Origin of the sequence: Actinokineospora diospyrosa (assembly GCF_024171925.1) — a bacterium.
GTDB classification, from domain to species: Bacteria; Actinomycetota; Actinomycetes; order Mycobacteriales; family Pseudonocardiaceae; genus Actinokineospora; species Actinokineospora diospyrosa.
The window spans coordinates 461,371-519,041 of sequence record NZ_JAMTCO010000006.1 but is presented as its reverse complement, the minus strand read 5'-3'; the positions used below and the strand labels follow the sequence as shown (position 1 = coordinate 519,041).

The following is a 57,671-nucleotide window of genomic DNA, read 5'->3' as shown; positions in this document are numbered from 1 at the left end:
ACCAGCGGGATGTCGACCGCGAGGTCCATCTCCGCGCGCAGTTCCTCGGGCACTGCGAGCACCTGGTGCACGACGCGGTCGTCGATCCCGGCACGGCGTCGCGGATCCTCCTGTCCAGGTAGGCACTTGCCGTGCATCCACTTTGCAGTGCTGGATCCTAACGATCTCCCACATCCGCGGCCGCTCCCGCCAGCGGGGGTGAGAGCGGCGGGTACTGGATGTGGAGCCGTGTCGAGAGTCAGGTGGTCCTGGGCTTGTTCGCGAATATCCACCGGTTGCCTGCTAGGGCGTCGTCTGGTTCGGGGTGGGGGCCGCGGCCGTGGTGGCGGGTGAAGTCGAAGGGGGTGTGGGTGGTGGTGGACCAGCCGCGGGCGCGCAGATCGGCGGCTGAGTCGGGGCGGGGGTCGGGGTTGAAGAGAGCGAACAGGTCGATGCCGGTCTGCTCGCGGGTGGCGGTGTAGAGCGGGTTGGCCCGGGCCTGTGGTGCGTCGAGGCCCAGCTTGATCTCGTAGGCGAGGTCGCTGCCGGGCGCGCTGAGTGAGTCCACTGTGGATATCAGGTGTCGTTCGGCGGCGGCTGGGAGGTAGAGCAAGATGCCCTCGGCCAGCCACGTGCTCGGGACTGTGGGCGAATAGCCGCCAGCTAGCAGGGCGGAGGCCCAATCTCCGCGTAGGTCGGCGGGGATGGATCGGCGGGTGGCGGGGGCCTCGCCGAGTACGGTGTCCTTGAAGGCGAGCACTTCCGCGCGGTCGATCTCGTAGACGACGCAGCCCTGGGGCCAGTCCAGGCGCAGGGCGCGGGAATCCAGGCCCGCACCCAGCAGGACAACCTGGCGGCTGCCCGCGCGGGTGGACTCGAGCAGGAAGTCGTCGAGAACCCTGGTGCGCAAACCGAAGTAGCGGCACAGGCGGCCCCACAGCAGGTTCGCGTCGCCGCCGGGGACGTCGTCGATGGTGGTCGGCCACGACGCTGAAGCGCCCGCCGCGCGGACGAAGCGCTCTGCGTACTCGTCGCGGGCGAGGGAGTCGGGGCGGTGGGTCTCGATGGCTCGGCCCGCCGCGACCATCAAAGCGGTCAAGCCGACACCGTGTTCGACGCCCGCCACAGCTTCTCCTCCTCGGCCAGGGTGGTCACGCGCGCGCCGTACAGGGCGGCCATGAATCCCAGGATCGTGTCGTTCGGTAGGCGCAGGGCGGTGGTGCAGTCCGCCAGGACCGTGATGTGGAAGCCCTTCTGGAAGGCCGTTCGCGCGGTGGAGTCGACGCAGACATCGGTGTAGAGGCCCGCGAAGACGAGGTGGTCGAACGTGTCGACGTAGGCGGCGAACTCCGGGTTGAGGAACGCGTCGAAGCAGGCCCGCTTGGTGAAGACGCGTTCGTCGGGGGCGGGGCTGAGGCCGTGGAACTCCGCGCCCCACGAGCCGGTGAGGCACTTGGGCTGTTTCCCCCGAGCGGCGTCGCGCTGCCGCCAACTGGCGACCTGGTACGCGACGTCGCCCTCGAACCGGACGAGAACAACCTCGACGTCGTGGACTCGTGCCACGTCAACAGCCCGCGCCGCGCCCGCCGCGGCGGACTCCACCGCCGCGGTCTCACCGTTGAACTTCGCCGCGACCGCCGGACCGGTGCAGAAGTCGTTCTGCACGTCGATCACCACCAGCGCCGTGCGGGGGCTCACCGGGCGGACTCGACGCGCTTGAGCAGGGCGTCCAGCATCGACGTGGTTGAGTGCGCGCCGCCGAGGTCTGGTGTGGTCACTCCTTGCTCCAAGGTGGCGGTGATCGCGTCTTCCATGGCGGCGATCGCGCCCGCGCAGCCGCCGTGCCGTTGCGCGATCGCCGCTGTCGCGCGCACTGTCGCCACCGGGTTGACGATGTCGCGGCCCTCGATGTCGTCGGCTGAGCCGTGGACGGTCTGGTACTCGAGCAGTCCGCGCACGCCGGGGTCGAGGTGTGCGTTCTCGGTGAAGCGGTTCTCCTGCCGTTCGCTGCCGAAGCGGTCGAGCAGGAACGGGTGCATCACGTCGGCCCACTCGTTGCCGCCGATGATCATCATGCGCGGGGAGAGGCCGTGTTCGATCAGGTTGCGGTTGACCGTGTCCGGCTGCGCGAGGCTGATCTCCACGCCGAGGCGGGCCGCGCTCTCGACCACCCACTCGCCGAGGGCGCCGTCGAGCAGGTGGAACTTGTAGGCCATCACGATCTGGTCGGCCCCGGTGTCCGGCCACTGCCGCCGCGCCCGGTCGACGGCGAAGGCGATGACCTGGTCGGTGATGTCCCGGCTGAACTCCGTCGTGCGCGACACCGCGCCGGGCGAGTGCGTGTTCTCGCCGGTGTAGAACCCCTGCGCCTCGTCCCGCACCAGCAGCAGGGTCGCGCCGGTCGACTCGATGACGTCGACCTTCACCGCCCGCAGCCGCTGTCGGACCAGGTAAAGCGACTGGGCGTTGATAGCGGTCCGGAAAACGGCCTGGATCCCCGCCTGCGCCTGGGTTCGACAGAACTCCTCGTAATGTTCGGCGTCGCCCTGGGTGAATTCCCTGATCTGCTCAGGACTGAATCCCTTGAGCGAGAAATAGGAATGGTAGAGCCGGGGCGAGCGGACCACGGATAACCGGGTCCCCCACACCTCGCCTAAGGTGTCGAGCGTTCGCTCGAACACGTGCGCCAGTTCCGGCCCGGTGCCCCGGCCCACGGCGAGCCCGACAACCGATTCCACCCGCGCACCTCCCCTATCGAACGTGCCCAAGGACGGTCAGGCGGACGTCGAGACCAGCTGGTCGCCAGCGATACCCGCCTTCTCCGGCTGGTAGTAGTCCTTGATGCCCTCCACCCAGGTGGCCACCCGGATCTGGTCGGCTTCCGACGGTCCGAACGCGTCGAACAGCGCGTGGATGTTCTCGCTGCGGAACCCGATCGCCGACATGAGTTCGGCGAACACGGGCCGCTCGATCAGGCCGTCCCCGTCCGGGTCACCCAAGGCGCCCAACGCCTCGGCGAACTCCCCCACTGTCGCGTCGAACCGCTCCGGCGACAACGTGCACGCGGAGAACTCCTCGAGGGAGACCAGCCCGTTGCGGTCGGCATCCAGCTCCGCCTTCAGCGTTTCCCAGTACTTCTGGAAAGCGCGGACGATCCGCTGCTTGTCGGCCTCGGCCGAACCGGTGGCCGCCGCCACGACCCGCTGCGCCATGAGGTCGAAGTCCCCGGAGTCGAGCTGCCCGCTGCCGTTCGCATCAAAGAGCCGGAAGATGAGTTCGACCCGCTCGACTGCCTCGTTGCGCATGGAACCTCCGATTGTCCGTTCGATACGCAATCCACTATGTCAGAGCGACGACTTATCTCCCGATCGCGAGTCGATGTTCATCAGAAAGGATGAAATGGCCCCACTTTGATCGCGGACAGTGGTGCCTGTTGGGCTGGTCGAGGGTCTTTTCGTCGACCCGTCGCAGACCGAATGCTGGACCCCGCCCAGGAGTCGACGTCGTTGCGTCTGACGCCTTGGGCGTGGACTAAGGGGCACCCGGGCCGGGGAGCACATCGATGTCGGTGGCGTGCATCGGGCTCCCGCAGTGGTCGCACCGGAGGTCGACGCGGCTGATCTCCCCGCAGGCGCGGTGGCGGTAGAGGACCGGAGGCCCCGCTTCGCCCGCGCGCCACCGGTCCCCCCACCCCGCCATGACCATGAGCAGGTCGACCAGTTCGGTGCCCTTGCTGGTCAGGACGTACTCGTAGCGGGGCCTGCGGTCGTAGGGCCTGCGCTCGAGGACGCCGTGCTCGACCAGGTGGTTGAGGCGTTCGGTGAGGACCTTGCGGGAGATGCCCAGGTCGGCCTGGATCTGCTCGAACCGGGTGAGCCCAACCCACACGTCCCGCAGGACCAACGGCGACCAGGGCTCCCCGATCACGTCGAGGGTGCGCGCGATCGAACAGGCCATCGCGCTGAAGTCGGTGCGCTGCACAGCACCAGCCTACCCCTTGGGGTTCCCTCAGGAAACCCAGCCTGCTACGGTCTCGGAGTCTCCTCAAGGAACCCCGAAAGGATCCGGGCCATGGGCAAGGTCATCAGCTGCCACTCCGTCTCCGTCGACGGCTACATCACCGGACGTGCTCCCGGCGCCGGGCGCGGCCTCGGCGACGGGACCACGCTGTTCGACTGGTACTTCGACGGCGACACCCCCAGCGGGGTGTTCGACGGTTTCCGGCTGACCGCGGCCAGCGCGCCGCTGTTCGACGCCTTGGCCGACCGGGTGGGGGCGGTCGTGGTGGGTCGGCACACCTACGACGACTCCGACGGCTTCGGCGGCGGCAGCCCGCACCCGACGGCGCCGCTGTTCGTCCTGAGCCATCGGCCCGTGCCGGGGATCAGCGACCGGCAGACCCACGTGAGCACCGGCGTCGAGGACGCGATCGCCACAGCCCAGGCGGCAGCGGGCACCAAGGACGTCAGCCTCATGGGCGGCGGCGTGCTCGCCGCTGCGTTACGGGCCGGGCTCGTTGACGAGATCGTGCTGCACCAGGTCCCCGTGCTCCTCGGCGGCGGCAGGCCGTTCTTCCAGGAACTGCACGAGCACATGCGACTCCGCCTCGTCGAAACCGTCCCCGCCCCCGGCGTCACCCACCTGCACTACACCGTCGAGCGCTGAGGAGACCACCACCATGCTCACCCCCGAAGTACGCACCGTCCTCGACAGCACCCCGACCGCCCACCTGGCCACCGTCCTGCCCGACGGCGCCCCGCACTCCGCCCCGGTCTGGATCGGTACCCACGGCGACCTGATCGCGATCTTCACCGGCCCGGGCACCCGCAAGGCCCGCAACCTGCGCCGCGACCCCCGCCTAGCCCTGTCCCTAACCCCGGTCGACAACCCGTACCAACCGATCACCATCCGCGGCCGAGTCGTCAAATGGCTCGACGGCGACGCGGGTTGGGCAGTCATCGACCAAATCTCCCACAAGTACACCGGCACCCCATACGGCCGCGACGAGTCCCGAACAGTCGCGCTCATCGAACCCCTTCGACAGACCATGGGCTGATCCACCTCGATTACGGCCCCGCTCCGAGCGGCGGTTGGTAGCCCCCACGGCGAAGCACTGGCGGGCCGACATTGCCCGCCTGAACGTGAGAATGCCGGTCACGGCGCGCTGAAGCGCTCCGTTGGCTGGTTGGCCCGGGAGTCGTAGTTCATCCAGCGCCTGCCTTCCGCCGCCATGCCTTCGAGGATGTGCAGGGTGTGGGCGAAGCCAGCGGCGTCGAGGTTGATCTTTGAGAAGGTTTCGGCGTTCTCGCCTTGGTCCAGGGTGCCCATGTCCTTGTGGGTGACGGTGATGTCCTTGGGGTCTCCGTTCATCAGGGAAAGCTGCAGCGAGTAGCCGTAGGGACCGTCCTTGACGATGTCCACCGAGGACACTGCGTCGAAGCGGAAGTTGGTGCGGCGCATGTCGGTGATCTGGATGTCCTGGAACGCCAGTTCCGCGGTGACCGCGCGGACGCCCGCGTCCGTCACCAGGAACACCCGGACCTCGTAGCGCGAGTACCACCAGGGACCGTACCTGCGCCGGGCTCGGCGGTTGTCCTCCGCTGGCGTGCGCAGGAAGGCGTAGGCGATGACGTCGCGCCAGGCCAGGCCGTAGTGGCGCAGGGCGTTGTTCAACACCAGTGTCCGGTCGCAGTTCAGCCAGGTCTCCATCTCCTCCTCCCCCGGCCGGGTCTCGTCCAATCGCCGCTTCCAGGTCTGGTACGCGTCTCGGCGCCAGTTGAGTTGATCGAGGTACTCCGCTGTCTCGTCGAGGTGCCTGCGCCGCTCGCTGGTGATCCGGTACAACCTCTTGGTGGCGTACCACCCGGCCACCACCAGCACCAGCACCGCGAGTACGGTGCGAACCGGCATCGTCCGGAAGCCCACGACGACCACCACGACCGTCGACAGGGCGAGGGTCACAACCGCGGACGAGCACAAGACCTTGAGCACCCACCCGGTGCGCAGCGCTTTGCGGTAGCTCCACAGAACACCGTCGTTCCAGCGCTTGCGCATGTCGGCGACCAGTACCCTGATCAACCACCGCACCCGGTCTGGGGAGATCTTGCTGTCCTTGTAAACTCCACGATCTCGTCGTGCAGGGTGGCCCGCAGGCCCGCGGTTTCCTGGAACCACTTCTTCCGCAGTTTCTTCTTCTCGGCCGGTGGTGCGTACTTGTTCATGTTGTGGGAGAACGAGCCGTTGACTTCCCTTGCGAAGTTCGAGTGAAACACCCGGCGCTTGATGGGCACCGCGAAGTGCGCCCACTCTTTGGCCGCCAACCGCTCGCTCTTGTACCGCCAGATCCACCCGGTACGCGCGGCCACCGCACCCGGCACCAGCACGCCGAGGTACGCCACCACCGACCAGAAGTCCCCATCGTCGAGTGCCGCCCAACCGAGTTGGGTGAGGCTCGCGGTGACCAGGATCGTCCACGCCCCGGCCTTGACACCGTCGATCGTGGTCGTGGACTCGATCCTGGGTGGTCGGGCCTTGGGCTCGGCGGGGATCGGGTGGAAATAGGCCCACACCCTGCCCTGCCGGTCGTTGGCGTAGCGGTCTCGTTCGGCCGCTCGGCGGGTGTCGGCCCAGAGCTGGTCCTTGTGCGTGCCCGCGATCACCAACTCCAGGTGGTGCACGATCTTGGCGTTGAGATCGGGCGGCAAGGCGCCGAGGGCGTCCATCGTGCGGGCGCCGTGATGGCTGTCGGGTTCGGCGCTGTGGTCGAGGAATCCGAAGATCACTTCAAGGCCGCGCACCCAGTCGTCGACACCGAAGCCGGTGGTGGCCAGGCGGACGCTGTCGAGCTCGTGCTGCTCGGCGACGGTCAGGTCGCGCAGCGCCCGCTTGCTGAGCATCGCCAGCGTCCAGTGGAACCGGACTTCAGCGCTGTCGAACCCGCTCGCGATGGCCTCGCCGATCAGGTTCCGCGCCTGCAACGGCACACCCGACTCGAGGTACTGCACGCCGACCTCGTACTTGCGCTTGGGGTCCGCGTCCGGCGCCACGACGTAGACGGTCGAGTTGTGCAGGACGGTCGAGTTGTTGACCTCGCCCGCCTGGATGCCGACTGACGCGTTGGGCCCGGCGGCGTTCGACGTGGTGGGGCCAGCCGGGGGCGCCGTCCCCACGCCGGTCACATCAGCTCCTTCGCCGCGGCGATCAGGGCCACGACCTTGGCCGCGAGCTCCGCGACGTCGGCGACGAGGCCGCGGAGGCGCTTGAGGGCGAGGACGAACGTGCTGGTCCCCTCCGTGGCCAACGCGGCGCTCGCGGTGTCCAGCTCGAGAGAGGCCGCTCGGTGGGTCTCGACATCCATGCGGTCTTCGGCGCGCGCCCGAGCCACGAGGTCGCGCAGCACGTCGAGTTCGGCTGCTAGGTCGACCGCGGTCAGCGCCTTGGGCGCGGCGGTCAACCAGACCGTGCTCCCGGTGACGGTGCCTGCCTGGATCCCGACGATCCCGGAGACGTTGCTGTTGTTGATGGTCCCCATCACCGTGTCCTCCTCAATGCGCGCACTGTGTTCCCGACCCTTGACCAACTCGACTGCCAGGCTGACCGCGAAAGCGGCCGCGTTCCCCGCCGCGTTCGGTTGCGACACAACGTCTTCCGAGCTGCGCTTGGTGCCGTCCGCGAGATCGCTGATGCCCCGCACGATGACCACCGGCGCACCGCTCAGATGCCCGGCCTGCGCTACGCCCGCCGCTTCCATCTCCACGGCGATCGCGTCGTTGTAGTGCTGCCGGAGCCATCGCGCCTCCGCCGAGATCCGCGAGTTCTGCACAACCTCCCCCGCGGCGACCGCACCGAAGTGCACCTTCGGCGCGGGGGCCCGATCACACCATTCCCCGCTGCGCCCCACGTGAGCGGCGATCTGGAGGACTCCGTGCGCCGCCTCCCACACGCGCGGTCGCGCCTTCAGGCCGTCGTCCTCACTCGTGCCGCCGTGGTAGGCGTACACGTGGGTCGCGACGACCACGTCGCCCAGCGCGGTGTTGTCCCACAAAGCGCCCGCCACCCCGACGAACATCACCGCCACCGGGGAGAACATGCTGACCGCGCGCTCGGCGAGTATCCCGGCGGCGTGGTTCCCCTTCCCGGTGAGCCCGAGCGCGACCCGGCACCCCGTGTCCCGGACGGTGCCGACCTCGAACCGCGTGCCCGACGGGTGGGTCCGCACGGTCGGCGCGACGAGTCGCTGCCGCACCTGTTCGTACTCGACGTTGATGGCGGTCAGCACCACCACGAGGTCCTCAGCCATGTTCTCCCCCGTTCTCGCAGGTGTCGGGCCGAACCATCGGGGGGTGCAGCACCGTGCGCGGGCCCGCCCGGAACAAGCGGGCCGGTCGCCCCTTGGTCACCCGGCGATCGGTCCCGGCGGGCACGATGAACCCCTCGACCCCTTGCAGTTTTCGGTAGAAGTTCCGCGGATCCAGCGCGACGCCCCACACGGCCTCGTACACCTGTTGCAGTTCGGAGATCGTGAAGGTCGAACCGCAGAAGGCGGTCGCCAGCGCGGTGTGCTCCAACTTCGCCCTAGCCCGCTCGACCCCGTCGGCGAGGATCCGGCGGTGGTCGAAGGCGAGTTCGATCACGCCGGACAGCGCGTCGTCCGCGCTGCGCCAGGAAGCCTCCGCCGCGTCTGACCCCGCCACCGGTTCCGGCAGGCCGGGCGCGATGGCGAGGTAGGCGACCGACACGATCCGCCCCCTCGGGTCTCGTTCCGGGGCGCCGTAGGTCCGCAACTGCTCCAGGTGCAATTGGGTCCCGTCTAGGTCTGCTTCCTCGCGCAACTCCCGGTTCGCCGCCGCCTCGATGTCTTCCGCCGCGTTGTTGAGAAACCCGCCGGGCAGCGCCAGCGCTCCCCGGTACGGGTCGACACCGCGTTCGACGAGCAACACCTGCAGGCGTGACGAGCGAAGCGTGAGGATGACGAGATCAACGGCCAACAGGACGGCGGGTGGAGACCAGTTGTCTTCGGACACGGGCCAACCGTAGCTTACTGTCGATCCGACAGTAAGTCCCCCGTTCGGGTGGCAGACACCCGGCACTTGCGCACCTTCACGGTCGAGCTCGCGGGCTCACCTGCCTGCGGTTTTCTGCACGGCCGTCGCCTCATCGACAAAATGGCAGTCAATCCCGGCGCCCACGGTGATCCCGCGCTCGGTGGCCAAACAACACCTCAGCGACCCGCGCCGACATGCGGATGTCGAGAGGATCGCGGTGCCAACGTCTCCACACGTCATCGTCGCCACTACTTACACTTGCGTCGTGCAGTACTCGGCTCTGCCTCAGCATGGGCTGAGTACGATCAACCGTGCTTCAGAAGTGAACGAGAACCGGCGACTGGGCTGACAAAGTCCCTGGTCAACAAGTGTGGTCCCCGCGCGAGCGGGGCTGTTCCCCCCGCCAAGTCCATTCCCCTGCCGGAGATCCCGTGGTCCCCGCGCGAGCGGGGCTGTTCCCATGCAGGTGCGGACCGCCAGTTCCTGCGACTGGTGGTCCCCGCGCGAGCGGGGCTGTTCCCGCCTTCTTAGGCGAAGCCTGCAGAAACACCGCGTGGTCCCCGCGCGAGCGGGGCTGTTCCCGGGTGGCGGGTCGCGTTGACGTCCACCGCCGTGTGGTCCCAGCGCAAACGGGGCTGTTCCGGTCAACCGCCTCGCTGACGCCCTCGACGGGCTGGGTAACCACGCCGCCGACCGCTGAGGGCGCGTCGGCGGCGAGGTCCCGCACCTTCCGTTTGGCCAGCTGCCGCGGACGGCGCCGTGGCTGGCGAACGAACGGCGCCCACGCCGTCGTCGTCTTGCTCGCCGCTGCCGATCTTCGTTCGGCGGCGTGTCGCCGAACGAGATGTGGGTCAGGGGTGGAGTTCTCGCATGGTCGACAGCTCTGCTGGGGGTGGGCCGGGGTGCACGATTCCCAGGCTGCGGGTGGCTCTGGTCATGGCGACGTACAGGTCGTTGTGGCCTAGTGGTGTGGCGCTGAGGATCGTGGCTGGGTCGGCGATCAGGACTGAGTCGAATTCCAGCCCCTTAACTTGGTCGGTGGTGAGTAGTACCACCTTGTCGGTCAGGTCCGGTCGCGAAGTCAGAGACAGCGCGGCGGCCAAGGGTCTGATGTGGACGCTTGGGGTGATGATTGCGAGTTGGCCGTCGGTGTGGGTTGCAGCGAGGTCGGCGATGACCACAACAAGATCGGCGTGGGTGGTGCGGATGCGCCACGGTGTTTCGCCGGTTGAGCGGACCGAGCGAGGTGGGGGTGTCGTGGGGTGGTGGGCGGCGAGCAGGTCGGCGGTGGCGGCCATGATCTCCGCTGGTGTGCGGTAGTTGACGGTGAGTTGGATGAGCTGCCAGCGGTCCTGTACGTGCGGGCGCAGCACACGGTCCCAAGAGGACGTTCCCGCCGGGTTACCGGTCTGGGCGAGGTCGCCTACGATGGTCATCGATCTGGTGGGGCAGCGGCGCATCAGCATCCGCCAGTCCATCTCGGACAGTTCCTGCGCCTCGTCGACGACCACGTGCCCGAATACCGCGCGGTCGTTGCCTTGGCCGATCAGGGATGCGGCCTCGTCCAGCAATGGAATATCCGCAGCGCTCCAGTCATCGGCGGGCTCGCCGAGGAGGTCCGACACCACCTGCTCCGGCGTCAGCGGCGGCCACACCTCGTCGAGCACGGCCTGGACGCCAGCATCGGCGAGCAGCGAGTCCCGCAGGCCAGCCCGGTCGGTCTCGTCCAGCAACACTCGTGGCCCGCCGTGATCGTCATGACCGAGCACCACACCCGCAGCGGCCAGCGCACGCAGATCGGACTCGCCGAGGCTGCCGTCCGCGCTGCCGCCGTCGATCGCCTCGCCGGTATCGGTGAGCACGACCGCCTCCATGTCCTCGACCAAGCGGCCCGCGAGCACATCCACGATCTCCTGCTGAAAAGCCAACCTGGCCTGGTTGTGCGGAAGCCCGGTCCGCCTGGCCTTCTGCACAGCAAGGCCGCAAACCCGCTGGTCCAGCCGCAGCGCCTGCTGCTCGAACTCGACCTCGACCGGCTCGTCCGGTATCCGAACCCGCGACCGCACCGCGGCTGCCAGCCGTTCGGCCATGACCGCCCGCCCCTTGAGCTCCGCAGCCTCGGACGGCTCCGCCCGGCGGGCCTCGACACCCGGCACCAGGTCGGCGATGGTGGCCGTCACCACGCTGTTCTCGCCGAGGCCCGGCAGGACCTGGCCGATGTAGTCGAGGAAGATCTGGCTGGGGCCGACGACCAGGACACCGCGGGTGCGCAGGTGCGGACGGGTGTATAGCAGGTACGCGACCCGGTGCAGCGCGACGGCCGTCTTGCCCGTGCCAGGGCCGCCCTGCACCACCAGCACACCGCTGGTCTCGTACCGGATGATCTGGTCCTGTTCGGCTTGCAGGGTGGCCACGACGTCGTGCATCCGCCCGGTGCGGTCCGCGGTCACCGACGCCAGCAACGCCGCCTCCCCAACCAGACCGCCGTCACCGGCAGTGTTCAGGTCCAGCAGCTCGTCGTTCACCGCGACGACCGTCCGACCACGCAGGGTGATGCGCCGCCGTCGCCGCACACCGTGCGGAGCGGTCGCCGTCGCGGTGTAGAACACCTGGGCAACCGGGACGCGCCAGTCGACCAGCAGCGGCTCGTCGCCCTCGTCCCGGAACAGGCCCAGCCTGCCGATGTAGACGCGCCTGCCGTCGTGCATGTCCAGCCGCCCGAAGCACAGGCCCTCCTCGACCGCGTCCAGCCGCGCCACCTCCGCCTGCCAGACAGCCACCGCCTCCCGATCCCCCTCGGCACGCCGAGCAGCCAACCGCGCGGCCGCCACCCCGCGCATCGCATCCACTCGGGCGTACAGATCCGCCACGTACTCCTGCTCGATACCGATCTCACTACCGGTCATACCCCGCGGTCCCCCTGGGTTGATTGGTGCCACCGAGAGTGCACAGCCACGTCCAGAAAAGACAGTCTTGTTCTTTTCCGCCACCTCAGCCGACACCCGCACTCATCGGCAAGGAGCGGCGGAGGACCCAGGACGAGGCTGTAACTTGTGCTACGAAGAGCCCTGTATCAACGTCACTGCTGCTCGGTGACACCGCAGAAGATCCGCCCACCACCACGAGAGAGCCGATGGTCCCCGAAGATCTCGCCGTGTGACGCGGCCGCCAGGATGCGGGCGAACCGAACCCCTGGTCAGCTGGCCTGCGCCTGCTCGCCGACAACGCTCAGCCCGCGGCGCTGGACGCCAGCTACCTGACCGCCGACGACCTCGCGGATCCTGACATCGTCGCCAACGTCCAGGCGATCGGGGAAACTGCAGCGCTGATCACGTGGGTCGCCGAGGATGACGATGAAGGCCAGGCGTTCGGCTACTGGCGTGGTCCGAACGACCTTCCGCTCGCTGCGGCGCCCATCGTGAGCCTCGACAACGAGGGCCAGTTCCAGCTCCTGCGGGGTAGCACCCTCAGTGAAGCCCTGTGCGACGAGTACGGCCATTGGACCGAGGACGGCTATCCCGGCCTGGTCGCGCGGTGCCGATCACATGGCGTGACGATCAGTGCTGATGACCCCGACGAGCTCCCGGAGCCGACGACGTCACCGACCCCGGCGGAGCACCACGTCGCGCGCTACCGCGAGTTACTCGCAAGCCGCGGGGCTGAACTGGATGTCTGACGAGGTCGTCGACGCCAGTCCTGAGCAGGTGCTGGCCGTGGTCGAGCGGATGGCCGACCTGCCATGGCCGGACGGCGACGAGTGGCTCGAATGGGAGATCGACGGGCTTGCCGGGCAAACGAGCTTCCTCATGCACGTGCTCCCCCTCGGCGCCACCTCGAACGCGGCAGACCTGGCGGCTTTGACCGCGCCGCTCATCACCCTGGCCGACCAGCGGTGGGGCATCCGCTACCGCTTCGACGCGACGCGCTTCACCGACGGCGCCGGCTCATCGTCGTACGACCGGCGCAGCGCACCCGCGAGCCTGGTTCGGGCGCTCGACTCGGACAGCGCGGTCTGGTGGCGATCCGGCAGGGACGCCGTGGTCCTCATCGACAACTCGGGTGCCGCGCCGAAGACCAGCAAAGCCGCCGTACTCGTGCTGCCCGCCCAGTGGCTGGCCGCACCGGGCGACGAAGAGCGCGCGCTCCAGTCCCCACTCGTCGCGGACTTCCTCTCGGGCGACAAGGACCGCATCCTTCACGGGCTGTGGGCGGTCGTCGAGACCCGTGATCCCCAGATCCTGGCACCGCTGGCACGCGCGCTGCCCGCCGTTCGGAAGGCGACCGCGGACGCGGACCTCGGCGGCGCGCTCGCGTCCAACAGGTCCAACTTGGATCACGCCCTCGACCGGATCGAACTCTTCGGCAACGGCACCTGCCTCTGCGCCGCCTACCTCTCGCACCAGTTCTACAACCCGACGAAAGAGGAGCACCGGCAACACGTGACAGTCGTTGAGACGGTCCCCAACGACGGCCAATGGGTGCCTGACCGCATCTGCGAATGCCGCGACTGCGGCAAACACTTCCAGGTCGAACAGGGCGAGTACCACTACACCTGGTGGAAGTGGACAGAGGCCTGAGAACTGCCGTCTCAGCCGTCGCGTCGGTCACCGCCACGCGGCCCGGGCGGAACCCGGTCGCGGTGTCGAAGATTGAGACTCGCATACGGACACAACCCGACATCTGTCGCAGACCTGCGACTCCCCGAACGTTGGCTCGCCGTGGCCGGGCCGGGGCGGGCCCGGCCACGGGTGTGACTATCCGAGGCCGAGTTGCGCCCTGACCTGGCGAGCCATTTCCTGGTAGCCCGCCGGGTTCGGGTGGAACGTGTCGGAGGTGGTGGTGTACGAGATGTTGGCTGCCCACAGCTGGTCGTCCGGGGCGCACACCCGGTGTCCGCGGAAGGCGTCGAGGGTGTCGATGAACCGCACCCTGGGATCGCCGGTCGCGGCGACCGCGGCGGCGATGACCTCCTTGATCTGGGTCGCGGCCTCGTAGATCCTCCTCAGCTCACGGTCGCTGAGGAAGTTGTTGACAGCGGTGCAGCGGACAAAGTCGCGTTGGTAGTCCTGCGGGTCGTTCGGGTTCGGCAGAACAGCGGGGTAGCTCAGGACAGCCAATAGACCGTCGGCTCTCATGTGGCTTCTGATGTTGCGGTAAAGCGCGGTCAGTCGGCCTTGCAACGCGGTCAGATCAGCCTGGGCCAGCAGTGGCTCGTCGGCACAGTATCCCTTGAAGCAGCTCTCCAGGCGGTCGGTGAACCCGAGGTCGTTGCCGCCGAAGGTAAGGGTCACCAGGCGGTCGTTGCCCCTGCTCACAAACTTTCGCTGCGCTGTTCTCGCTTCGGGCTGCGCCGTGTCGAAGTGCTCGATGCGGGCACCACTGCATGCTCCCAGGAAGGGCACGTCGATAGGCAGGCTCTCACCACGGCCACCGAGCGGAAGCCGGGTTGAGGTTAGCCTGTAGGAGTAGGTTTGCGTACTGCGCCTGCAGTCGGGCGCCAAAGTGAGGTCCAGATCGGTGGGCGCGCCATTGCCCGCCGAGTACGAATCGCCCAACGCGGCATAACGGATGACCGGAGGCGCCAGTCCGGTGCTGAACGCCGCGGTGCCGACCACGACGTGCATCGTTTTCGTGCCAAGCCCTTCGCAGAGCAGGTACCGCAGCCCCGGAAGCGGGTCACAAGCCACCCAGATCGCCGACGCCACGAGCACGAGCTCCAGGACGATCTCGACCTGCCGACCGCCGTCGAACCGGTCGCCTTGCACGCGGAAACCGCCGAAACTGGACCCAGAGTCGCCGCTGTGGGCGAACTCCCTGCCGATATAGCCGATCTCGCCCTGATAGTACGGAGACCGGTCGATGGCGCCAGACACTCCGTACATGTGGTCCAGGACGAAGTTGCACTGCACCCCGGCCATGTAGCTCGTATCGGAGTAGGGACCAGTCCTAACCGGTACAACGCTCGTTTCGTGGCTGATGTATGGCGTGCAGTACAGGTTGTTGGCGGCCGACGCCCGTGTGGCGTCACCGGAGAAGCTGATCCCGGCCCCGGTGGTCGCGCTCGTCCCCGCGAGGGACTTGGGTTCGGTCGGCTTCATCTCCGAGGTGAGCGGTGCGATCTTCCTGTCGCTGCCGGGAAGAGTTCTCGGCGCGGGAAGCTTCTTCCCCACGGCGAAGTCCTCAACAGACTGCTTGACGGGCCGCGCCGATTCTGAAGGCGCTGCCGCGGCGGCAGGCATCGGCTGCATGTTCAGCAACACAGCACACACTACCAACGCTAGAGCGACGACCAGCCTCGATCGTCGCCTGAATGATCGTCGTGCGGATGTCCCCATCTGCTTCCCTCTGTCGATTGATACTCTTCAAGGAAGGGGTATTCGGTCCGGAGTGGACCTAGGAGAACTCACGGGGGTCGCGCGGCCCTGTCGGTCGTCGGACGATGCGACGGCCGATCCCGTTCGACCCCGACTCAGGTGGGGGCCTGTCCGCGGAGAACCCGCCCGAGATCGACCGAGAGCCGATGTCGACCTCGCAGATGATCGCGACGACAGGCACGGTCGTTCGGGCTGTCGACCGCGCGGCACCGGTGCAGCTGAAGGTGGCGTGTGCGGTCGCGGGTGCGGCTGACGCGGTACCCGCGCTCACCGCCGGGTCGGCCACGACGCGGGCGAGTCGTCTGAGTCCACCGAGCACGCGTTTCTCCTCGTGTTTCGTCCTGGCCGGGGTGCGGGCCAGGATCGACCCCCGGTGCCTTCTGGCAACACAACGTTCTGCGAATCAGCTGTTCGGTGGTGCCGTGCGGGGGTGGGGCGGGCATAGGCAGGGGGTCGGGCGGAAAAGGGGGCTGTGCGGGTGGAGTTGCGGGTGCTGGGCCAGGTCGAGGTCGTCGTCGACGGGAAGCCGGTTGACCTCGGGCACGCCCGGCAGCGGTGCGTGCTGGCGGTACTCGTCGTCGAGGCCAACCAGGTCGTGCCCACCGACCACCTGGTGGACCGGATCTGGGGAGAGCACCCGCCACGGCGTGCGCGGCAGCTGGTGAGCAACTACCTGTCCCGGCTGCGCCACCTGCTGTCCGCCAGTGGAATCGCGGGCGAGGTGGTGATCGAACGGCGCGGGGGCGGCTACGTCCTGCGCGTCGCGTCCGACCGCGTGGACCTGCACCGGTTCCGGCGCCTGATCGTCCAGGCGCGCGCCGACGCGGACCAGGCCAGTGCCTTGGAACTGCTGGAACGGGCAGACCGGATGTGGCGGGGCGATCCGCTGTCCGGTTTGGACACACCGTGGATCGCCGTGGTGCGGCAGGGGCTGGAGCGCGAGCGGTTCGCCGCCGACAGCGAACGCGTCGACCTGGCGTTGCGCCGCGGTCGACACGCTGCGCTCCTGCCCGAGTTGATCGCGCGTGCCCAGACCCACCCGCTGGACGAACGCGTGGCTGCGCAGCTCATGCTCGCGCTGTACCGCAACGGTCGCCAAGCCGACGCCCTGGACCACTACCGGGGGCTGCACACCCAGCTAGCCGAGGAGTTGGGCTCCGATCCCGGTGCGGACCTGCGAGAACTCCACCGGCGGATACTGGCCGCCGATCCCGGTCTCGCCGCCGACAGGTCGGTGGCGCCCCGCCACCTGCCCGCCGCGCCCGCGCAGTTCACCGGCCGCGTCCGTGAACTCGCGGAGCTGGACCGCACCATGACCAGGACGGTCGCGATCACCACCATCGGCGGCGCGGGCGGAATCGGCAAGACCTGGCTGGCCCTGGCGTGGTCGCACCGCAACCTGCACCGCTTCCCCGACGGGCAACTGTTCGTCGACCTGCGCGGGTTCAGCCCGACCGGACGCCCGACCGAGCCTGCCGACGCGCTGCGCGGGTTCCTCACCGCCCTCGGCGTCGACCCCGACGGTCTCCCGCCGGGCCTCGACGCGCTCTCCGGTCGGTACCGGGACCTGGTCGCGGGCAGGCGGATGCTGGTCGTGCTGGACAACGCCGCCACCGCCGACCAGGTCGTCCCGTTGCTGCCCGGCGGCACCTCGTGCGCGGTGCTGGTCACCAGTCGCACCGGACTCGCCTCGTTGATCGACCGCTACGGCGCCCGCCACCTGCCCGTGGACGTCCTCACCCGCGACGAGGCCCGCGCGGTGCTGGTCGCGCGCCTGCCCGAGCCGCACACCGCGACCGAGGTGACCGACGAGCTGACCGAGCTGTGCGGCCGCCACCCGCTGGCCCTGGCGATCACCGCCCGCCACGCCGCCACCCGCCCGCGGGTCCCCCTGGTCGAGTTCGCCGCCGAGCTGCGCGACCTGGGTCTGGAGGCGTTCGACCACGACGTCGATCCAGCGGCCAGCCTGCCCGCGGTGCTGTCCTGGTCCTTGCGCTGGCTCACCGACCAGCAGCGGACGGTGTTCGCGCTGCTCGGGATCGCCCCCGGCCCGGACATCGACCTCCCCGCCGCGGTGTGCCTCACCGGGTTGTCGCCGACGGAGACCCGCAAGGCCCTGGGCGTCCTGGAGGACCACTCCCTGCTCACGCGGCACACGGGCGGTCGGTACGCCATGCACGACCTGGTCCGCGCCTACGCCACCACGCTCGCCCGCGACCTGGGCGAGCAAGACCGTCGAGCCGCCCTGGACCGGGTGGTCGACTTCCTCCTGCGCACCGCCTACACCGCCGACCGGCTCATCGACCCCCACCGCCCGCCCATCCGGCCCGGTCCCAGCGCCATCCCCCAGCCGCCGCTCGACCAACCGGCCGCGTGGGCCTGGCTCGACACCCACCACCCGCACCTGCTCGCCGCCCAACACGCCGCCACGGGTCGCCACGACACCGTCTGGCAGATCGCCTGGACCCTGACCACCTTCCACCGCAGGCGGGGCCGCCACCACGACTACCTGGCCGTGTGGAAGATCGCCACCGCCGCCGCCGACCACCTACCCGACCCCACCGCCCGCATCCTCGCCCACCGACTCCTCGGGCACGCGCACGCCGAGCTCAGGCAACACGACCAGGCGCTGGTCCACCTGCACCAAGCCCTCGACCTGGCCCAGCACCACCACGAACACACCCACCTGGCACACACCCACCACGCCCTCGCCTGGACCTGGGAACAACAAGGAGACGACCAACGATCCCTAGAACACGCTCACCACGCCCTGGACCTCTTCCGCGACCTCGACTCCCCCGTGTGGCACGCCATCGCGCTCAACTCGGTGGGCTGGGCCGCCGCCCGGCTGGGCGACTACGACACCGCCCGCTCCTACTGCCAGGCCGCCCTCGCCCTGCACCGACACCACAGGGACCCCGACAGCGAGGCCGACGCCTTGGACAGCCTCGGCTTCATCGACCACCACACCGGACACCACCTGCGGGCCATCGAGCACTACCGCCAAGCCCTCACCCGCTACCGCGACGTCGGGAACGCCACCGAAACCGCCGACACCCTCGACAACCTCGGCCACCCCTACGCCGCCCTCGGCCACCACGCCCAAGCCCGCACCACCTGGCGACGGGCACTGGCCCTCTACCGCGAACAAGGCCGCAGCGCTGATGCCGAAAGGGTGCGCCTGCAACTCGACACGCTCACCCGGTCACTGGAACCGGGCGAGGCCACGCCGCGCACGTGAAGAGGGCGGTCGAGCACTGGCTGGGGCGGCGCTCGCAGTCGACAGACACCATCACATTCGTCACACAGCGACCTCCTCCGGGTTGTCCCGATGACGAGCGGGGATGCGCGCGAAGAAGGACCTCATGTGGTCCGCCACAAGCCGGTTCTGCGTCTTCTTCCGCGTGCCGAACATGTCAGCGGGCGTTGAGGGCGAAGTCGTCGAGGACGATCGAGGAGATGTTCTTGTAGTCGCCCCAGCCGGTGAACCAGAGGATGACGGTCTGGCCCGCGTAGCGCGATAGGTCGACGGTGTACTGGCGGTAGCCGGTGCCCATGGTGTTGCCCTTCAAGAAGAACACCGGCTCGTCGTTCAGCAGCAGGCGCATTGCATCGTTGTCGTCGGTGACGCCTTGCAGGGGAACGAACTTGGCCCAGAAGGTCAAAGTGGACCACGCGCACTCACGGGGAACCTGGGCCCTCTGGCTGATGATTGCCCCGCCCGCCGAGTCGGCGCGGAGGGCGGCGGCCCAGGTGCCGGTGCGGCGGGCCAGTGCGCCGGTGTGCCGGTTGATGTTGTCGGTGTTCTCCCACCAGCCGGTGCCGCCGGACTCGAAGCCGGGGTTGACGAGTTTCTGGCCGCCGGACGGGCAGGTCCAGTCGGGCGGGACGACGGTGATCTCGAATCGGGACTGGGTGCTGCGGCCGGTCGTGTCCTTCGCCGACACGGTCACTGTCGCGTTGATCAGGGTTTGCGTCGGTGTGCCGGAGATGAGGCCGGTGGTGGCGTTGATGGTGACGTCCGTGGGCAAGCCGGTGGCGGACCACGTGTACGGGGCGGTGCCACCCTTCGCGGTCATCTGGATGATCATGGATGGGCCCGTGCGTTGTGCCTTGAGGCCGGGGTTGGACACGACCGGGTACCGGGGCGGCTGCCGGTGCCCACCATCAAGAGCCGGTTCGGCGATCCGGTGCCAGCATTGGGGATCAGGTGGGCGTCGCGTCCAGTGCGAGGTGCGCGGAGATCTGCGCGGGCGTCGTGGCCGGGTCCACCGCGAGCAACAATGCCGCGGCGCCTGCAACGTGCGGGGACGCCATGGAGGTCCCGCTGAGGTGGTTCGAGGAGCCGCTCCAGGTGTTCCAGGCCGACGTGATCTGGGAGCCGGGGGCGAACAGGTCGACGCACGTGCCGTGGTTGGAGAAGCTGGAGCGCGTGTCGTCGGACTCCGTCGCGCCGACGGTGATCGCCTCGGCAACGCGGGCGGGGGACTTGTCGCAGGCACTCGCGTTCTCGTTGCCCGCCGACACCACAGTGGTGACGCCGTCGGCGATGAGCCTGCTGATGGCGGCATCGAGCACGGCGTCCGGTGAGCCGCCGAGGCTGAGGTTGGCCACGGCGGGACCGGTGGTGTGGTGCGCGATCACCCAGTTGACAGGCCCTTGTCGCTGGCCCAGTCCGCGCTGCAGAACGAGCAGACGGGCCAGCAACCTACTACCGGGGCGCCCAGCGATAAAGGAAGCCGGTGTCGTCGGAGGACTCGGTGTAACCCATTGCGGTCAGGGTGCGGTCTTCGGGTTGGCGGGACAGCCAGTTGACCAGGGCGAGGGCGGCTGGTGGGCCGACCTGTTCGGCAACCCGGCCGAACACGTCCTCAACGAAGACATCGAGCTTGTTCGCCGCGTCCTCGACCAGTGCCAGCACCATGATGCTCTCCCGCTCGGCCAGGCCCGCGAACGCCAGTGCCCTGACCGCGAGGTCCAGCAGTGCGACGTCGGTGGAGCGGACCGCGCGGGTGGCCGCGCGCTCCGCGAATGCGGTCAACACCTGCCCGCCCTCATCGCTCACTGACCTGGTCGAGACCGGTGAGCGCCGGGCCAGTTCCTCTGCCAGGTAGGCCTCGACATCGGCGTCGCGAGGGTCGGGGATGCTTGCGATCCCGTAGCGGAGGAAGACGCGCTGGTTCGGGGACGCGGCTTCGAAGGTGGGCACGTCGTCCTACTTTCACGATGGGCTGAGCAATGGTTCGGTTTCGTCGAAGGTGTACCCGGCGCCGAGGAGCATGTCCACCTTCCGGGCCAGCGCGGTTGGCTACTGTAGGCACCGTTCACCCAGGCTTCGTTCTTCGCCAGCGTTCAGTCTGGAATGCCGAGGGCCTCGTGCTCGCCGGGCCGGTAGCAGCCACGACCGCGGACCGGCGGTTGACCGATGACGGGGCAGATCTCTCGGTCCGGCGCGGTCATGAGGTCGGTCTCACGACTTGGGTTCCAGCACAGTTCGCGGCGCCTGGGTGGTCTCGGCGCGACGATCCGGCCTCCTCTTCCCGGCGACGGGCAAGGTGATCAACAGCACCACAGCGCCGAGGAGAGCGATGAGCGCGATCCAGCCCGCGCCGACGTGCATGGCGTGGATGAACGCGTCGTCGGCGGCGCGGGCGAGGGCGGGCTGGTCGATAGCTGCGGCGGCGTGGCGGGCGTGTTCGGCGGAGATTTGGGCTTGGTCCCGAACGGGGGCGGGGACATCGGCTAGTGCGGGGTCGATCGCGCGGCGGTATGCGATTGACATGATTGTGCCGCCTACCGCGATGCCGATCACGCTGCCGGTTTGCCGAATGGTGTTGGTGACGGCGGATCCCGCGCCGGCTTGGTCCAGCGGCAGGTCACTGATCAGCGCGGCCGTGACGGGGCCGATCACCATGCCGATCGCGAGGCCCTGCACCAATAGCAGCACCTCGATCCATACGAGCGGGGTTCGGAGCCCGAGCAGCCCGTACGCGCCCATGGTCAGCGCAGCCACGGCCAGCGCGGGCACGGCGACGGGGCGCAGCGAGAGGCGGCGGACCAGGCGCGTGGCGAGGGGCGCCCCCGCGATCGCACCGAGCGCGGTGGCGATGTTGGCCAGGCCCGCCTTCGTCGGCGAGAACCCGAGCGCGCCTTGCAGGTAGAACGCGTTGTAGAAGGTGATGGCTGCTACCGCGAAGAGCAGCAACCCGAGCGCCACGTTGCCGCCGCCGAACGCGCGTTGCGCGAGCAGTCGCGGGTCGAAGCTCGGCATCTTGAGGCGCAGTTGGACGAGAACGAACCCAACCAGCAGAACCAGGCCGACGACGATCGGCACCCAGACGTCGGCGCGGTTCCACGCGGTCACCTGCCCAGCCCGGATCAGCCCGTAGGCCAACGCCACGAGTCCACCGATGGACAGGAGCATCCCGGCGGGGTCCAGCGGCCGTCGAGTGGCGCTGCGGAAGTTCGGGACCAGCACGGCGAGCCCGATCAACGCCACCGCCGCGACCGGGAGGTTGATCAGGAATACCGAGCCCCACCAGAAGTGGTCGAGCAGGAATCCCGCCAACACCGGGCCGACCGCCATCCCGACGCCTGCCGAGGTTGAGAAGATGCCGATCGCGGCGGCGCGCGCGGGGCCGGTGAAGGTCCACATGAGGATGGCCAGCATGGCGGGTGTGATCAGCGCGCTGCCCATGCCCATCGCGGCTCGAGCCACGATCAACTCGCCCGCGTCGCTCGCGTACGCCGCCCACAGCGAGGACCCGGCGAAGACCACCAACCCGCCGGAGAAGACGGTCCGGTGGCCGAAGCGATCGCCCAACGCCCCAGCGGTGAACATCAACGTGGCGAAGGCCAAGGTGTACGAACCCGTCGCCCACTGCAGCTCACCGGGATTGGCGCCTAAGCCGCGGACCGGGTCGGCGAGGGTCTCCAGCGCGGTGCTCAGAACTGTGTTGTCCAACCAGACCAGCAGCGAGCACAACATGAGAACGGCAAGAATCAACCGCTGCCTGAACTTCGGCAACGTTGGGGGCGCGGTCATGAACACCTTCAAATATCGATCGGCGGGAACCCGATCGACCGTAAGCAAACTCCACAAGGCCGTCAAGTTCAGATTGTGGCGCCCGAAACCATTGCGACAGACGGGAATCTATGCCCTTCAAGCGAGATTGCGAACGGGCCAATAACGTGCCCTGGGCGAATTATGTCGAGGCGGGGTTGCGACCGAGCAGATTTCATGCCCCCGGGCTGGTCGATCAGCCACCCGGGCACCTGTTGTCGCCGCCGCTGTGTTCCTGGCAGGCCCGCTGCTCGGGAGTGGGCACGGGTGTCGGGTTGTGACGGGCGTCGTACGCCCGGTGGTAGCCGATCACGGCCAGGCTCAGGAGCAGGAGCGTCACGAAGACGGCCGCAGCTGCTGTCCGGCGGGTGATCGCGGCCAACAGGACGCCGAGGAACGGGACGCCGACGGCGACGATCTTCGCCCACATGGCCAACATGTCGCGTTCGGCGTAGTCAGCGGCGGTGGGAACACCCATGAACGGCATGGAGAACGCCGACTCCAGCACCAGCATCGGGACACCGAACAACCACGTGCAGAACAGCAGCACCCACACCAGGGGAAGCCAGCCGAGACGCTGGTCCGGCCGTAGTTCAGCGGTCACCCTGCCAGGATGTCCCATGTTGTGCCCTGAAGTTGAGGACCTGGTGGCGAGGGAACACCGATTGTTACGTGGTTGTTCCTGGATCAAGCCGTGAACGAGCCACTGTCGGTACTTCACTCAATACGCAGAGTCCACCTTGGCCTCGGACAACCATGTGCTCGGGCCGCACATCGAGCACCGTTGTCGCACAACCACTGTCAATTGCTTCCCGCCAACAGTCGTGGAACTCCTGTGAGCAAACGCAGTGATCAAGCGATGGTGACCACTCGGGCCCAGTCGGGTGGGGTGTCTGGTTGGTAGTCCGGGTCGTTCTCGTTGAATGTGCGTTCGCGGGGGAATAGGCCGATTACTGTGCGGCAGGGGGGTTTGGTGTCGGGCCAGGGGGTTTGGCCGTCGGTCAGGGAGACGATGACGTCTGGGCGGGGTTTGGTGCGCAGGGCAGCTGCGAATCCGGATCTCAGGTCGGTGCCACCTCCGCCCAGCAAGGGGATGTCTTGGGCCTGGCACAGCTGGCTCGCGATGCTGGCGGCGGTGTCGCAGGAGACGGCGGAGAGGAGGTCTCGGCGGCCGCCGACCGCGCGGGTGATGGCGGCGATCTCCACTATGGCGCTGCCCAATTCGGCGTCGCTCACTGATGCGGAGGTGTCGATGATCACGCAGACGCGGGGCGGCTTCCTGCGGAGGCTGGGCAGGATCACGCCGGGAAGGCTGGTGGATCTTCGGGATGGGCGGCCGTAGGTGTAGTCCTCGCCCGCGCCGGAGGCGGAGACCGCCGCGCGGATGGTCGCGCCTAGCAGTTGTCGCCAGGGTTGTGGTGGCTGGAACGCCTCTTCCGCCCATCGCCGCCAGCCTCCTGGGACGTCGCCTGGTGCGCCGGTGATGCCTTGTGCCACGCGGAAACGAACCGCGTCCCGTTCTTGCTCGGTGAGTCCGTGCGCGCCGTCGGGGCCCATGTCCCACTCGCGGTCCTGACCGTCGGCACCGCTTCCACAGTCGAGCCAGGTGAACTCGTCGGTGTGCGGGCCGAGTCGGAACTGGCGCAGGTATTCCTCCATCAGCTGCCCGTCAGGCAATCTCAACAGTGCCGGGTCCACGGCGCCCTCGGGCCGCGCCAGACCATCGCCGAACACGTCGTCGTTGATCTCGCAGTCGGCGGCGATGTTCATCCGCAGTCGTTCGCCCGGTCCGGTCAGCTCGTGTGTCGCCGCGAACCTGTCGCTGCGGCCGTGATGGTCGCGTAAGAGGTGGGACACCTCGTGCACCCACACCCCGGCCAGTTCTTCAATCGGGGTGCGGTCCACGAACGCCGGTGAGACGTAGCAACGCCAATGCCGGTCGACGGCCATGGTCGGGACCCGCCGTGATTCCACGCAATGCAGGGCGAACAACGCCGTTGCCAGGTACGGTCTGCTGCGAACCGCATGCAACCGGGCGGCGAACAGTTTTTCCTCGTCCAGGCTCATCGGCTCACACCCACGGCTGCCAGGTCGGCTCGACGCGACAGGGACACCACTCCTGCTAGCCGCTCGATCGCTGGTGGAACCGGCCAGTCCTCGTGGCGCAACGCGGCCAGCGTGGCGGCTGGGACCACCACCAGGTCTGGCGCTCCGGTTTCCCAGGCCCGCAGCAGCAACGACCACGCAGCGTCCCAACGGGACTGTTCTGGACGCTTGCGCACCGCTTCCACGATCCCGTCGAGCACTGCTTGGCGCAGGTCGCCACGCTCCGGCAGGACTGCCGTGGCTGGGTCTGCGAGCAACGCTTCGGGATCCGGCAGGTCCATGCGATCGAGACTGGCCAACAACTCCAGCCCCGGCCCATCCCCCACAGTGCCCCGCACCAACATGGACAGCACTTCCCGGGAAGTTCCCGAGGCGACGGCGAAGGCGACCAGTCGTAGCGTCATGTCCCAGCTGCGCGGCGAGGGCCACGCGCCACCGCGGCGGGCTTCGTTCTTGGGCAGTTGGTGCACGAGCGCGGGGCGGACGGCGAGGAGTCCGCACACGGCCCGACGGGCGAAGGCCACGGCCTCCGGCAGTTTGTCCGGCGCCAGTTGCGGCAGGACTGCCTTCGGCCATGTCCCGCCCAGCCCGCGTACCACGACTTCGTGGTCATAGGACCATTGCAGGTGAACGAACCGGTTGGCCAGCGGTGGGCTCAGCTCCCACCCGTCAGCCGCAGAGGCGCGGGGATTGGCTGCGGCAACAATTCGGACTCCTGGTGGGAGGGTCAACGTACCGATTCTGCGCTCAAGCACGACCCGCAGGAGGGCGGCTTGCACGGCAGGTGGAGCAGTGGACAACTCGTCGAGGAACAACAGCCCCTCGCCTGCCCGGACCAGTCGCACCGCCCAGTCTGGTGGCGCCATCGGAACGCCCTGCACCGCTGGGTCATCGCCGACCACCGGGAGGCCAGCGAAGTCAGACGGCTCGTGCACGCTGGCGATAACCGTCGTCAAGGGCAACTCGAGGGCTTCGGCGAGCTGGGTGAGGGCGGCTGTCTTGCCGATGCCCGGTTCACCCCACAGCAGAACCGGGAGATCAGCGGACACGGCCAGCATCAAGGCTTCCAACTGGGCGTCGGGACGCAGCTCGGTGGTCGTTTCTTTCAGCAGGGCAAGGAGTCCGGCAGCAACGTCGAGTGGTCGGGGGTCACTGGGATTGGGCATGCTTGATCACCTGGGGGTCGAGTCAGGGCCGTGTCGGCCAGAAGAGAAGCGGGTGTGTTAGCGCGAAGCCATGCGACGGGAACGGTCGCGACGGCTTATGTGCTCTGTGGACTCCGTGAGTCCCTGGACGACGAGTTCGGCGCGGTACCACCCGTGAAGGACCTGGCGGCGAGCCGCCCTTTCCAGGTGATCACGCAGTGCGCCACTGGGAAGCAGGGCGCTCGGTCCGAGCAGGTGTTCGACGGCAGCAAGAGCGCCCGCGGTGTCGCCGTGGTCGAGCCGGGCGCGAATGTCGTCGAGAGTGTCCGGACGCCGGTGCGTTTCGGCGATCGCTTGCAGGCAAGGCAAAGCGGTACCGCCCAGTGCCGCCAGCAGTTCCTCGCGGCGTATCTCGTCGGGGTCGTGGTCTAGCGGTGCGAGCACGCCATTCACTACGTCGATCCGATGCATGGCGCCACGACACTCGACCAGGCGGGAACGCACAGAGCGGTCCGGGTTCCGGGACACGCCACTAGGTCTGCGTCCCGGCAGGAGGGCCGCCGCGACGAGCGGGTGCAACCGGTCCGCGGTGATCAGTCCCGCGTTGAGCAGCTCGAGATCCGGGAGAACCCACGTCGCAGCGTCCGGCAGAATCGGGTACGCACGAGTCCGGGTGTTCGGCCGAGTCACCGTGATCCCGTTTCCCGGCAGCAGGTTCACCAACAATCGACGCCGGAAGCCGAGCAGCACGGTGACGGTCTGATCGGCACTTTCGTCGCTGCGCAGCAACAACGCGGCTTCAGCCGCCCACCGGTGCACAGCACATGCCGACAGCCCGGAAATCCGTTGCCCCTCAGGAGGGTCACCACCTGCGGGCCACTGCTCGACTCCCGACCGCTCCCCCAGTTCGCCGGATCTGCGCACGTCCCACAGGTGACGGTGCAGATCCAGGCGAAACCGCCGGTCAGGGCGTGGATGGGGATGGTCGCCAGCGCCCGTTCCCGGTTTGGACGGCTCCCACAGGGCGAGGCTGATCCGCTGACCGGCAGCCGCCCACGCAGGCGGCGTTCGCGCCACCAAGTGCACCGCGTCGCCCTCTGCCGTTGGCTCATACCGAGCCAGCGAGACCGTGAGCCCCGGTCTCAGCAGACCGTTCGGGTCGATCCGCGGATAGTGCCAACGAAGCAGGTCAGGCGCCAGGTGGCGGAGATCCGCACGGACCCGCGCCGCGAACTCCCCACCATGATCACGTCGTACGGCTCTGAGGTCTAGGTCGACATCAACCCGCGCGGCGGCGCAGGCCCCCGCCCAATCACCCGCCACCCGCCGGGCGGTCGCGACCTCGATCATCGATGGCGGCACGGCGAACTCGCGCACGTGCGACCAAGAAAGTAGCCGGAGGTTCTCGCTCGCTGTCAAAGGGTGCATCAGCACTCACCTTTGGCGAACGAGACCCCCGTTCTGTTCACGTAGAGGTTCATCGCGGCGAGCGTATCAGATCTACCGCCGCAGGATCCGGTCCCAGCGACGCGGATGCAGGCGCCGACACGGCCGCGTCGGCGCCTGCACTATCGCGTGGCAGCTCCTGGTGTCAACCAGGCTAGATCGAGGTGAGTTCCTCGACCGGGGTCCAGGGGTCCTTGAGGCCGAAGGCTTGGGGGCCGAACACCTCGAGGGCCTCCGGGGAGCGCATGATCGCGGGGGTGGACATGGCGAAGATCTTGACGCGTTGGCCGTAGCGGAGGGATTCGGTGGTGATGGGGTTGGCGGTTTGGGCGTCCAGGACTGAGATCAGGTCGGGGACGATGGCCAGGACGCGGCCGTTGTGGTGGGCCACGAGGTGTTCGTTCTGGAAGGTGAGGGTGACCGCGGTGTCGCCGTCGAAGGAGCTCACGGTGGCGGTGCCTCGGACGAAGCCGTCGGAGCTCCGGCGTTCGACGTCGATGACCTTGCCCTCCAGGAGGACGCGACCGCTCCCGTAGATGGACCGCTCCAGGGCTCGGCTGAGCGCTTCGAAGGGGTCTTGGTGTTGCTCTCGAGCCTCGCGGATGCATCGACCGAGCCTGAGCGCCAGGCTCATCGTGCCGGGAATGGCTGTGCGTCGCACTTCGGCGCCGGTCATGGGGTATTCCGCGATGTAGGACACGCCTCCCATGCGGATCGTCACGCCGCGGGCGAGCCATTCCATCTGCTTGTTGTCGGTCCCGGTGTCGATGACGGTTGTGTGGCCGTTGGAGTCGCAGATGGCGATTGGAGATCCCGCCACCCCGTACACGCCAAAAGTCTCCATCTGGAGTTCGGGGAACGCCCGGCCCATGCCGTCGCCGTCCACGATCGGGATGCCAGCACGGGCGGCGACCAGGAGCGGGATCATCGAGTTGAGGCCGCCGCATTCCATGGGGATGATCGCGTCGACCGTGCGTCCGAGGCGTTTCTCCAGCGTGCGCAGGGCTGTGACGGGTTCGTCCCCAGAAGGGATCTTCTCCACGACGACGGTGGGTGCTCCCATAAAGGCGCTCGCCACGACGAGGTCGTTGTCGTGAACTTCGTCGGTGGTAAGGAGTGTGATGGTCCTGCCGCGGCGCAGCTCCTCGCTGACCAGGAGCAGGCCGATGTAGGGGTCTCCGCCCCCACCGGTGCCGAGCAATGCTGCTCCTCGGGCGAGATCGGGCAGGTCGGTGAGGGTGATGTCAGTGGGCACGTCGGGCTCCGGTGTCGGTGAGCGCGGGTTCGAAGACGAGGTCTCCCACGGCCTTGACGCGAATGCGCGTGACGTTCCCGGGGAGGTAGGCCAGGGGGACCTCCTCGACCTCGACGATCTGGACGGTCTGGGGGCGCGCGCCCGCGGCGACGGCCCGATCGACGGCTTCCTGCTTCGCGGCGTCGAGGACCGTTTCCCGGGTTCCGGAAGCGACCGCGAAAATCCGGTCGACCTCGCCGCCCACCTGGGCGATCGCGGCACCGATGGCGTTCGCGACGCCGGAGTGCTCGGGCCGGTGGACCTTCCCGGATCCTTCGAGCACGTCGGGTACCAGGATGTTGCCGCCGCCGACGGCGACCACGGGGAGCGGGGTCGCGCTGGTCCGCATGCGGTCGACGGCCGAGGCGATCTCCCGCGACATGTGCGCGAGCACGGCGTCGACGAGGGACCGATCCAGGTGGGCGACCAGGTCGGGGTCGCCGATCTCCGCGATCCCGGCGGCGACGGCGATGTCCGTGGCGGTGAGGGTGTCACCACCGAACACGAGCCCTTCCTGGCGGATGCGGTACCCGACGCTGTCCGGGCCGACGGTGGGCTCACCAAGGCGGACGCGGCTGCCTCCGCCGATGCCGATGGACAGGACGTCGGGCATCCGGAAGTTGGTGCGGATCCCGCTCACGCTGACCTCGGTCGTCGCCTCGCGGGGGAAGCCGTTCTGGAGGATGCCGATGTCGCTGGTTGTCCCGCCGACGTCGATGACCGCACAGTCACCGAGTCCTGACAGGAAGGCGGCCCCGCGCATCGAGTTCGTCGGTCCCGACGCGAAGGTCGCCACCGGGTAGCGGCGGGCGAAGTCCACGTCCATCAGCGTTCCGTCGTTCTGGCTGAGGAACAGCGGAGCGCGGATCCCCGCGTCGGTCAGCGCGCCGGAGAGCCCGTCGCAGATGTGGCCCGCGAGCTCGCGCAGACAAGCGTTGATGACGGTCGCGTTCTCCCGTTCGAGCAATCCCATCCGGCCGAGCTCGTGGGAGAGACTCACCGCCACGCCGGGGATGTGTTCGGACAGGATGTCGCCGACCTCGACCTCCAGTTCGGGGTTCGCCGGTGAGTACACAGAGGACACAGCGATGCTGCGGATCCCTTTCAGCGCGATGTCGTCGGCGACCCGCTTGATCTCGTCGCGGTCGAGGTGGCTGATCAGTCGACCGTCGTACTCGTTCCCGCCGTGGCAGAGGTAGCCCTCCCCCTTGATCGCCGCCACCAGGTGGTCGGGCCACCCGACCAGCGGCGGGAGGGCCCGGGTCGCGGGCAGACCCAGGCGGACCGCGGCCGTGGGGGCCAGCCTGTTCGCCTCGACGATCGCGTTGATGAAGTGCGTCGTGCCGATCATCACCGCTTGCACGTCCAGGGGGTCGAACGGCGACGCCTTCCTGAGTTCGGCGATCGCGGTGACGATGCCCGAGGTCACGTCGGGTGTCGTCGAGGTCTTCACCTCGGCCAGCACGCGGCGGGCGTCCATGAGGACGGCGTCCGTGTTGGTGCCGCCGACGTCGATTCCGATTCGCATTGCGGTCCCCCGGGGTCAGGCGTGCTGGTCGTCGGCCAGGCGGGTTGGTTCGGTTCGCGATATGCCCAGCGGCCGCACCAAGCCCAGCTTGCCTGCGATCAGGTAGAGGACGAAGGACGTGACGAGCGCGTTGATCGAGGCGATGCCGAAGTCCAGGTAGTACCCGACGCCCCAGGACAGGGCCCAGACGACCAGGGTGGTGGGAACCCAGGTGGGGCAACTGGCGGGCAGGTCGTCACCGGACTCGTCCAGGTCTGAGCGCCATAGTTTGACGAAGAAGTACTCGGCGATGATGATCCCGGCGAGCGGCGGGAAAGCCACACCGAGCACGATCAGGAAGTCGGTGAAACTCTCGAGGATGCCCGCGGCGGCCAGGACGCTGCCGATGCCGCCTACGGTCAGCGTGACGAGTCCTCGGTGGAGCTTGACCCCGAAGACGGTCTTGCCGAAGTTGACCACGCCGAGCGAGGCGGAGTAGAGGTTCCAGTCGTTGATCTTGACTGTGCTGGCCACGATGATGAGGGTCCCGAGCAGACCCGCGCTCGAGGTCACGATGCCGATGATGTCGCTGGTGCCCACGGCGTGCGCGAGCAGGACGCCGACCAGGGCGATCACGTACTCGCCGATCGTCACGCCCACGAAGGTCTGCTTGACGACATCGCCCGTCGAGCGGTTGAACCGCGTCATGTCGGGGGTCATGACCATGCCGACGATGAAGCCGCCCGCGACGAGCGTCGTGCCCGCGGCGAGGCTGATCTGCGGTCCCGGCGCGGGTGAGTTGACCAGGTCCGACAGGGAGTGCTTGGACAGCTCGCTGATCACCGCGTAGCCCGCGAGCAGCAGGAACGCCGGAACGGTGATGTAGGCCGTCCACGCCATCGAGCCGAACCCGTACATCACGATCCCCGTGACGGCCATCCCGAACACGAGCGCCCAGCCCCAGGTCGGGAGGATGCCGATCAGCTCGGTGAGGCCGCGCGCGGAGATGGCGCTCTGCACACCGAACCAACCGATCAGGCTTAACGCGATGGCCAACCCGACCAGGCTCGACCCGTAGCGGCCGAAGCCCGTCCACCGGGTCAACACCGAGGTGGAGAGGCCCTCGCGCTGACCCGCGATGCCGGTGAAGATCGCGACGACCTCCAGGATCACCGACCCGAGCGTGATGGCCAGGACGGCCGACCAGAACGACATCCCGAAGCCCAGCGTCGCCCCGATCAGGAACTGCGAGAGGCAGGAGAGCTGACCGAAGCGCTGGACGCAGACCGACCACCACGAGTAGCGGGCCTTGGCGGGCACGCGTTCCAGTGCGTAGTCGTCGACTCCCTGGGTGGATGACATGGCTGACCCTCCTGAGTTCCGGGTCAGCCTGTGATGCGGCTCACCGAGAGCCAGAGATTAGGCCGCAGATCGTCCACCGCGCAGTGTGCAATGTGTCCGTTCGGTTGGGATCGAGGAGTGCAACATGCCCTCTTCGCTGCTAGCCTCAGGCGGTGGCAACCGGAGTAATCTCCGTGGGCCAACTCGCTTACCGCGCTGACTTACGGACACACGCCCATGTGGACGATCGACCGTGAAACGCTGCCCGCACTAGAGCTGGGCGCGGCGTTGTTGGGGTCAGGCGGCGGGGGCCAGACCACCCTGTTCCGCATGCTCGCCGAACGAGCACTGCAGCAGCACGGGCCCGTCACCGTGCTCTCACCAGGTGAGGCCCCGGACGACGTCACCGTGATCCACATCGGCCTCGTCGGGGCGATCACGGCGTTCGCCGAGAAACCCATGGGCGGCGGGGAGTTCACCCACGCGTTCGCCAGTCTCGTCTCGGACCAGGGCGGACCACATCTGGTCGCCGGGTATGAGGGCGCCGGGGCCAACGCGTTCGCTGGCATCCTGGTCGCGGCCGAGACCGGCACGCCCTTGTTGGACGTCAGCGGGATGGGTCGGGCACTGCCGCGGCTCGACCAAACGACGTACACCGCCGCCGGGTTGAGCATGTCCCCGTTCTCGCTCATCGACACCAGCGGAACCCTTGTCCGCATCGACACCGGGCCGCCATCGGAGGCAGAGCGGTTACTCCGGGCGAACACCGCGCTACTCGGCGGATGGGCGAGCTTCGCGGGCTATCGGCTTCCCATCGCCCAGGTACGGCAACACGGAGTGGCGGGCACACTGCGCGCGGCGACCGATCTCGGCACGGCGCTGCTGGAGGTCAACTCTTCTGCGAAGCCGCCGGTCGACGGGGCGCGGCACCTCGCGTCGGGGCGGGTGATCGAGGTCGAGTGGCGGCACGGCTCGTCGTTCGGCGCGGGCAGTCTGACGCTGCGCACCGCCGACGACCAGCGTGCGCTCAGGGTCGAGATGCAGAGCGAGTTCCTGGTGGTCATCGACGACGGGATACCGGTCGCGACCACGCCGGACATCATCTGCCTGCTCGACCAGAGATCATTGCGGCCGATCCAGGCGGAGCGCGCGTCGGTCGGGAGCGAGGTCCACGTTCTCGCCCTCGCCGCGCCTGCCAGGTGGCTCGAAGAGGACGCGCTCCCCCTGGTGAACCCGCGCGCTTTCGGCTACTCACTCGACTATGTGAGGCTGTAGATGGCCAGACCGTCGGTGCGAAACCTGCTCGCCGAGGAACCGCTCAACGCCGCCACGGTGGTCGGCGGGTCGTCCAATCTGGACACAGTCCCGTCGGAGGTGCTTGCCCTCGCGCCCGGGCGAACACCGGAGGTGCCACGCGGAGCGATCGTGGTCACCGGAGCACTTGAGGGCTATGAGCTCGAACTGCTCTTGCGCCGAGTGCACGACCGCGATGCGAGCCTTGTCGTCACGGCGGTCGACACCCCGCGACGACTCCTCTCCTCGACGACGGTTCTCGCCGAGCGCCTCGCCCTGCCCCTCGCGGTGATCGAAGGCGATCCACTTGAGACAGCGCGAAGACTGTGGGTGCGGATCCATGAGCCAGCGTCTGAGCACGGACTTGTGTTGGCGCGACTGGCAAAGCGTCTCCACGGCGTTGGCGACGCGAAGAGTGTCGTCAAGCTGTTGAACAGCGAGCTTGGGGTTCGTACCGCGCTGGTGGGGGCCGAGCACGTTGTCCTCGCGGGAACCGAACCTCGGCGCCCCCTGCACATCGACACCCGCGGGGGGACGAAGACCTGGCGGGACGGCGACGGGTTCACGTGTCTGGTCCCCATCAAGGTCGGCGACCGTGAACCACCGCGACTGTGGCTCGTCGCGGAAACGGGCGAGATAGGCGACGACACCGCCGTCAAGATCGAGAGCGCGCTGAACCTCGCTGCCTGCTCGATCACCGCGTGGGCCGCCACCGAGCGACTCCGGGCCGAGCGCGACGCGACATTCCACTCGACTGTGCTTGCTGAACTGCTCAGCTCGGGTCCGCAGGTCCCCCGACGCGTCCTCAGCCAGGCGGTCGCGGCGGGGTGGCAACTGGAGGGGTGGCACATCGGGGTGCACCTCCTCCTGGTCGGCGGGTCCGCTCCCGAAGACGTGCGGTCGAGGACTCGCGACGTTCGCGACGCCCTGCACTTCACCGGTCCGCTGGTGGAACGGGGAGACGGCTGGTCGACGTGGATCACCGACGGCACCGAGGCGACCCCAGAACGACGCCGCGACATCGTCGGCACGCTCAACGCGGTCCTGCCGCTCGTCCCTGACTCGAACCTGGTGGCCGGGGTCGGGCGGCCGCTGCTCGGAGCTCCCGGCCTGGTCGAGACCCTGGTCGAGGCGCAGGAGCTCAGCCGGTTCGCAGGCTCCGCCCGCGGTCGTCAACGAGTGGAGTTCGCCGACGAGGCCGGTGTCCGGCGCCTTCTCGCTGCGGCTACCTCGGAGGACGTGCGCGCGCGATCGCAGCGCATGCTCGGCGCACTGCTCTCCCCCGCCAACGCTGACCTTGCTCGGACCCTGGAGACCTACCTGGACCTCGAATCCTCCGCCACCTCGACGGCCGCTCGCCTCGGCATCCACCGCAACACGGTGGTGAAGCGGCTCAGCAAGATCGAGGAACTGCTGGGGGCGAACTTGTCGGACCCCGAGGTCCGCCTGGCCCTGCACCTGGCTTGTCGCGCCAAGTAGGCCACACCTGGGGATGACACAGACGCACTCACCCACCGCATTCACCCACCTACACTGCGGCTGGCCTAACCTCTAGACCACCGCGCTCATCGGTTAACGCAACTCAAGGAGCTCACGACCTCACACAAGCACTGGCCGGGGCACCGCCGCCAGCCACGACTCCTGCACCCGACGCACGCCATCCAAGCCAAAGTGAATGGGAAATCGCCCTCGCGTGGGTAAACCAGCAGGTCAGCAAGTGTCCTCCCCGCGCAAGCGGGGCTGTTCCCTGCCACCGCTACTCGGGCAGCACCGGACTCGGGTCCTCCCCGCGCAGGCGGGGCTGTCCCCGCGGTGTCGAGCAGGAACGCCCAGTCGGTGTCGTCCTCCCTGCGCAGGTGGGGCTGTTCCCGACCTCGGCGAGATCGAGAGCGGTCTTGAGTCGTGCTCCCCGCGCAAGCGGGGCTGTTCCTGTCCCGACTACCGGGATCGGCATGTGGGATGCGTTCCCCGCACGGGCGGGGCTGTTCCCACGAGGCTGCCTGCACCGGTAGGCAGTAGCGGGTCCTCCCTGCGTGAGCAGGGCTGTTCCTCGGCAGTCCTCGATCTCAGCCGATGTGCTGGCGTCCTCCCCGCGCAAGCGGGGCTGCTCCGAGCGTGTGAGGCGGGCGATGCCCTGAGTGCGGCCTAGCCTGCTCAGCCGTTCCTGGGGATGTCTTGCTGGGTCTTGCACGGGTGGCAGCGCCAGAAGTAGGGCGTTCCCTTGCGCTTGTTGGCCGAGCGCCAGAGTTCGAAGGCGCGGTGGCAGGTGGGGCATGGGGGTGGGTTGCCGTGTAGTTGGGCGTTCATGTCGGTGAGGATGCGTTGAGCGAAGGCAGCACCCTGGCAGGTGATCATCATTTCCCGGCTTTTGTGCTGGGACAACGGGTTGTGGCTGCCGAGTAGGACGACGCGGTCGTCGATGACCACGATCTTGCGGTGTTCCAGTTCGGCTCGGATGACCTTGGCGCCGGTCAGGTACAGCTTCTCGACCCAGTTCTTGTTCGCCGCGTCCCGCATCAGGTTGCGGTCGCGCTCGGTGCGGATGAACACCCGGACGTCCACGCCGCGCTGGACGGCGTCGGTGATCCTGGGCAGGAAATGCGCGCTCTTCTTGCCCACCCAGGGCGACCACATCCACACGGAGTGCCGCGCGGCCGCGAGGTGTCCAGGCAGCGCCTCGTCGAAGGAGAACTCGTCGTGGATGTCGGTGACGTCGACGAGGCCGCGCAAGACTTTGTCGAGTTCAGCCTCCACACTGGACGCGTGGTTGACCTGGTTCTGTTCCGCCATGCCCAGCAGCACACTGGCCCGGCAGTACTGGACCTTCCCCGCCTTGCCCAGCGCCCGGAGCGCGGCCAGCGGCGTCCCTTGACGCGCCTTGGCGAGTGCGGCGTTCAGGTCGACGATGATGTAGAGCCGTTTGCGGGCTCGGGTGATCCCCACACCGAACAGCCGCACGCCGTTTCGGGCGAACCCCTCCCGATCCCAGTTCGCCGCGCTGATCCACCCCTCGCCGTCCTCGACCAAGTCGAACACCACTGTCTCGAACTCGCGGCCTTGGACGGTGTGCGCGGTGCCCACGGCGACGTCGAGGTCGCGCCCGCCGTCGCGCAGGACGGCTTGGGTGGCTTCGACCTGTTGTTTGAAGGTGGTGACCACCCCCACCTCGCCTTCCGCGGCGTGGTGCTGGACCAGCGCGCGGGAGAGCAGGGCACCGACGGGCCACCACCCGGCGACGGGGCCGGACCGGCGGATCGTGGTGAGCTCCGGGAGGCCACGCACGTCCACCAGCACGATCTCGGTGTCGTCGGGCGGCGTGCCGGTGACCTCGGTGACGCCGTCCGCGAGGACGCGGTACACGACGTCGTTGGCCAGCTCCCGCAGGTTGGGCCCGAATCGGAACTGGTGGTGGAGCGCCGCACATCCCGGCGTGGTGCGCAGGTCCTCCGGTGAGCGGATGCCGCAGTGGGTGAACCCGTCGGGGATCATCCACCTCTGCACGCTGGGTTTGTCCACGTTCTCGGCTTCGGCCGTGACCGGCCCCAGCTGGAGGAAGTCGCCGAGGAGGGTGGCCGTGGTCGTGGCCATCGACACCGCGAGGAGCACCTCACCGACGACGGCGGCCCCGGCCTCGTCGACCAGGACGACGTCGAACCGCTGGCGGGCCACCGCCGGGTGCGCCCTCGACCGGGCCAGCGTGGTGGCGACGACGCTGGCCTCGGCGAGCACCTCCCCCTCGGCGTCCCGGCGCAGCTTCGCGGCCCGCTTGTCAAGATCGCGGAGAGTGACCTCTAGATCGGATCGCGTCCGGCGCTCGGTGTCGCGGCTGGCGCGCAGCTCTTCGCGTTCGAGGTGACGGCTGGGAAGGTCGGTGCGCTTGGCCAGGTCGACCAGATCGTGATCGCCCTTGGTGGCAATTCCTTGCTGCTCGATCCGCGCGCACTGTCCCTCGATCTCCCGCACCAGCCGATGCGCCCCATCCAGCACACGGTTGGCGGCGGCCAGTTTCTGTTTCACGACAGCACAGTCGTGGTCGAGCCTGCCGAGGAGATCTTCGGTAACCGGACGCGCTTCGGCTTGGGACAAACGAATCCGTGGTTCTAGCCGACCGCGCTCCTCAACGACGTGGCGCAGCGCATAGTCCAGTCTTGCTTCCGCTTCCGCCAAACGCTTCTGGATCCCTCTGCGCTTCCACCAGCCAAGTGAGCCGAACTCCACCTGGAACCGTAGTTGTGCGACTTCGTCCCGTATGGACTCCAGCGCTAGGTTGTACCTCGCCAACTGGGACGCCATCTCCAGGGCTTGCCGAAGGCTGACCGCTTTTGTTTCGACATCAGCCCTGCGCTGCGCCGCGGTCGCGAATTCGCTCTGCGCCTTGCCCTGCGCCTCACTCGCCAGTCGCACCTCGTTTCGCGCCGCTTCGAGATCGACTCGTCGAGCTCGCAGGGCGGTGGTGTTCGCGATCCGTTGTTCCGCTGACAGGTACTGGGCGTGGTCGTAGTCGGTCAGCGCGCTATCCAAGTCGTGCAGGCGCGTGTCGTGCGTATCCAGTTCGGCCAAGCGGCCGTGGATCGCCGTCCGTTGCGCGTCGAGCTCGGCGGTGGCCCGCGCCGCGAGCCGGTCGAGCAGGACGTCGTCGTTGGCGGCGAGGTCGCTCAGGTGGGGCGTGCCGACCCGGACGACCTGTCCTGGCGCGGGCTCCAGGTGCTTGATCACCTCGTTGAGCGCGTTGTCGACGGCGATGTTGGCGGTCGAGACGAGCAGCACCCGCTTGCCCGCGCGCACGAGGTCTTCGATCGAGCGGGCCAGGACCCGCGTTTTGCCGGTGCCGGGCGGACCCCACACGGCGTGCAGCCCTGGCGTGGTGCAGGCCCGGTAGGCGTGACGCTGCGTGGGCAGGAACCCGGGCGGGTAGTTGTCAGACCGCGAGGGGATGGGGTCGAGGGTGCGCGCGGCGAGCTTGTCGGCGAGGGGAGCGTCATCCAACGCCTTGATGCCGTCGCTCAGCTTGCGGAGCAGGTGCTGCGGGGTGAGGCGGGTGGTCCAGAGGTGTCGGCAGCTCTTCGGTGGCTCGCCGGTCACCTTCAGTCGCAGATGACCGTCGGTGATCTGGGCCCGTTCGACCGAGATGGGCACGCCGTGTTCGGGGCCTTTCTCGTCCGATAAGCAGAGCCGGTCGAAGCTGTCGGCGGTCAGGGGGCGTCCTTGGTGGGCGCGCAGGTCGTAGGCGAACCACCCGGGCTCGGGCAGTGGGGTCACCTTCCCCAGCCTGCGCCACGTGCTCTGGTTGCCGTTCCTGGTGAGCTTGAGCAGCTCATCCACCGCGTCCACGAGGTCACTTCGCCACTCGGACATCGTTCCCCCGCCCAGTCGCCCCCGGTGGTCATCCCATCGGGCGACCACCACCCAGGGAGAGATGTTACGCACAGCACGCAACTGGTTACCGGCTCTGGTGGTCCGCGCCCCTTCCTGGTCCGGTAGAAAGGCGGCATGACCGTCATCTACGCCGTGCGGGTCGAGTTCAGCGATCCCGATGTCCGCGACTCCTACCTGAAGTGGATCACCGGTGGCCACGCGGCGGCCGTGGTCGCGGCGGGTGCGGAGTCGGCTGAGGTGTTGTCGCTGGCGGACGGCGCGTTGGAGATGCGGTACGCCTTCGCTGACCGCGCCGCGCTGGCCGCCTATGAGTCGGGTCCGGCGATCGCGCTGCGGGCCGAGGCCGAAGAGCACTTCCCGGCCGGGTCGTTCACCGCGACTCGCAGCACCGGAGAGATCGTCGCCAAGATCGGCTGACTAAGCGGGCGCAGGCGGTGTTTAGGCGGGGCCACCCGATGAGCGGGTGAATCCCCTTGGTCTCCCTGGTGGTTCCCCGCGACTGTGGGGTCACCAACCGTACCGGGGAGCGCCACCATGAGACGTCTGCTGTCTTGTACCGTCGCCGTCCTACTCGCCGCGACGCTCGGGCCGATCGCCGCGGCCGAGGACCGGATCGTGGGCGGGGAGCGCATCGACATCAACGAGGCGCCGTGGACGTTGAGCCTTCGCGAGAACGGCAACCACATCTGCGGCGCCGCGCTGATCGCCCACGACATCGCCCTCACCGCCGCGCACTGCGTCGTCGGCAATAACGACCTGAGCGTGCGGGCGGGCAGCACCAACCGCACCGAGGGCGGGGTCAAGCGGGACGTGCGCAAGGTCGTCCGCGCCCCCAAGTACGACGAGGACGAACACGACCACGACATCGCCGTGCTCTACCTCGACCGCGACATCTCCTACAGCTCGAACATCCGCCCGATCACCGTCGCCGAGCGGGAGGTCCCCGCGGGTACCCGCGCCCTGGTGACGGGCTGGGGCGTGCTCACCGAGGGCGGCTCGTCACCGGAGAACCTGCGCGGGGTCGTCATCCCCACCGTCTCCCTCCGAACCTGCCGCGACTCCTACGGCCAGGACGCCGTGACGATCCGCATGCTGTGCGCCGGACTCCCCCAAGGCGGCAAGGACTCCTGCCAGGGCGACTCCGGCGGCCCACTGACCGACAAGCCCTTCGGCAGGGACCCAGAACTGGTGGGCTTGGTCTCCTGGGGCCGAGGCTGCGCCCGCCCGGGCTACTACGGCGTCTACACCAACGTCGCCCAACCCGCGCTGCGCCGGTGGATCCAGGAAGAGACCGGGAAGTAAACCTCCCCGGGCGAGCGGGAGACAACCATCCCCAGAGCTCTGCCGAACACTGGTATACACCCGCAGCCACCTGTAGAAGGCACTATTAGCGAGGGCGGCGCACCGTGCGGGCACCATCGCAGGCGCATAGCGCCGCCCCGGGGCAGAACCACGGTCGCAGAACGGTTTGCGCAAGCGCCACCTGATCCACCACGCGGTCGGCGAGTAGCTCCGCGCCACCGCTGACCAGCACCACGTTCCCAGTCATCCAGCGAACCGGCGCATCCCAACCGGCCTTCGCCCAACTCCGCCTGCTCCGCCACCAAGATCTGATCGCTGGAGTTGTATCACTCGTCTGGCGGTCGGCGATGACCAAGTGTCGCGACGTGGTCATGGTGGGTGAGGAGGCATTTCGGTGACTGTGGGTGGTTCAGGCGGAACGCAGGATGCGCTGGTGGGGAGAGCGGCTCGGCTCTTCGAGTTCCTCGCCCGCAGCCAGCAGTTGAAGACGTGGTCGCCGCGGACCGTCGACAGCTACGACACCGCGCTGTGGCTGGGTGAGCTGCCCGACCATCCCGCGGTCGCGGTTGCCCAGCAACCCAGGTCCGAGCTGTTCTCGGTGAGCCGAGTGCCCCACCTGCCCACGCCGCAACCTCCCGACGCCTTGACGCGCTGGCTGGATGGGCCGCTCGACGAAGCGAGTTCAGCGCCTCGGCTGCGGGAGACAGTCGAAGAGGACGATGTCACGAAGTCGCGCTCTGACTTTCCTGAGGTTGACGCGCTGTACACGTCTTGGATGGCACGGTGGTCGCCCTGGGCCGAGACGGAACTGTCGCAACTGCCCGCGCGCACCGTGTACAACCAGGTCTTCTCCACCTATGTGGCGGCCACTGACCACGCGGACCTGCTCGAACTGGTCGTCGGGATCGGGTGTCTGTCGTGGACGACGTCGGCGGGGGCCGTCAAGCGCCACCTGATCACGGTGCCCGCGACCGTCTACTTCAACGACGACACCGGTCGGCTCAGCGTCCACCAGGCTGACGGGTTCGACGGAGCGACCGTCGAGCTCGACATGCTTGAGCCGCACCTGATCGCCGACGCGCAGCGGGTCAACCAGGTCAAAGCCGAGCTCCGGCAGGCCGACGGAGTCCTGACCGATCGCGAGGTCACCGGGAGCCTGGTCCGCAGGCTGACACACGCGATCGACGGGGACGGGGAGTACCTGGACGACGGGCTCCCGCGACACCCCGCCCAGCACGCCGCGGTGACCTTCGCCCCCGCGGTGCTCCTGCGCAAGCGGTCGAGGCAGGGCTTGGTGGACATCCTCGACACGATCTCCCAGCAGATCACCGAGTCGGGCACGGTGCCCGACGGGCTCCTCCCGCTGGTCGATCCCGCCCACCGGCCGCACACCACCTCGTCCTCGGGGCCCGGTGCGCTCGTGGAGGTGGACGGCGACTCGTTCTTGCCGCTGCCCGTCAACGACGTGCAGCGGCGCATCATCCAGCAAGTCGACACCAAGGCGCAGACCCTGGTGCAGGGGCCTCCGGGAACCGGCAAGACGCACACCGCCGCCGCCCTGCTGTCCCACCTGCTCGCGCAAGGCAAGCGGGTGCTGGTGACCGCGCAGACGGATCGGGCGCTCAAGGAGGTACGGGCCAAGCTCCCCAAGTCGATCGCCGCTCTCGCGGTGTCGGTGGTCGGGTCGTCGCGCTCCGACCTGTCCGACCTCAAGGTGGCGGTTGAACGGATCAGCCACACGGCCGCGGAGCACGACGCCGACGCCGCACGACGGAGTATCGACGCCCACCTGGCCGCGATCGACGAGCTGCGGCGCCACCGCGCTTCGCTGCACCGTCGGTTGATCGATGCGCGAACGGCGGAGGTGGTGACGCACGAGATCCGCGGCTACCAGGGGACACTGGCGGGGATCGCCCAGCAGACCGCGGTCGAGCACGAGCGGTTCACCTGGCTCACCGACCTGGTGGAGATCACCGGAGGGGACCAGCCGCCGGTCAGCCAGGTCGAGGTCGCCCAGTGGCACCGCCTCGTCCTCGACGACCAGCTCACCTCGGACGAGGCCGAGTCCCGCCTGCGGCTACTGGCGCCGCAGCGGATCCCGGACCCTGGCGACTTCGCGGGCCTGGTCACCACCGAACAGGCAGCCGCCGAGGTCGAGGCGCGGTTCGCCGACCTGGCCGGGCACCCGGCGTTCGGGGTCATCCGCAGCTTGGACCAGCGGACCCGAGCGCTGGTGCGGCAGCGGCTCAACGACCTCGCAGACACGGCGGACGAGCTGTCCCGCAGGCGCGAGGACTGGATCGAGGACGCGCTGTCAGACGTGCGGACCGGGCGCGCGGCCATCTGGCACTCCCGCGCGACCCAGATCCAGCGGATCATCACCGAGGCCACCCCGCTGGTCGACCGGCTCGGTCCGACCACCACCGTCACGCTAGAGGGCGCGGCGGGTGGTCAGGTCGCGTTGGCCAGGGCGCTGCGCGAGCACGTCGCGAGCGGGGGCAAGCTCAAGACCAACCCGGACGGGTCCCCGAAAGCGGGCGCGTTCGCGGCGAAGGTGGTGAAGCAGGCGCAGCCGCTGTTCGACTCCGCGCGGGTCAACGGCACGCCGCCCACGTCCGTGGAGCAACTGGACGCGTTCCTGACCTGGGCCGAGGCCACGAGGTCGCTGGACGCCCTCGACAAGGCGTGGCCGGAGTCGGTGCACGTCCCAGCGGAGGACACCCTCCGCGAACGACTGGACTGGCACCGCATCGAACTCACCCAGTTGCACCGCGTCCTGCGGCTCGGCAGCGCCTTGGAGGTCGAGGAACGCGAACTCGGCAAACTGGGGTTGCCCCGCCCCGAGTGGCGAGACCTCGACGCCGTGCGGGAGTACGCCCGGCTGGTCGACGCGGCGCGGGCGTTCGACGACCGCGCCGCGGCCGCGGAGCCGCTCGCCCGCGCGGCGGCGATCGTGAACGAGGTCAGCCAGTGGGCCGACGCCGCGCCCTGCCTCGGTCAGCTGCACCGAGCTGTCCTGGAGCGCGATCGGGAGGCCTACTCGGCGGGCCACCAACGACTTCACCGCCTGGTCGAGGTCGAGGCCATGGCGACCCGTCGCGATGGCCTCGCCTCCACGCTGCGCGCTCGCGTTCCCGCCTTGATCAGCGAGGTCCTGCGCGATCCGGGGAACCCCGGGTGGGCGGCGCGCCTCGCGGACTGGCACCCGGCCTGGGCATGGGCACTCACCCGCGCCTGGGTGGTCGAGCAATCCCGCGAGGACATCAACGCCCTGCAGGACGAGGTCACGGCAGCCGAGGCGAAGATCCGCGACCGTGTCGAGCGCTTGGCCGCCGAACGGGCGTGGGACCACGCGGTCGCCCCGGCCCGGCTCTCCGGTCAGGCGAGGGCGAACCTGCAGCAGTACGCCCAGTTGGTGAAGAGCCTCGGCAAGGGGACCGGTCGCTACGCCTCCCAGCGCAGGACCGAGATCCGCGCGGCGATGGACCGGTGCAGGCCCGCGGTACCGGTGTGGATCATGCCGGTGTACCGGATCGCGGAGCAGCTGCGGGTGGAGCCCGACATGTTCGACGTGGTCATCGTCGACGAGGCGTCCCAGGCGGGTGTCGAGGCCACGTTCCTGCAGTACCTCGCCCCGAAGATCGTGGTGATCGGGGACGACCGGCAGGTCTCGCCTACCGCGGTGGGCACCGACCAGCAGCGGGTGCGCAAGCTGGCCGACCAGTACCTGTGGGACGACCCGTACAAGGCTTCCTGGCAGGACCCGAAGCGCAGCCTGTTCGACGAGGCGAAGATGCGCTTCGAGGGTCTGCTCACTCTCACCGAACACCGGCGGTGCGTGCCGGAGATCATCGGCTTCTCCAACCGCATCGCCTACGAACCCGACGGTATCCGCCTGATCCCGGTACGGCAGTACGGCGCCGATCGGCTCGAGCCGATCAAACCGGTGTTCCTCGCTGAGGGCTACGAGCGCGGCTCCGACAACAACAAGGTCAACCTGGTCGAGGCCGAGGCGATCATCGACCAGATCGAGAAGTGCGTCGCCGACCCACGCTACGACGGCCTCACCTTCGGTGTGGTGTCCCTGCTGGGACGCGCGCAGGCGAACGCGATCGAGAAGCGGTTGCTGACCCGCATCCCGCCCGAGGAGTGGGCGGCCCGGGAGTTGCGGTGCGGCGACTCGGCGGACTTCCAGGGCTCCGAGCGCGACGTGATGTTCCTGTCGATGGTGAAGTCGCCAGAACCGGGAAAGCGGATCGGTGCGCTCACGGCCGACCTCTACGTGCAGCGTTACAACGTGGCCGCGTCTCGCGCGAAGGACCAGATGTGGGTCTTCCACTCGGTACGCCTGTCCGACCTCAGCAACCCGGAGGACATGCGGTTCCAGTTGCTGGACTACTGCTACGGGGTGGCCGGGCGCCCGAGCGGTGACGGTGGCACCACCTCCAACCTGGTGCCCGAGAACGACCGGGTTGAGCCCTTCGACTCGTTGTTCGAGCAGCGCGTGCACAACAGGCTGGTCAACCACGGGTACACCGTGATCCCGCAGTACCCGAGCCAGAGGTACCGCATCGACCTGGTCGTCGTGGGTGCCAAGGCCCGTCTGGCCATCGAGTGCGACGGGGACGCCTGGCACGGTCCCGACGCCTACGAGCGCGACCTCGCTCGGCAGCGTGACCTGGAGCGGTGTGGGTGGCACTTCTTCCGCATCCCCGAATCCGAGTTCTACATCAACCAGCCAGCGGTACTGGACAGGTTGTGGAGCGCTCTGCACGCGCTGGACATCCACACCTCGGGCTGGTTGCGATCCGAACCTGAGGTGCCGGTCGAGCGCGTGGTCGTCGCCGAGGTCCCCGTTGAGCACGAACCCGTGGTCCACGAGGTGGAGGAGAACGACGCGGAGGAGAACGACACAGTGCTCCCTGTCGAGACAGCGGTCGTTATCGAGGAGGTTGCCGAGATCCCTCCCGTGGAGTCAACGGGTGTGGTCGCGTACGAGGAGTACCGGGGCACCGCCGTGCCAGTCGCCGGCGCCACACGCGCGGAACTGCTGGCAGGCCTCGAGGGCATCGTCGCCGCCGAAGGGCCCGTCCTCGGCCAACGACTGCACGCGGCGTACGTCAAGGCGTCGGGCGGCAACCGAGCGGGCAAGCTCATCGCGGGCGAGCTGAACAAAGCCATCACGGCAGCGGTTCGCGAAGGCAGGCTGATCGAGGAAGACCCCTTGGGCGAAGCCGGGGTCAAGCCGCGCACGTACCGGCTGTCGGGCCAGCCGCCGTTCCGGCTGCGACAACTCGGTCCGCGTTCGTTCGAGGAGGTGCCACCCGCAGAGCTTGCTGGTCTCTTGGATCACGCAGCGGCGAACGAGCCCGCAGCCGGAGAGCAGGCGCTCTACCGGGCAGTCCTGCAGCTCCTCGGCCTCAAACGTCTTACCGACAACGTCAAGTCACGACTATCAGCGGCGAACGCCCTGCGCGGCTAGCCCCAGCGGGTAGGCCGCAGTGGCGGCCTACCCGCGTGACAGAACTTGTCTCTCCAGCGTGGCAGGCGGCCTACGTCACGCTTGGCGACGCCTGCTGATCCTTTTCGGTGGCGACGGCGGTGGTGGAGAGGAGGGTGGTGGCGGTGAGGGTTCCCCAGAGCAGAGTTCCTCTGGCGTTCCTCGCGTGCCGACTTCCTGGTCCCCGCCCACCCCGGCCGACCCTGGCCGAGGAGTTGGACGAGGTGCACCGGATCGCCGACGAGACCTACGTGACCGCGGCGCTCATCACCACGTGCGGCAGCAACAGGGTCCACTTCGGCACGCCGTCACCGTTGGTCGACGCGACGGCACGTGAGCGGGCACTGGACCTCGCCCAAGCGCGTGGCGCCCGTCAAGAGGCGTTCGCCGAACGGCTGCTCACTGACCCGACCGCTGTGCGGGCGCGGGTGCGGCACACCCTCGAACAGTGCGCCGAGGCCTTCTTCGATGCCGCGTGGACGGGCGTCGTCGGGCAGCTCACCAGCAACCTGCGCCTGAAGAACGACCTGCTGAAGCGCCACGGCATCGGGCAGGCACTGGCATCGGTCTCCGGTTCCGTGACCCTGACGCCGGACGGGACCTGCATCGTCGTGGACAAGCTGCGGGACAACGCGACGGCCGCCCGCGGCACCGGGGTCACCTTTCTCCCCAGCGTGTTCGGTCGTCCGCACCTGGTGGTGGTCCACGCGCCGGGGTGGCAGCCGGTGGTGCAGTACCCCGAGGCGAGCCAAGGAGAGCCGGTGGTCACGCTACGGCTGGAGGCGCTCTCGCACCCGGTGCGGCTGCGGCTGTTGCGCGCCCTGGCGCGCGGCCCGCACACCACCGGTGAGCTCGCGCACGCCTGGGAGCTCTCACCGCCGGAGGTGTCCCGCCACCTTGCCGTCCTGCGTCGCGCGGGCCTGCTCTCGACCCAGCGGCACGGTCGGTACGTCAGCTACTCCGTCGACCTGCCCGCCCTGACGGCGCTGGGGACCGACCTGCTGGCGGCCGTGCTCCGCTGAGTCGATCCCACAGGAAGTCCAACATCGTGTTGACTGGGTCGCGACCTGAGAAGCCACCGGAAGGGCTGTGATGAGCACCGACGCCAGTTCGCTGACCAGCGCGGACCTGGAGTTCCTTCGCCGTCCGCTGCACGGGCTGCTGTCCGTGGCGGCGGGGCCGGTCCCGGCGCAGCCCCGGCCGGTCTGGTTCGAGGCGACCGATGAGGGGACGGTGCAGTTGTTCACCGGGCCGGGCACGGTCAAGGTGCGGCGGTTGCGACGGGATCCTCGGGCCTCGCTCGTCGTGGTGGCGCCGGTGGATGAGCGTGAGCGCTGGGTGTCGATCGCGGGGACCGTCACCGTTGAGCTCGACGGGGCGCACGACTTGGCGTCCCGGCTGGCCGCCCGGTACTGGGACCTCGACGACCCGACCCGTGCCACGGACCTCAAGGCGCTCTTGGCCGAGGACCAGGTCCGCTTGGTGATACACCCGGAAACCGTGCAGCGGTTCGCGTACTGACCTCGAGTATTGCGGGTCGACGGCGGCATCTCACGGGTGATCGATTTGCTCGCGGAGGATGTCGCCGTGGCCCGCGTGCCGGGCGAACTCCTCGATCATGGCGAGTAGGGTCCACCGCAGGCTGACCGTTCCCTCTCCGGGGAAGTCCTTCGTGTCGTCGAGTTCGTAGCGGGCGGCGATCTCACGCGACCGCGTGCTCGCGCGTTCGAACTCGGCGATCACATCGGCCAGGGACTCGTCGTCCGTGACATTGAACGTGCCTTCGTCGCGGTTGGAGTAACCGTCGCATTCGGACTCGTCCAGCTCTGCCCAGAAACGTTGGAACCAGATTCGTTCGGCGGCCGCGGCGTGCTTGAGCAGCGAGATGGGGGTCGTCAGCGAGGCGACCAGCCTGCGGCGGGCATCGACCTCGGAGAGCCCGCGTACGGTCTCGATCAGGGCTTCACGGTTGCGATCGAGCATGTTCTCGATGACCGCGCGTTCGGTTCCGTTGGTGATTCTCGTGGTGGCGATGGCGTTCACTCCGTTCCTCTGCACGGCCGAGGAACCCTAGCGGTCCCGCGTCCGATCGGTGGTTGGCGATATGCCGTGATTCGACGCGGGGAAGGCAGACACGATGTGGGCTGAAGTCGACCGGGCTGGGCGCTTCGCAGCGTGGATGCGCGAGCAGAGCTGGGCACCGGTCAGATCCGGTGGCGCCGAGGTCTTCATGCTACCGCACGGTGACCCACCACGCAGCGGCGGTGAGTGGAGGCCTGGCGGCGGGGCCGACCGCCGCCAGGTACGTCCTCATTAGACGGTGACGCGCCAACCGGAGTTCGGCGTGGTCACCTGGAACTTCAACGTCGGGCAGTCGTAGTCGGCGGGTCGAGGGGTTGCCGTCGGGCGCAGCGGGGAGTTCGCGGCCGTGGCGGGGGTCCACTGGCCGTTGATGCGGAGTTGGACGGACGTGGACTCGAAGACGGCACCCCGGGCGTCACCGCAGTAGTAGGCGCTGCCGGTCGAGTTGTTGTGGGTCGCGTAGATCTCGAAGATGTCCCAGCCCTCGTTGAGGGTGCTCTTGTCGGAGCCGCTCTGGGTGAACAGCGCATCCCAGGCCCGAGTGGTGTTGTTGTAGAGCGACGCGGTCCAGGAGTTGGTGGACGCGTTGGTGCGCAAGACCTGGATCGTGTAGGCCGGGCGTCCGTTCACGGTTGTCGTGTACTTGCCGAGGAACGCGGTGTCGATGGGGACGACCTTGGCCGGTGAGACCGATTTGCACCAGTCCCAGGCCCACAACTGCGGGGCCTGACCGAGGCCGTACGCGGTGACGACCTCGATGCACGAGTGGCTGGTCGGCTTCATCGTCGGCGCGTACACGACGTCCGAGCGGTTGCTCAGGCGGAGAGCAGGGACGACGCTGTGGGTGGCGACCATGCCGTCGGCGCCGGTGGAGAGCTGGGGCTCGGGGCCCCAGAAGGTGTGCTTCTGCGCGGCGGCGGCATTCGCGGCGCGGGCCGTACGGAGCTGGCGGAACTTGTCCGCCGCGGGGCCAGCGGCGGTCGCCGCGGCGGCACCGGTCAGCCCGGGGACCTCGGCGGCGGCCGGAGCGGTGGGGGACGCGGCGGCCGCCGGGCAGACGGCGACCGCGAGTGCCGCGGCGCACAATAATGGGAATAGGCGCATCTGGGAATTCCTTCAGTCGCAGGGAAGGGAGCGCGGGACACGCCCTTCGATGCTAGATCGGGAATTCCCGAACGGGCAGGCACATTGCTGGCCATAAATGCGTTGCCCCTGTTCAGCCGGGGAATAGCATTTCCTGCTCAGCACCTGCTATGCCGGACATAGCGGGACAATTCGATTCGGCAACATAGTCATACGCGCCAGCCACCACCCGGACCAGTGCCCGTTGTCGAGGTGATGGGGCGGTTACCGTGTCGGGATCACGCCACCGGGAGGCAACGTCCGGCCGTGCTGGGCGTCCACAGGGGGATGACCCCGCTCCCGGGGCGCGGAGCGGGATCGGTGATCATTGCGTGACGGGTGGGCGCGGGGTCGCGTCCAAGGCGAAGGGGTAGCGAGATGGCAGTGGCCGACCTGACGGTGAGCGCGGCGAACGACGGGCCGTGGGTGGCTGGGGGAACCGGGACCTACACGCTGTCGGTCAGCGCGGACCCGACCCACGAGCAGTCCGACAAGCTCGTCACCCTCACCCACCACCTGCCCATGGGCCTCACCCCCACCGCCGCCGAGGGCGACGGCTGGAGCTGCGCGATCTCCGGGCACAAGGTCAGCTGCCTGTCCAGCCGAACCGTGGCCCCCGGCGAGTCCTACCCGCCTGTCACCGTCACCGTGCTGGTCGGCAGGCACGTCACGGGCAGCACCGAGTCCGTCACCGCGTTGTCGGTCGCGGGCACCGAGGCGAACATCACCAACAACACCACCACCTCGACCGCCCACATCGACCCGGTCGCCCACTGACACGACTGCGTTCCATTGGGCCGCTTCAGGGGCGCCATATCCTGGCGAGCAGCACCGAGCAGTAAACGGCGGCGCAGCAGGTGGCCAAATAGGCCGCTGCGGTCACGGCGATAATGGCGGGCGACTGGATATCCGGGCCGAGGAACTGCTTCCCGTCGAGGAAGAGAACACTGACGCTGTCCAGGATCACGACAAATCCCATGCAGGCAAGCCCCGAGCCGCATGGCTGCTGGTCGAAGGCTCGACCGTCCTCATGAACCACCTGCTCGGCGAAGAGGCACTGCGGTACGACAACCGTGTCTACGGCGACGCCTATGTGCTCCCCAACGCAAAGATCGTCATGCATCCGTACTCGCGATACGGGACGGCACTTGAACCGGCGGCTTTGAGTTCGTACGGCTTGGCCGCGATGGCGGACATCCTCGGATTGGAAGGCTGACCCACTCGACCGGGTGCCTCAGCTGCGCCACCAGGGGCGAGCTCCAGTCCTCGGTGGGAGCATCGGCACGGCGGACCTGTGCTGGCGCGTCCCGATCGAGAGGGCATCATCCGGCGGCATCCCCGACATCCCCGACATCCCCGACATGCCCGAAACGCGGCCGCTGTACGGAGAAGCCTCCCGCGAGGAGATCGACCGCGGCAGCCCGGCGTGGGACTCCGAGTTCCTCCGGCTCCGGTGGGCCGCGGCCGAGGCGATCACCCAGTCCTGATCCGCAGACCACCTGCGGCCCGCGCGTTCTAGCGCACACGCCCGACTTGGCCCACCCGAACCGTTGGGTGTACGGTCTCCTGCGGCGTCAAGGTCACCCAGCGACTGCCCGCTGATGAATCCCCTGCGCGCCAATGCCCACTTCGGGCGCGAACGGATCAGCGACGCACCTCGGACCAGGAGCGATGTGACGAGTTCTGCAGACTCCCGGCAAGCAGGAGTGGTGTGGGCGCCGTGGGGCAAGGCGGTCGGGGACCGGGTTCATCCGCTGATATGCCACTGCCTGGACACCGCGGCCATGGCCAAGCGGGTGTTGCCGCTGTTCCTGGGACCGCGCCTGCTCGCAGAGGTGCGGGCAGCATTCGCACCGCTGGGGGATGCTGACGAGTGGATCGCAGTGCTGGCGGGGTTGCACGACATCGGCAAGCACACGCCGATGTTCCAACTGCTACGCGAGACAGTGGCGCACGAGAGGTTCAAGCTGTGGCTACCTCCGGAGTTCGGGCACCTGCAGGTGCGCGGAGCGCGCAACGGTCGGATCGATACCCCGCATGGCCTGCTGACCGCCTTACACATCAACGAAGCCTTACGCGAGTGGGGTGCCGATCCATCTGTGGCGGTGCGGATCGCGTGCGTGCTGGGAGGACACCACGGGTATGTGCCCGCGGCCGGGATGCTGCGTCAGGTTCGCCGCGAAATCACTGGCCATGGCGGGAAGTTGTGGCAGGAGTGGCGGACGGAGCTTGTCGCCGCCGTGGTAGCAGCGCGCGGACTTCCCGACCCGACGAGTGTGAACTGGGCTGGGGTCACGTTATCCCCGTTGGCGGGGACGGCCTTGGCGGCGCTCACGACGTTGAGCGACTGGATTGCCTCAGACACCAACAACTTCGCCTACGCCACTACCAACAACCTCACTGCCTACCAACAACACGTTGAGCACGCGGCCGACGCCGCGGTTGCGCGGCTGCGCTGGACCCCATGGAAGCCGCCACGGGGCTTCGTCGACTTGTTCGGGAAGGATCCTCGTCCATTGCAGGTCACGGTCGGAGACCTTCTGCGTGGGCGCACGGAACCAGCGTTGGTGGTCATCGAGGCGCCTCCCGGCGACGGAAAGTCCAAAGCGGCGTTGTACGCGTCGGCGTTGTTCATCACTGCGTTGGGGTTGTCCGGGGTGTACATCGGCAACCCGACGCGGGCGATCAGCAACCAACTCTACCTCGAAGTCGCGGAACTGCTGAAGGGTCAGGCGCAGGTCAGCCTGGTCCACGCTGACTCGCGAGACTTCCTCGATGAACAGCGCGTCTCGCCCGAAGCGGTGTGCCAGGACGGCGCTGAGGGAGGCGATGTCGCCGCGGCGGAGTGGTTCACCCGGAAGAAGGCGTTGTTGGCGCCGGTAGGGGTGGGCACGGTCGATCAAGCATTGAAGACGGTGATCCGGTCTGGGCATGTCTTCGTGCGACTGGCGTCGTTGAGCGGGAAGGTCGTAGTGATCGACGAGGTCCATGGCTACTCGACCTACATGTCCACGCTGCTGGAGCGGGTCCTGGAGTGGTTGGGAGCCATGGGAGTACCGGTCATCCTGTTGTCTGCGACCCTGCCGTCGGGCAAGAAGGATGCCCTCGTGCGGGCATGGCGATCCGGGGCCGGTGGCAACGACAAGGTGGATGTGCAGCTAGAGGAGGGGTATCCGCGCGTCACAGTCGCCGACACCACCACGACAAAGGTTGTTCCTACAGAGGCAGCGGAAGTGAACCAGAGTCGGACCTTCCGACTGAAACACCTGGCCGACGACGAGGTGGCCGACTGGGTCGTCACCGAAGCACTGTTGGGGCGGGCGGTCGCGGTAGTGCACAACCTCACGAGACGCGTGTCGGTCACTCACGACGCAGTGGTTGAGCGGCTGAGAGAGGTGCCAGAGGCGCAACGACCCGAGATCGTGGTGTTGACGGGCACACTCGCGCACAAGCCTCGCCGAGACCGCGAAGAACAACTGCGGCAACTACTCGGCCCCGAGGGCCAACGTCCCGTCAACGGGATGATCGTCTTGGGCACTCAGGTGCTGGAACTGGGACTGGACCTGGACTTCGACGCTCTGTGCACGGATCTGGCTCCGGTAGACGCGATGATCCAGCGCGCGGGCCGCGTACAACGTCACCGGAACACGGCGGGCACTGAGCTGACCCTGGCGTTCACCGGTGTCACCGACTCTCCCACCGGTCCCCGCTTCCCGCCGCACCTGCACACCGTCTACCCGCGACTGATCATGCTCCGCACGTGGGCACAGCTGCGACACCTCGAGCCGATCACGCTCCCCTCGGACATCCCAGAGCTCGTGGACTCCGTGTACGGCGACGATATGACCCCTCCGGACGGATGGGAGGCGGAGTGGGCGCGTGCGGAGGACCAACTGGAGCTGGCCCGAGCCCGTTCCCGGCACGCCGCGAGCCTGACCTATGTGCCTGCTCCAGCGCGCCTGACCGATCCGCACCAGCTCACCCACCTCAACCAGAACCCGAGCGCTACTAGGGAAACCACCCGCCGACGATGACATCGCTCGAAGCACCCCAGTCCACCCCGCTCACGATCCCGACAGTCCTGCTGACCCGCACCGGGGACACCACAGCAACCCTCTTCGGTGGCCTGACAGTGGACCTGACGAAATCAGGCCCGACGACCCCCGCCGATGAGGAAGCACTGCGCGGCTCATCGCTGGTGCTCACCACCGGCGACGATCTCCCGCACGCGGCACTCGCCCAACTGCGAGACAGTGCGATACCCGTGCTGTTCGCCAGCTCACCGTGGTTGCGCGAGCATCGGACAGTGGTCTTGCTCGACGGTGTCGCCACCTTAGGCTCCCATACCCTGCGCTACGACGATGTCTTAGGCGTGGTGATCACATGAGCTCGTCCAATCAGCCGAAAGGCCCTGGCCAGCCGTCGTTCAGCGTCTGGGCCGCCCCTTGGGTGACAGTCGTCGACCTGGCTGGCACGTCGAGGACAGTCGGGCTGAGGGAGCTTGTACTGACCGCGCACCAACTGCGTCGCATCACCGGGGAATCGCCTACCGTCACCGCTGCCCTGCACAGGCTGGTTCTGGCTCTCCTGCATCGCGTCTACGGTCCACCCACCCGGCACGACTGGGCTGAGTTATGGCAAGCGGGCGAGTTCCCGTTGCCGCCGCTGGATGACTACGGCACCCGGTTCGCCGAGGCATTCGACTTGTTCGACAGCGATCGGCCCTTCTTGCAAAGCGCGGCGCTGTCGACCTTGCCGCCCCCGCGAGTCCCGTCGGCGGCGAAGCTGGTGCCGTACCGGTCGGTGGGCAACAACGTCACGCTGTTCGACCACACCACGTCGAAAGACTCCGTGGAGCTGTCCGCCGCCGAGGCCGCTCGGTGGCTGGTGGCCCTGCACAGCTACGACCCGGGTGGGATGAAGACCCCGTTCATTAAGGACAAGTCGTCCGAACGAGCCCACTGCAACAACTTTGGCATGGTGCTCGTCGAGGGGACCACCCTGTTCGAGACCTTGCTGCTCAACCTGCTCACCTACGACCGAGTCGAGATGCCCGTCGGGTCCAGCCCGGAAGACGCACCCGTCTGGGAGAGCCCGACGAGTCCCCCCGGCACCCCTGAGGCTGGTCGCGCTCCACGGGGGTGGACCGACCTGCTGACGTGGCCTTCGCGCCGGGTGTGGTTGCGTCCAGCACACCGGGACGGCACCGCAGTGGTCACCCAGGCTGTGATCACGCCGGGCGTTCGGCTGAAGGTCAACCTCCCGGTAGAAGAGAAACTGGCCTGTTTCCGCATACCCCGTGACGCCAAGGGCAAGCTCAACCGGTCCGCGGGCATGCTCCCGGTCCGGTTGAGCCAGCGGCGGGGCGTGTGGCGGCACAGCATCGAACTGCTCGTGGTGGACACCCGCGAAGAGGGCCGCAGCCGTCAGCGACCAGCCGCGCTCGACCAAGTGGACGAGCTCACGGAGGCAGGCATCCTGCCCGAGGACACCGTCTACACGCTTCGGGTCTTCGGGCAACGGCTCGACAGCAAGGCCTCCGTCGTGGAGGCGTGGTCGGAAGAGAGCGTGCCTGCCCCGGTCGCGCTGCTGCGAGCCCGCGACGATCGACTAGGTGCTTTGCTCGGGTCCGCGATCGCGCTGGCTGACAACGCGGGTTCCGCACTGCGCGCCCTGCAATCACGGTTCCGAGCCGGTATGCGCGCTGAAGCCGAGACCGACCTCGACGCCGGGTACTGGCCCGCGCTGACCCGCCCGTTCGGGGAACTACTCACCGACCTCGGCAACGCCCGAGTGGCGGGCACCGCGGAGGCCGTGCCCCTGCACGAGTGGGGCATCGTGGTCATCCGCCTCGCGCGCGACGCGGCGGATCGGTGGACTCGGGGTTCTCTGATCGAGGGCCGCGCATTGCTCGAACTGGGCAAGCACAGGGGTGACCTCGACAAGCGCCTCGCTGGCCACCGCACCGACTACCTGAGCGAGATTACCCGCTACACCTCCCCCACAGAGGAGACCAATGCCTGAACCCGTTGCCAAGCGCAAGGAGCCGGAGACCCCAGAAGGCCGGTTCATCGGCATCCTGTTCGGGCTGCACCACGGGTTGAACTCGTCGAACCGCCATGAGGTCGCCCGCGCCCGCAGGAACCTGGCCGCGCTGCGCCACAGCCTCGTCGAGGATCGGCGCGCCTTGGCCTACCCGGTCGTGTTCGCCAAGGACATGCCCTCCTCCCCCACCGAAGAGAAGGTGTGGCTCCTGGTAGGAGGTCTGTTCGCGCTCAACCCGAACGCCACCATCGGCGATCGGCACCCGAGGACCTTGGGTGCTTCGATGGGCGCCCTTGCCCGCCAGGGCAACCCCGGCGCGGTAGAGCGCCGGTTCACCCAACTACTGGGCCGCGACCAGCACAGCCTGCCGCATTCCCTGCGCCAAGTGCTGCGGCAGCTCGGCGACCACGGCGTGGCCGTGCACTACGGGCAGCTGCTGACGGACCTGCGAATCCTGCTGGGCCCCAACCCGCGCGGGGACGCGGCTGGGCGGGTGCGCCTGTCCTGGGCCCGTGACTACCACCGCCCACTGCCACACCTCGATGCCACCAACACCGACGAGCCGGAGACGACCGCGTGATCCTCGAACTGCACCTGCTCCAGTCCTTCCCCGCGAGCAACCTGAACCGCGATGACCTGGGGCAACCAAAGACCGTCACCATGGGCGGTCACACCAGGGCTCGCATCTCCAGCCAGTGCCTCAAGCGCGCCGCGCGTGGCCTGTTCCAGGACTACGGGATCGGGCGCAGCGAGACCGGGGTGCGGACCAAGCGCCTTCTAGGGTCCACAGTGGATGTTCTCGCCGCCGAGGGCCGTGATGCGGCGCAAGCGCGTACCGCGGTCATCACGGGCTTGGGTCAGCTCGGCTTCGGGGTCGATGTCAACCGGGACCTGACCGAGTACCTGCTGTTCGTCAACCACGACGCGCCAGAACACCTGGCGCGGTACTGCGACACCAACTGGGACAGCCTCCTCCAGTCCGCGGCGACCGAAGCCGCGGAGGAAGGCAAGAAGGCCGGTTCGAGCAAGGTGGCCGCCAAGAGCAAGTCCGCCAAGTCCAAACTGGACAAAGCGGGTAAGGATCAGGTTAGGGAGCTGCTGGACGCGCGGCGATCGGTGGACATCGCGCTCTTCGGGCGCATGATCGCCGACAACAAGGACCTCAACGTCAACGCGGCCTCCCAGGTGGCGCACGCGTTCTCCACCCACGTCGTAGTACCGGAGTTCGACTTCTACACCGCCGTTGACGACTTCAAGCCGGACGACGAGTCCGGCGCGGACATGATCGGTACCGTCGACTTCAACTCCGCCTGCTACTACCGCTACGCCAATCTCGATGTCGACCGCCTCACCAAGAATCTCGGCGGTGACCGGGAACTGGCGCAGCGCGGGGCCGCGGCGTGGGTCCACTCTTTCATCAACGCCGTCCCCAACGGCAAGCAAAGCTCCATGGCGGCCCGGACCATGCCCGAGACGCTTCTCGGCGTCACCCGGACCAGCGGCGCGTGGAACCTGGCGAACGCCTTCTTCACCCCGGTCACCGACCACGACGTGATGGCAGCCTCCACCGAGCGCCTGCTCAAGCATTACGCCCACCTCGCGAACTTCTACGGCCCCGACCAGATTCGCGCCGCTGGGGCGGCGTCGGTCGCCGGGGTACTGCCCGACACCAAAGGGATCACGCCTGCGGCGACCGTGGGAGACCTGGTCGCGACGATGCTCGACCCGGTGTTCGCGTGAACGACGTGCTCGCGTTGTGCCTCGACGCCCCTATGCAGTCCTGGGGGACTCGGTCGCACGGGGTGGATCGCGACACCGCCCTCGAACCGAGCAAGTCTGGCGTGGTCGGACTACTGGCCGCAGCACTGGGCATCGAACGTGAGGATGACAACGCCATCGCCGAACTGGCCGCGCTGCGACTCGGGGTGCGGGTCGACCGGGAAGGCGTGGTGGAACGTGACTACCACGTCACCCAGAACGTGCCCACAACAGACGGCACAGGACACCGGACAGTGGTCAGCGAGCGGTTCTACCTGGCGAATGCCCTGTTCCTCGTTGCGCTAGAGGGGCCACGCGAACAGTTGACCCGCGTCGCCGCGGCCGTGCGCGATCCGCGCTATCCGGTCTACTTCGGACGCAAGGCGTTCGTTCCCGCCCGTCCGCTGCTCCACAAGGACGCTACGTCGTTGCCGGGTACGGTCGAGCAAGTCCTCGCTGAACACGCCCAGCTGGTCGCCACCCGGGCGAACGAGCCGACCCGGGTGCGGATCGTGGTCGACTGCTCCCCCAGCGACCCCCGCGCCGAACTTCGCCACGACCACCCGGTGAGCTTCACCCAGGGCCACCGCCGCCACCGCACCCGCACCGTGCTCGTCGACCACATCACCCTCCCCGGAGCAACCCCGTGTACCTGAGCCGACTCCTGCTCAACCCCAACTCCCCTACCGTCAAGCGCGGTATCCGCAACATCCACGACATGCACCGCACCCTCATGGCCGCCTACCCCCACGACCCCAACCCCGACCCCGCGTACCGCCAGGCCCACGGCGTCCTGTGGCGCATCGACTCCACCCGTACCACTGTGACCCAGTTGGTGCAGAGCGCGACCCACCCCGATTGGGAGAAGTTGCCAGCTGGGCATGTCATGCGTGCACCGGAAACCCAATCACTGCAACCCGTTCTCGCCGCTCTCACACTTGGCCGCCAGTTCGCCTTTCGCCTGCTGGCAAACCCCACCCACTTCAGCCGAACCACCCATGACGGCGTCCCCCGGCGCCTGGCCCACGTGACCACCGAAGCACAGACGGCGTGGCTCACCCGCAAAGCCTCCAACCACGGCTTCTCCATCGCCACCACAGCGAATGGCCTGCCGGACTTGGCCATCACGCCCGTTCCCCGGATTACCGGCACCAAGGGGGGCAACCAGATCACGGTGGACGCGGTCCGCTATGAAGGCCACTTGGTCGTCAACGATCCGGCCGCGCTCGCCGACGCGCTCACGACGGGTATCGGCCGCGCGAAGTCTTATGGGTGCGGACTTCTGAGCCTCGCCGCGCCCCGAACTCGGTGAGGATGCGTCAGGTAGAGGTGAGAAGCCCCGCTTGAGCGAGGACGTCGAAGGTTGAGCACACTCCCGACGGAACAGCCCCGCAATCGCGGCGAAGGCGGAACGCTACCACGACACCGTCTAAGCGCCCTTGGGCGTTAGCCGGGAGGGTCATGTGGTCTGCTCGGCCAGGGCGACGAGGATGCCTGCGGGGCCGCGCAGGTAGCAGAGGCGGTAGCTGTTCTCGTACTGCACCAGCTCGCCGAGGAGTTCGGCTCCGTGTGGTCGCAGGCGGTCGAGGATGTCGTCGATGTTGTTGACGGCGAACATGACGCGGTGGGCACCCAGGGTGTTCGACGGGGCGTGCGGGTCACTGTCCCGGCTCGGGGGTGTGTGGTACTTGGTGAGTTCGAGCCGTCCGTGGCCGTCCGGGGTGCGCATCATGGCGATGTCCGATCGGACTCCTTCCAGGCCGACGAGGCGGTCGACCGCGCTGCCTTCGACGGTGGCCTCGCCTTCAAGCTCAAGGCCGAGTTCGGCGAAGAACGCCTTGGCGGCCGGGAGGTCGTCGACGACGATGGCGACGTTGTCCAGGCGCTGGATCGT

At 68.2% G+C, this 57,671-nt stretch carries 50 protein-coding genes, 1 pseudogene and 1 CRISPR repeat array (2 of these 52 only partly in view); of the genes and pseudogenes, 22 read left to right on the top strand and 29 right to left on the bottom strand.

Annotated elements, in window-relative coordinates:
• The 6 genes from LV75_RS13795 to LV75_RS13770 all read right to left on the bottom strand — a co-directional run.
• Positions 1–137, bottom strand: the 5' portion of a protein-coding gene (locus LV75_RS13795) for a hypothetical protein (protein WP_253887279.1). The gene continues 82 nt to the left of window position 1, outside the view; 137 of the gene's 219 nt are visible here — the first part of the coding sequence; it begins with the start codon at positions 135–137; its stop codon lies off the left edge, out of view.
• A 101-nt stretch (positions 138–238) separates the two neighbouring features.
• Entirely contained in the window at positions 239–1,105 is an 867-nt protein-coding gene (locus LV75_RS13790; RefSeq protein ID WP_253887278.1) for an SAM-dependent methyltransferase, read from the bottom strand.
• Entirely contained in the window at positions 1,075–1,677 is a 603-nt protein-coding gene (locus LV75_RS13785) for a cysteine hydrolase family protein (RefSeq protein ID WP_253887277.1), read from the bottom strand. The genes LV75_RS13790 and LV75_RS13785 overlap by 31 nt, the downstream gene beginning before the upstream one ends.
• Positions 1,674–2,717 (bottom strand): isocitrate/isopropylmalate family dehydrogenase, encoded by a 1,044-nt coding sequence (locus LV75_RS13780; protein ID WP_253887276.1) that lies wholly within the window; start codon positions 2,715–2,717, stop codon positions 1,674–1,676. Before LV75_RS13780 ends, LV75_RS13785 begins: the two co-directional genes overlap by 4 nt.
• A 36-nt stretch (positions 2,718–2,753) precedes the next feature.
• Complete coding sequence (locus LV75_RS13775; RefSeq protein WP_253887275.1) at positions 2,754–3,284, bottom strand: EF-hand domain-containing protein; 531 nt, start codon at positions 3,282–3,284, stop codon at positions 2,754–2,756.
• 226 nt (positions 3,285–3,510) lie between these two features.
• Complete coding sequence (locus LV75_RS13770) at positions 3,511–3,960, bottom strand: winged helix-turn-helix transcriptional regulator (protein ID WP_253887274.1); 450 nt, start codon at positions 3,958–3,960, stop codon at positions 3,511–3,513.
• Between the two features lie 90 nt (positions 3,961–4,050).
• Here LV75_RS13770 and LV75_RS13765 point away from each other — a divergent pair, with 90 nt between their 5' ends.
• The 3 genes and pseudogenes from LV75_RS13765 to LV75_RS35880 form a co-directional block, all read left to right on the top strand.
• Positions 4,051–4,644, top strand: a complete 594-nt coding sequence (locus LV75_RS13765) for a dihydrofolate reductase family protein (RefSeq protein WP_253887273.1) — start codon at positions 4,051–4,053, stop codon at positions 4,642–4,644.
• Between the two features lie 13 nt (positions 4,645–4,657).
• Positions 4,658–5,035 carry a PPOX class F420-dependent oxidoreductase gene (locus tag LV75_RS13760; protein ID WP_253887272.1) on the top strand — a complete coding sequence of 126 codons (378 nt, stop codon included), beginning with the start codon at positions 4,658–4,660 and terminating at the stop codon, positions 5,033–5,035.
• A gap of 278 nt (positions 5,036–5,313) precedes the next feature.
• Positions 5,314–5,535 (top strand): annotated as a pseudogene (locus tag LV75_RS35880) (hypothetical protein); the annotation flags it as partial.
• Positions 5,536–6,053: 518 nt separating this feature from the next.
• Here LV75_RS35880 and LV75_RS13750 read toward each other — a convergent pair.
• The 5 genes from LV75_RS13750 to LV75_RS13730 all read right to left on the bottom strand — a co-directional run bounded on the left by LV75_RS13750 (position 6,054) and on the right by LV75_RS13730 (position 12,522).
• On the bottom strand, positions 6,054–7,157 hold the full coding sequence (locus tag LV75_RS13750; RefSeq protein WP_253887270.1) for a hypothetical protein: 1,104 nt from the start codon (positions 7,155–7,157) through the stop codon (positions 6,054–6,056).
• Positions 7,154–8,278 (bottom strand): 5'-methylthioadenosine/S-adenosylhomocysteine nucleosidase family protein, encoded by a 1,125-nt coding sequence (locus tag LV75_RS13745; protein WP_253887269.1) that lies wholly within the window; start codon positions 8,276–8,278, stop codon positions 7,154–7,156. Before LV75_RS13745 ends, LV75_RS13750 begins: the two co-directional genes overlap by 4 nt.
• The gene (locus tag LV75_RS13740; protein WP_253887268.1) at positions 8,271–9,002 is read right to left on the bottom strand and encodes an NUDIX hydrolase; all 732 of its coding nucleotides are present in this window, start codon (positions 9,000–9,002) and stop codon (positions 8,271–8,273) included. The genes LV75_RS13745 and LV75_RS13740 overlap by 8 nt, the downstream gene beginning before the upstream one ends.
• Before the next feature lie 391 nt (positions 9,003–9,393).
• Positions 9,394–9,666: direct repeats of the CRISPR family, unit length 29 nt; unit sequence GTGGTCCCCGCGCGAGCGGGGCTGTTCCC.
• A gap of 208 nt (positions 9,667–9,874) precedes the next feature.
• Positions 9,875–11,929 carry a HelD family protein gene (locus LV75_RS13735; RefSeq protein WP_253887267.1) on the bottom strand — a complete coding sequence of 685 codons (2,055 nt, stop codon included), beginning with the start codon at positions 11,927–11,929 and terminating at the stop codon, positions 9,875–9,877.
• Between the two features lie 290 nt (positions 11,930–12,219).
• Positions 12,220–12,522: a hypothetical protein gene (locus tag LV75_RS13730; RefSeq protein WP_253887266.1), complete on the bottom strand. Its 303-nt coding sequence runs from the start codon at positions 12,520–12,522 to the stop codon at positions 12,220–12,222.
• Between the two features lie 169 nt (positions 12,523–12,691).
• Between LV75_RS13730 and LV75_RS13725 the strand changes: the two genes are divergently transcribed.
• Positions 12,692–13,600 carry a hypothetical protein gene (locus LV75_RS13725; protein WP_253887265.1) on the top strand — a complete coding sequence of 303 codons (909 nt, stop codon included), beginning with the start codon at positions 12,692–12,694 and terminating at the stop codon, positions 13,598–13,600.
• Positions 13,601–13,777: 177 nt separating this feature from the next.
• Here the strand turns inward: LV75_RS13725 and LV75_RS13720 are convergent, their stop codons facing one another.
• Together LV75_RS13720 and LV75_RS13715 are read right to left on the bottom strand one after the other, a co-directional pair.
• Positions 13,778–15,271 carry an SGNH/GDSL hydrolase family protein gene (locus LV75_RS13720; RefSeq protein WP_253887298.1) on the bottom strand — a complete coding sequence of 498 codons (1,494 nt, stop codon included), beginning with the start codon at positions 15,269–15,271 and terminating at the stop codon, positions 13,778–13,780.
• Between the two features lie 145 nt (positions 15,272–15,416).
• A complete protein-coding gene (locus LV75_RS13715) occupies positions 15,417–15,716 on the bottom strand; it encodes a hypothetical protein (protein WP_253887264.1) in 300 nt (99 codons plus the stop codon).
• A 153-nt stretch (positions 15,717–15,869) separates the two neighbouring features.
• On the opposite strand from LV75_RS13715, the gene LV75_RS13710 reads away from it, so the two are divergent.
• Positions 15,870–18,638, top strand: a complete 2,769-nt coding sequence (locus LV75_RS13710; protein ID WP_253887263.1) for an AfsR/SARP family transcriptional regulator — start codon at positions 15,870–15,872, stop codon at positions 18,636–18,638.
• Positions 18,639–18,813: 175 nt separating this feature from the next.
• Here the strand turns inward: LV75_RS13710 and LV75_RS13705 are convergent, their stop codons facing one another.
• The 11 genes from LV75_RS13705 to LV75_RS13655 form a co-directional block, all read right to left on the bottom strand.
• Positions 18,814–19,476: an Ig domain-containing protein gene (locus tag LV75_RS13705; protein WP_253887262.1), complete on the bottom strand. Its 663-nt coding sequence runs from the start codon at positions 19,474–19,476 to the stop codon at positions 18,814–18,816.
• A gap of 127 nt (positions 19,477–19,603) precedes the next feature.
• Positions 19,604–20,041 carry a S8 family serine peptidase gene (locus tag LV75_RS13700; protein WP_253887261.1) on the bottom strand — a complete coding sequence of 146 codons (438 nt, stop codon included), beginning with the start codon at positions 20,039–20,041 and terminating at the stop codon, positions 19,604–19,606.
• Positions 20,042–20,108: 67 nt separating this feature from the next.
• The gene (locus tag LV75_RS13695; RefSeq protein WP_253887260.1) at positions 20,109–20,606 is read right to left on the bottom strand and encodes a hypothetical protein; all 498 of its coding nucleotides are present in this window, start codon (positions 20,604–20,606) and stop codon (positions 20,109–20,111) included.
• A gap of 261 nt (positions 20,607–20,867) precedes the next feature.
• Positions 20,868–22,442, bottom strand: coding sequence for an MFS transporter (locus tag LV75_RS13690; RefSeq protein WP_253887259.1), 1,575 nt, complete (start codon positions 22,440–22,442; stop codon positions 20,868–20,870).
• Positions 22,443–22,656: 214 nt separating this feature from the next.
• Entirely contained in the window at positions 22,657–23,064 is a 408-nt protein-coding gene (locus LV75_RS13685) for a hypothetical protein (RefSeq protein ID WP_253887258.1), read from the bottom strand.
• Between the two features lie 248 nt (positions 23,065–23,312).
• Positions 23,313–24,527, bottom strand: a complete 1,215-nt coding sequence (locus LV75_RS13680; protein ID WP_253887257.1) for a vWA domain-containing protein — start codon at positions 24,525–24,527, stop codon at positions 23,313–23,315.
• Positions 24,524–25,732 carry an AAA family ATPase gene (locus LV75_RS13675; RefSeq protein ID WP_253887256.1) on the bottom strand — a complete coding sequence of 403 codons (1,209 nt, stop codon included), beginning with the start codon at positions 25,730–25,732 and terminating at the stop codon, positions 24,524–24,526. Before LV75_RS13675 ends, LV75_RS13680 begins: the two co-directional genes overlap by 4 nt.
• A gap of 57 nt (positions 25,733–25,789) precedes the next feature.
• Positions 25,790–27,088: a hypothetical protein gene (locus tag LV75_RS13670; protein ID WP_253887255.1), complete on the bottom strand. Its 1,299-nt coding sequence runs from the start codon at positions 27,086–27,088 to the stop codon at positions 25,790–25,792.
• A 223-nt stretch (positions 27,089–27,311) separates the two neighbouring features.
• Positions 27,312–28,412, bottom strand: a complete 1,101-nt coding sequence (locus LV75_RS13665; protein ID WP_253887254.1) for an S-methyl thiohydantoin desulfurase family protein — start codon at positions 28,410–28,412, stop codon at positions 27,312–27,314.
• Positions 28,402–29,979 carry a hydantoinase/oxoprolinase N-terminal domain-containing protein gene (locus LV75_RS13660; RefSeq protein WP_253887253.1) on the bottom strand — a complete coding sequence of 526 codons (1,578 nt, stop codon included), beginning with the start codon at positions 29,977–29,979 and terminating at the stop codon, positions 28,402–28,404. The genes LV75_RS13665 and LV75_RS13660 overlap by 11 nt, the downstream gene beginning before the upstream one ends.
• 15 nt (positions 29,980–29,994) lie before the next feature.
• Complete coding sequence (locus LV75_RS13655) at positions 29,995–31,320, bottom strand: purine-cytosine permease family protein (RefSeq protein WP_253887252.1); 1,326 nt, start codon at positions 31,318–31,320, stop codon at positions 29,995–29,997.
• A gap of 216 nt (positions 31,321–31,536) precedes the next feature.
• Between LV75_RS13655 and LV75_RS13650 the strand changes: the two genes are divergently transcribed.
• Entirely contained in the window at positions 31,537–32,574 is a 1,038-nt protein-coding gene (locus LV75_RS13650) for an S-methyl thiohydantoin desulfurase family protein (RefSeq protein ID WP_253887251.1), read from the top strand.
• Complete coding sequence (locus tag LV75_RS13645; RefSeq protein ID WP_253887250.1) at positions 32,575–34,071, top strand: PucR family transcriptional regulator; 1,497 nt, start codon at positions 32,575–32,577, stop codon at positions 34,069–34,071.
• 675 nt (positions 34,072–34,746) lie between these two features.
• Here LV75_RS13645 and LV75_RS13640 read toward each other — a convergent pair.
• Positions 34,747–37,947, bottom strand: coding sequence for an AAA domain-containing protein (locus tag LV75_RS13640; RefSeq protein WP_253887249.1), 3,201 nt, complete (start codon positions 37,945–37,947; stop codon positions 34,747–34,749).
• A 135-nt stretch (positions 37,948–38,082) separates the two neighbouring features.
• Here LV75_RS13640 and LV75_RS13635 point away from each other — a divergent pair, with 135 nt between their 5' ends.
• The 5 genes from LV75_RS13635 (at position 38,083) to LV75_RS13615 (ending at position 46,291) form a co-directional block, all read left to right on the top strand.
• A complete protein-coding gene (locus LV75_RS13635; RefSeq protein WP_253887248.1) occupies positions 38,083–38,385 on the top strand; it encodes a hypothetical protein in 303 nt (100 codons plus the stop codon).
• Positions 38,386–38,502: 117 nt separating this feature from the next.
• Positions 38,503–39,270, top strand: a complete 768-nt coding sequence (locus LV75_RS13630; RefSeq protein WP_253887247.1) for a serine protease — start codon at positions 38,503–38,505, stop codon at positions 39,268–39,270.
• Positions 39,271–39,703: 433 nt separating this feature from the next.
• Positions 39,704–44,752, top strand: a complete 5,049-nt coding sequence (locus LV75_RS13625; RefSeq protein WP_253887246.1) for a PDDEXK-like endonuclease domain-containing protein — start codon at positions 39,704–39,706, stop codon at positions 44,750–44,752.
• Between the two features lie 143 nt (positions 44,753–44,895).
• The gene (locus LV75_RS13620) at positions 44,896–45,792 is read left to right on the top strand and encodes a DUF5937 family protein (RefSeq protein WP_253887245.1); all 897 of its coding nucleotides are present in this window, start codon (positions 44,896–44,898) and stop codon (positions 45,790–45,792) included.
• 70 nt (positions 45,793–45,862) lie between these two features.
• Positions 45,863–46,291 (top strand): pyridoxamine 5'-phosphate oxidase family protein, encoded by a 429-nt coding sequence (locus LV75_RS13615; RefSeq protein ID WP_253887244.1) that lies wholly within the window; start codon positions 45,863–45,865, stop codon positions 46,289–46,291.
• A gap of 30 nt (positions 46,292–46,321) precedes the next feature.
• On the opposite strand, the gene LV75_RS13610 is transcribed toward LV75_RS13615, so the two are convergent.
• Both LV75_RS13610 and LV75_RS13605 read right to left on the bottom strand, forming a co-directional pair.
• Complete coding sequence (locus LV75_RS13610) at positions 46,322–46,804, bottom strand: DinB family protein (protein WP_253887297.1); 483 nt, start codon at positions 46,802–46,804, stop codon at positions 46,322–46,324.
• 279 nt (positions 46,805–47,083) lie between these two features.
• Complete coding sequence (locus LV75_RS13605; protein ID WP_253887243.1) at positions 47,084–47,956, bottom strand: carbohydrate-binding protein; 873 nt, start codon at positions 47,954–47,956, stop codon at positions 47,084–47,086.
• A gap of 396 nt (positions 47,957–48,352) precedes the next feature.
• On the opposite strand from LV75_RS13605, the gene LV75_RS13600 reads away from it, so the two are divergent.
• Complete coding sequence (locus tag LV75_RS13600) at positions 48,353–48,751, top strand: hypothetical protein (protein WP_253887242.1); 399 nt, start codon at positions 48,353–48,355, stop codon at positions 48,749–48,751.
• A gap of 25 nt (positions 48,752–48,776) precedes the next feature.
• On the opposite strand, the gene LV75_RS13595 is transcribed toward LV75_RS13600, so the two are convergent.
• Positions 48,777–48,941, bottom strand: coding sequence for a hypothetical protein (locus LV75_RS13595; protein WP_253887241.1), 165 nt, complete (start codon positions 48,939–48,941; stop codon positions 48,777–48,779).
• 63 nt (positions 48,942–49,004) lie between these two features.
• Between LV75_RS13595 and LV75_RS13590 the strand changes: the two genes are divergently transcribed.
• From LV75_RS13590 to cas6e, 9 genes are all read left to right on the top strand, one after another.
• The gene (locus tag LV75_RS13590) at positions 49,005–49,190 is read left to right on the top strand and encodes a hypothetical protein (protein ID WP_253887240.1); all 186 of its coding nucleotides are present in this window, start codon (positions 49,005–49,007) and stop codon (positions 49,188–49,190) included.
• Between the two features lie 13 nt (positions 49,191–49,203).
• Positions 49,204–49,461, top strand: coding sequence for a hypothetical protein (locus LV75_RS13585; RefSeq protein ID WP_253887239.1), 258 nt, complete (start codon positions 49,204–49,206; stop codon positions 49,459–49,461).
• Between the two features lie 114 nt (positions 49,462–49,575).
• Positions 49,576–52,008 (top strand): CRISPR-associated helicase Cas3', encoded by a 2,433-nt coding sequence (gene cas3 / locus LV75_RS13580; protein ID WP_253887238.1) that lies wholly within the window; start codon positions 49,576–49,578, stop codon positions 52,006–52,008.
• Positions 52,005–52,361 (top strand): hypothetical protein, encoded by a 357-nt coding sequence (locus LV75_RS13575; protein ID WP_253887237.1) that lies wholly within the window; start codon positions 52,005–52,007, stop codon positions 52,359–52,361. The genes cas3 and LV75_RS13575 overlap by 4 nt, the downstream gene beginning before the upstream one ends.
• The gene (gene casA, locus LV75_RS13570) at positions 52,358–53,998 is read left to right on the top strand and encodes a type I-E CRISPR-associated protein Cse1/CasA (RefSeq protein WP_253887236.1); all 1,641 of its coding nucleotides are present in this window, start codon (positions 52,358–52,360) and stop codon (positions 53,996–53,998) included. Before LV75_RS13575 ends, casA begins: the two co-directional genes overlap by 4 nt.
• The gene (gene casB, locus LV75_RS13565; protein WP_253887235.1) at positions 53,991–54,599 is read left to right on the top strand and encodes a type I-E CRISPR-associated protein Cse2/CasB; all 609 of its coding nucleotides are present in this window, start codon (positions 53,991–53,993) and stop codon (positions 54,597–54,599) included. Before casA ends, casB begins: the two co-directional genes overlap by 8 nt.
• The gene (gene cas7e, locus LV75_RS13560) at positions 54,596–55,759 is read left to right on the top strand and encodes a type I-E CRISPR-associated protein Cas7/Cse4/CasC (RefSeq protein ID WP_253887234.1); all 1,164 of its coding nucleotides are present in this window, start codon (positions 54,596–54,598) and stop codon (positions 55,757–55,759) included. The genes casB and cas7e overlap by 4 nt, the downstream gene beginning before the upstream one ends.
• Positions 55,756–56,433, top strand: coding sequence for a type I-E CRISPR-associated protein Cas5/CasD (cas5e, locus tag LV75_RS13555; protein ID WP_253887233.1), 678 nt, complete (start codon positions 55,756–55,758; stop codon positions 56,431–56,433). The genes cas7e and cas5e overlap by 4 nt, the downstream gene beginning before the upstream one ends.
• Positions 56,424–57,089, top strand: a complete 666-nt coding sequence (gene cas6e, locus LV75_RS13550) for a type I-E CRISPR-associated protein Cas6/Cse3/CasE (protein WP_253887232.1) — start codon at positions 56,424–56,426, stop codon at positions 57,087–57,089. Before cas5e ends, cas6e begins: the two co-directional genes overlap by 10 nt.
• Positions 57,090–57,236: 147 nt before the next feature.
• Here the strand turns inward: cas6e and LV75_RS13545 are convergent, their stop codons facing one another.
• A protein-coding gene (locus LV75_RS13545) for a VOC family protein (protein ID WP_253887231.1) crosses the window boundary here: on the bottom strand, positions 57,237–57,671 show its 3' portion. It continues 36 nt past the right edge of the window; the window shows 435 of its 471 coding nt (coding positions 37–471); its start codon lies off the right edge, out of view; its stop codon occupies positions 57,237–57,239.

Coding starts and splice junctions, on each gene's coding strand:
- LV75_RS13675 (WP_253887256.1), bottom strand. CDS start 25,732: ATGCCCAATCCCAGTGACCCCCGACCACTCGACGTTGCTGCCGGACTC.
- LV75_RS13735 (WP_253887267.1), bottom strand. CDS start 11,929: ATGACCGGTAGTGAGATCGGTATCGAGCAGGAGTACGTGGCGGATCTG.
- LV75_RS13650 (WP_253887251.1), top strand. CDS start 31,537: ATGTGGACGATCGACCGTGAAACGCTGCCCGCACTAGAGCTGGGCGCG.
- LV75_RS13655 (WP_253887252.1), bottom strand. CDS start 31,320: ATGTCATCCACCCAGGGAGTCGACGACTACGCACTGGAACGCGTGCCC.
- LV75_RS13615 (WP_253887244.1), top strand. CDS start 45,863: ATGAGCACCGACGCCAGTTCGCTGACCAGCGCGGACCTGGAGTTCCTT.
- LV75_RS13645 (WP_253887250.1), top strand. CDS start 32,575: ATGGCCAGACCGTCGGTGCGAAACCTGCTCGCCGAGGAACCGCTCAAC.
- LV75_RS13760 (WP_253887272.1), top strand. CDS start 4,658: ATGCTCACCCCCGAAGTACGCACCGTCCTCGACAGCACCCCGACCGCC.
- LV75_RS13605 (WP_253887243.1), bottom strand. CDS start 47,956: ATGCGCCTATTCCCATTATTGTGCGCCGCGGCACTCGCGGTCGCCGTC.
- LV75_RS13635 (WP_253887248.1), top strand. CDS start 38,083: ATGACCGTCATCTACGCCGTGCGGGTCGAGTTCAGCGATCCCGATGTC.
- LV75_RS13600 (WP_253887242.1), top strand. CDS start 48,353: ATGGCAGTGGCCGACCTGACGGTGAGCGCGGCGAACGACGGGCCGTGG.
- cas3 (WP_253887238.1), top strand. CDS start 49,576: ATGAATCCCCTGCGCGCCAATGCCCACTTCGGGCGCGAACGGATCAGC.
- LV75_RS13765 (WP_253887273.1), top strand. CDS start 4,051: ATGGGCAAGGTCATCAGCTGCCACTCCGTCTCCGTCGACGGCTACATC.
- LV75_RS13660 (WP_253887253.1), bottom strand. CDS start 29,979: ATGCGAATCGGAATCGACGTCGGCGGCACCAACACGGACGCCGTCCTC.
- casA (WP_253887236.1), top strand. CDS start 52,358: ATGAGCTCGTCCAATCAGCCGAAAGGCCCTGGCCAGCCGTCGTTCAGC.
- LV75_RS13680 (WP_253887257.1), bottom strand. CDS start 24,527: ATGAGCCTGGACGAGGAAAAACTGTTCGCCGCCCGGTTGCATGCGGTT.
- LV75_RS13575 (WP_253887237.1), top strand. CDS start 52,005: ATGACATCGCTCGAAGCACCCCAGTCCACCCCGCTCACGATCCCGACA.
- LV75_RS13640 (WP_253887249.1), bottom strand. CDS start 37,947: ATGTCCGAGTGGCGAAGTGACCTCGTGGACGCGGTGGATGAGCTGCTC.
- LV75_RS13775 (WP_253887275.1), bottom strand. CDS start 3,284: ATGCGCAACGAGGCAGTCGAGCGGGTCGAACTCATCTTCCGGCTCTTT.
- LV75_RS13590 (WP_253887240.1), top strand. CDS start 49,005: ATGAACCACCTGCTCGGCGAAGAGGCACTGCGGTACGACAACCGTGTC.
- casB (WP_253887235.1), top strand. CDS start 53,991: ATGCCTGAACCCGTTGCCAAGCGCAAGGAGCCGGAGACCCCAGAAGGC.
- LV75_RS13705 (WP_253887262.1), bottom strand. CDS start 19,476: ATGACCGCGAAGGGTGGCACCGCCCCGTACACGTGGTCCGCCACCGGC.
- LV75_RS13725 (WP_253887265.1), top strand. CDS start 12,692: ATGTCTGACGAGGTCGTCGACGCCAGTCCTGAGCAGGTGCTGGCCGTG.
- LV75_RS13745 (WP_253887269.1), bottom strand. CDS start 8,278: ATGGCTGAGGACCTCGTGGTGGTGCTGACCGCCATCAACGTCGAGTAC.
- LV75_RS13690 (WP_253887259.1), bottom strand. CDS start 22,442: ATGACCGCGCCCCCAACGTTGCCGAAGTTCAGGCAGCGGTTGATTCTT.
- LV75_RS13730 (WP_253887266.1), bottom strand. CDS start 12,522: ATGGCCGTACTCGTCGCACAGGGCTTCACTGAGGGTGCTACCCCGCAG.
- LV75_RS13720 (WP_253887298.1), bottom strand. CDS start 15,271: ATGCAGCCGATGCCTGCCGCCGCGGCAGCGCCTTCAGAATCGGCGCGG.
- LV75_RS13630 (WP_253887247.1), top strand. CDS start 38,503: ATGAGACGTCTGCTGTCTTGTACCGTCGCCGTCCTACTCGCCGCGACG.